The sequence below is a fragment of the Plantactinospora sp. B6F1 genome, from assembly GCF_040120695.1.
In the GTDB taxonomy this organism is placed as follows: Bacteria; Actinomycetota; Actinomycetes; order Mycobacteriales; family Micromonosporaceae; genus Plantactinospora.
Map to the genome: position 1 here is coordinate 1 of NZ_JBEEAC010000030.1, position 57,671 is coordinate 57,671.

The 57,671-nt window shown below is 71.3% G+C and carries 45 protein-coding genes and 3 pseudogenes (1 of these 48 running past the window's edge); 30 read left to right on the forward strand and 18 right to left on the reverse strand.

Annotation, left to right across the window (positions count from 1 at the left end; translation table 11 throughout):
* Nucleotides 1-123: 123 nt before the first annotated feature.
* The 4 genes and pseudogenes from ABNF97_RS27215 to ABNF97_RS27230 form a co-directional block, all read right to left on the reverse strand.
* Entirely contained in the window at nucleotides 124-936 is an 813-nt protein-coding gene (locus ABNF97_RS27215) for a DUF4231 domain-containing protein (protein ID WP_349340267.1), read from the reverse strand.
* 505 nt (nucleotides 937-1,441) lie between these two features.
* A complete protein-coding gene (locus tag ABNF97_RS27220; protein WP_349340268.1) occupies nucleotides 1,442-1,621 on the reverse strand; it encodes a hypothetical protein in 180 nt (59 codons plus the stop codon).
* A 159-nt stretch (nucleotides 1,622-1,780) separates the two neighbouring features.
* Nucleotides 1,781-2,386, reverse strand: a complete 606-nt coding sequence (locus tag ABNF97_RS27225) for a hypothetical protein (RefSeq protein WP_349340269.1) — start codon at nucleotides 2,384-2,386, stop codon at nucleotides 1,781-1,783.
* 847 nt (nucleotides 2,387-3,233) lie between these two features.
* Nucleotides 3,234-3,582, reverse strand: a pseudogene (locus tag ABNF97_RS27230) (ADP-ribosylation/crystallin J1); the annotation flags it as partial.
* A 159-nt stretch (nucleotides 3,583-3,741) separates the two neighbouring features.
* On the opposite strand from ABNF97_RS27230, the gene ABNF97_RS27235 reads away from it, so the two are divergent.
* A complete protein-coding gene (locus ABNF97_RS27235) occupies nucleotides 3,742-3,984 on the forward strand; it encodes a hypothetical protein (RefSeq protein ID WP_130462446.1) in 243 nt (80 codons plus the stop codon).
* Between the two features lie 26 nt (nucleotides 3,985-4,010).
* On the forward strand, nucleotides 4,011-4,301 hold the full coding sequence (locus tag ABNF97_RS27240) for a type II toxin-antitoxin system PemK/MazF family toxin (protein WP_349340305.1): 291 nt from the start codon (nucleotides 4,011-4,013) through the stop codon (nucleotides 4,299-4,301).
* Nucleotides 4,302-4,609: 308 nt separating this feature from the next.
* On the opposite strand, the pseudogene ABNF97_RS27245 reads toward ABNF97_RS27240, so the two are convergent.
* Nucleotides 4,610-5,214 (reverse strand): annotated as a pseudogene (locus ABNF97_RS27245) (IS1634 family transposase); the annotation flags it as partial.
* 200 nt (nucleotides 5,215-5,414) lie between these two features.
* On the opposite strand from ABNF97_RS27245, the gene ABNF97_RS27250 reads away from it, so the two are divergent.
* Both ABNF97_RS27250 and ABNF97_RS27255 read left to right on the forward strand, forming a co-directional pair.
* Nucleotides 5,415-6,146, forward strand: coding sequence for a response regulator (locus ABNF97_RS27250; protein WP_207230482.1), 732 nt, complete (start codon nucleotides 5,415-5,417; stop codon nucleotides 6,144-6,146).
* A complete protein-coding gene (locus tag ABNF97_RS27255) occupies nucleotides 6,143-7,594 on the forward strand; it encodes a HAMP domain-containing sensor histidine kinase (RefSeq protein WP_349340271.1) in 1,452 nt (483 codons plus the stop codon). Before ABNF97_RS27250 ends, ABNF97_RS27255 begins: the two co-directional genes overlap by 4 nt.
* Nucleotides 7,595-7,801: 207 nt before the next feature.
* Here the strand turns inward: ABNF97_RS27255 and ABNF97_RS27260 are convergent, their stop codons facing one another.
* Together ABNF97_RS27260 and ABNF97_RS27265 are read right to left on the reverse strand one after the other, a co-directional pair.
* Complete coding sequence (locus ABNF97_RS27260; protein WP_349340272.1) at nucleotides 7,802-9,949, reverse strand: MMPL family transporter; 2,148 nt, start codon at nucleotides 9,947-9,949, stop codon at nucleotides 7,802-7,804.
* A gap of 131 nt (nucleotides 9,950-10,080) precedes the next feature.
* Nucleotides 10,081-10,525: pseudogene (locus ABNF97_RS27265) on the reverse strand (transposase); the annotation flags it as partial.
* A gap of 161 nt (nucleotides 10,526-10,686) precedes the next feature.
* On the opposite strand from ABNF97_RS27265, the gene ABNF97_RS27270 reads away from it, so the two are divergent.
* Complete coding sequence (locus tag ABNF97_RS27270; RefSeq protein ID WP_349340273.1) at nucleotides 10,687-11,892, forward strand: monooxygenase; 1,206 nt, start codon at nucleotides 10,687-10,689, stop codon at nucleotides 11,890-11,892.
* A 239-nt stretch (nucleotides 11,893-12,131) separates the two neighbouring features.
* Here the strand turns inward: ABNF97_RS27270 and ABNF97_RS27275 are convergent, their stop codons facing one another.
* The gene (locus tag ABNF97_RS27275) at nucleotides 12,132-12,797 is read right to left on the reverse strand and encodes a response regulator (protein ID WP_349340306.1); all 666 of its coding nucleotides are present in this window, start codon (nucleotides 12,795-12,797) and stop codon (nucleotides 12,132-12,134) included.
* A gap of 456 nt (nucleotides 12,798-13,253) precedes the next feature.
* Nucleotides 13,254-14,240 carry an ArsR/SmtB family transcription factor gene (locus tag ABNF97_RS27280; RefSeq protein ID WP_349340274.1) on the reverse strand — a complete coding sequence of 329 codons (987 nt, stop codon included), beginning with the start codon at nucleotides 14,238-14,240 and terminating at the stop codon, nucleotides 13,254-13,256.
* Nucleotides 14,241-14,336: 96 nt separating this feature from the next.
* On the opposite strand from ABNF97_RS27280, the gene ABNF97_RS27285 reads away from it, so the two are divergent.
* From ABNF97_RS27285 to ABNF97_RS27320, 8 genes are all read left to right on the forward strand, one after another.
* Nucleotides 14,337-15,551 carry an MFS transporter gene (locus tag ABNF97_RS27285; protein ID WP_349340275.1) on the forward strand — a complete coding sequence of 405 codons (1,215 nt, stop codon included), beginning with the start codon at nucleotides 14,337-14,339 and terminating at the stop codon, nucleotides 15,549-15,551.
* Between the two features lie 633 nt (nucleotides 15,552-16,184).
* Nucleotides 16,185-17,738 carry an alkaline phosphatase D family protein gene (locus ABNF97_RS27290; RefSeq protein ID WP_349340276.1) on the forward strand — a complete coding sequence of 518 codons (1,554 nt, stop codon included), beginning with the start codon at nucleotides 16,185-16,187 and terminating at the stop codon, nucleotides 17,736-17,738.
* A 17-nt stretch (nucleotides 17,739-17,755) separates the two neighbouring features.
* Nucleotides 17,756-18,496, forward strand: coding sequence for a discoidin domain-containing protein (locus ABNF97_RS27295; protein ID WP_130462440.1), 741 nt, complete (start codon nucleotides 17,756-17,758; stop codon nucleotides 18,494-18,496).
* Between the two features lie 148 nt (nucleotides 18,497-18,644).
* Nucleotides 18,645-19,859: a helix-turn-helix transcriptional regulator gene (locus ABNF97_RS27300; protein ID WP_349340277.1), complete on the forward strand. Its 1,215-nt coding sequence runs from the start codon at nucleotides 18,645-18,647 to the stop codon at nucleotides 19,857-19,859.
* 156 nt (nucleotides 19,860-20,015) lie between these two features.
* Nucleotides 20,016-21,698: an aldehyde dehydrogenase family protein gene (locus ABNF97_RS27305; RefSeq protein ID WP_349340278.1), complete on the forward strand. Its 1,683-nt coding sequence runs from the start codon at nucleotides 20,016-20,018 to the stop codon at nucleotides 21,696-21,698.
* On the forward strand, nucleotides 21,695-22,825 hold the full coding sequence (locus tag ABNF97_RS27310; RefSeq protein ID WP_349340279.1) for an acyl-CoA dehydrogenase family protein: 1,131 nt from the start codon (nucleotides 21,695-21,697) through the stop codon (nucleotides 22,823-22,825). Before ABNF97_RS27305 ends, ABNF97_RS27310 begins: the two co-directional genes overlap by 4 nt.
* Nucleotides 22,826-22,898: 73 nt before the next feature.
* Nucleotides 22,899-24,137: an aspartate aminotransferase family protein gene (locus ABNF97_RS27315; RefSeq protein ID WP_349340280.1), complete on the forward strand. Its 1,239-nt coding sequence runs from the start codon at nucleotides 22,899-22,901 to the stop codon at nucleotides 24,135-24,137.
* A gap of 90 nt (nucleotides 24,138-24,227) precedes the next feature.
* Nucleotides 24,228-24,698 carry an SRPBCC family protein gene (locus ABNF97_RS27320; protein WP_130462436.1) on the forward strand — a complete coding sequence of 157 codons (471 nt, stop codon included), beginning with the start codon at nucleotides 24,228-24,230 and terminating at the stop codon, nucleotides 24,696-24,698.
* Nucleotides 24,699-24,763: 65 nt separating this feature from the next.
* On the opposite strand, the gene ABNF97_RS27325 is transcribed toward ABNF97_RS27320, so the two are convergent.
* Together ABNF97_RS27325 and ABNF97_RS27330 are read right to left on the reverse strand one after the other, a co-directional pair.
* Nucleotides 24,764-25,990 carry a cytochrome P450 gene (locus ABNF97_RS27325; RefSeq protein WP_130462435.1) on the reverse strand — a complete coding sequence of 409 codons (1,227 nt, stop codon included), beginning with the start codon at nucleotides 25,988-25,990 and terminating at the stop codon, nucleotides 24,764-24,766.
* Nucleotides 25,987-26,937: a ferritin family protein gene (locus ABNF97_RS27330; RefSeq protein ID WP_130462434.1), complete on the reverse strand. Its 951-nt coding sequence runs from the start codon at nucleotides 26,935-26,937 to the stop codon at nucleotides 25,987-25,989. The genes ABNF97_RS27325 and ABNF97_RS27330 overlap by 4 nt, the downstream gene beginning before the upstream one ends.
* A 227-nt stretch (nucleotides 26,938-27,164) precedes the next feature.
* On the opposite strand from ABNF97_RS27330, the gene ABNF97_RS27335 reads away from it, so the two are divergent.
* On the forward strand, nucleotides 27,165-27,839 hold the full coding sequence (locus tag ABNF97_RS27335; protein ID WP_349340281.1) for a class I SAM-dependent methyltransferase: 675 nt from the start codon (nucleotides 27,165-27,167) through the stop codon (nucleotides 27,837-27,839).
* 62 nt (nucleotides 27,840-27,901) lie between these two features.
* On the opposite strand, the gene ABNF97_RS27340 is transcribed toward ABNF97_RS27335, so the two are convergent.
* A complete protein-coding gene (locus ABNF97_RS27340; protein ID WP_130462432.1) occupies nucleotides 27,902-28,453 on the reverse strand; it encodes a GNAT family N-acetyltransferase in 552 nt (183 codons plus the stop codon).
* Entirely contained in the window at nucleotides 28,446-29,843 is a 1,398-nt protein-coding gene (locus ABNF97_RS27345; protein WP_349340282.1) for an APC family permease, read from the reverse strand. Before ABNF97_RS27345 ends, ABNF97_RS27340 begins: the two co-directional genes overlap by 8 nt.
* A 111-nt stretch (nucleotides 29,844-29,954) precedes the next feature.
* On the opposite strand from ABNF97_RS27345, the gene ABNF97_RS27350 reads away from it, so the two are divergent.
* Nucleotides 29,955-30,428, forward strand: coding sequence for an Lrp/AsnC ligand binding domain-containing protein (locus ABNF97_RS27350; RefSeq protein WP_130462430.1), 474 nt, complete (start codon nucleotides 29,955-29,957; stop codon nucleotides 30,426-30,428).
* A 166-nt stretch (nucleotides 30,429-30,594) separates the two neighbouring features.
* Entirely contained in the window at nucleotides 30,595-33,732 is a 3,138-nt protein-coding gene (locus tag ABNF97_RS27355; RefSeq protein ID WP_349340283.1) for an AfsR/SARP family transcriptional regulator, read from the forward strand.
* Between the two features lie 48 nt (nucleotides 33,733-33,780).
* Here the strand turns inward: ABNF97_RS27355 and ABNF97_RS27360 are convergent, their stop codons facing one another.
* Complete coding sequence (locus ABNF97_RS27360) at nucleotides 33,781-34,686, reverse strand: hypothetical protein (protein ID WP_349340284.1); 906 nt, start codon at nucleotides 34,684-34,686, stop codon at nucleotides 33,781-33,783.
* A 231-nt stretch (nucleotides 34,687-34,917) separates the two neighbouring features.
* Between ABNF97_RS27360 and ABNF97_RS27365 the strand changes: the two genes are divergently transcribed.
* Nucleotides 34,918-35,490, forward strand: coding sequence for a hypothetical protein (locus tag ABNF97_RS27365; protein WP_349340285.1), 573 nt, complete (start codon nucleotides 34,918-34,920; stop codon nucleotides 35,488-35,490).
* Nucleotides 35,491-35,520: 30 nt separating this feature from the next.
* Here the strand turns inward: ABNF97_RS27365 and ABNF97_RS27370 are convergent, their stop codons facing one another.
* Nucleotides 35,521-36,732, reverse strand: a complete 1,212-nt coding sequence (locus ABNF97_RS27370; protein ID WP_349340286.1) for an alanine racemase — start codon at nucleotides 36,730-36,732, stop codon at nucleotides 35,521-35,523.
* 221 nt (nucleotides 36,733-36,953) lie between these two features.
* Here ABNF97_RS27370 and ABNF97_RS27375 point away from each other — a divergent pair, with 221 nt between their 5' ends.
* Both ABNF97_RS27375 and ABNF97_RS27380 read left to right on the forward strand, forming a co-directional pair.
* Complete coding sequence (locus ABNF97_RS27375) at nucleotides 36,954-39,200, forward strand: Hsp70 family protein (RefSeq protein ID WP_349340287.1); 2,247 nt, start codon at nucleotides 36,954-36,956, stop codon at nucleotides 39,198-39,200.
* Between the two features lie 167 nt (nucleotides 39,201-39,367).
* Entirely contained in the window at nucleotides 39,368-40,168 is an 801-nt protein-coding gene (locus ABNF97_RS27380) for a hypothetical protein (protein WP_349340288.1), read from the forward strand.
* 158 nt (nucleotides 40,169-40,326) lie between these two features.
* Here the strand turns inward: ABNF97_RS27380 and ABNF97_RS27385 are convergent, their stop codons facing one another.
* Nucleotides 40,327-41,151, reverse strand: a complete 825-nt coding sequence (locus ABNF97_RS27385) for a CDP-alcohol phosphatidyltransferase family protein (protein WP_349340289.1) — start codon at nucleotides 41,149-41,151, stop codon at nucleotides 40,327-40,329.
* 113 nt (nucleotides 41,152-41,264) lie between these two features.
* Between ABNF97_RS27385 and ABNF97_RS27390 the strand changes: the two genes are divergently transcribed.
* The 5 genes from ABNF97_RS27390 to ABNF97_RS27410 all read left to right on the forward strand — a co-directional run bounded on the left by ABNF97_RS27390 (nucleotide 41,265) and on the right by ABNF97_RS27410 (nucleotide 46,058).
* The gene (locus ABNF97_RS27390; RefSeq protein WP_130462424.1) at nucleotides 41,265-42,257 is read left to right on the forward strand and encodes an MDR/zinc-dependent alcohol dehydrogenase-like family protein; all 993 of its coding nucleotides are present in this window, start codon (nucleotides 41,265-41,267) and stop codon (nucleotides 42,255-42,257) included.
* Nucleotides 42,258-42,301: 44 nt separating this feature from the next.
* Nucleotides 42,302-42,700: a 6-carboxytetrahydropterin synthase gene (locus ABNF97_RS27395; protein WP_130462423.1), complete on the forward strand. Its 399-nt coding sequence runs from the start codon at nucleotides 42,302-42,304 to the stop codon at nucleotides 42,698-42,700.
* 50 nt (nucleotides 42,701-42,750) lie between these two features.
* On the forward strand, nucleotides 42,751-43,899 hold the full coding sequence (locus tag ABNF97_RS27400; protein ID WP_207230478.1) for a glycosyltransferase: 1,149 nt from the start codon (nucleotides 42,751-42,753) through the stop codon (nucleotides 43,897-43,899).
* A complete protein-coding gene (locus ABNF97_RS27405; protein ID WP_130462421.1) occupies nucleotides 43,896-44,753 on the forward strand; it encodes a methyltransferase domain-containing protein in 858 nt (285 codons plus the stop codon). Before ABNF97_RS27400 ends, ABNF97_RS27405 begins: the two co-directional genes overlap by 4 nt.
* A 144-nt stretch (nucleotides 44,754-44,897) precedes the next feature.
* Nucleotides 44,898-46,058 (forward strand): lysylphosphatidylglycerol synthase transmembrane domain-containing protein, encoded by a 1,161-nt coding sequence (locus ABNF97_RS27410; protein ID WP_349340290.1) that lies wholly within the window; start codon nucleotides 44,898-44,900, stop codon nucleotides 46,056-46,058.
* A gap of 62 nt (nucleotides 46,059-46,120) precedes the next feature.
* Here ABNF97_RS27410 and ABNF97_RS27415 read toward each other — a convergent pair whose 3' ends face one another.
* The gene (locus tag ABNF97_RS27415; RefSeq protein ID WP_130462420.1) at nucleotides 46,121-46,813 is read right to left on the reverse strand and encodes a dihydrofolate reductase family protein; all 693 of its coding nucleotides are present in this window, start codon (nucleotides 46,811-46,813) and stop codon (nucleotides 46,121-46,123) included.
* 224 nt (nucleotides 46,814-47,037) lie between these two features.
* Here ABNF97_RS27415 and ABNF97_RS27420 point away from each other — a divergent pair, with 224 nt between their 5' ends.
* The 6 genes from ABNF97_RS27420 (at nucleotide 47,038) to ABNF97_RS27445 (ending at nucleotide 53,322) form a co-directional block, all read left to right on the forward strand.
* A complete protein-coding gene (locus tag ABNF97_RS27420; RefSeq protein ID WP_349340291.1) occupies nucleotides 47,038-47,745 on the forward strand; it encodes a GTP cyclohydrolase II in 708 nt (235 codons plus the stop codon).
* A 141-nt stretch (nucleotides 47,746-47,886) separates the two neighbouring features.
* Entirely contained in the window at nucleotides 47,887-48,867 is a 981-nt protein-coding gene (locus ABNF97_RS27425) for an acetylxylan esterase (protein ID WP_130462418.1), read from the forward strand.
* A complete protein-coding gene (locus ABNF97_RS27430) occupies nucleotides 48,854-49,582 on the forward strand; it encodes a hypothetical protein (RefSeq protein WP_349340292.1) in 729 nt (242 codons plus the stop codon). The genes ABNF97_RS27425 and ABNF97_RS27430 overlap by 14 nt, the downstream gene beginning before the upstream one ends.
* Before the next feature lie 164 nt (nucleotides 49,583-49,746).
* Complete coding sequence (locus tag ABNF97_RS27435; RefSeq protein WP_349340293.1) at nucleotides 49,747-51,378, forward strand: S8 family peptidase; 1,632 nt, start codon at nucleotides 49,747-49,749, stop codon at nucleotides 51,376-51,378.
* A gap of 25 nt (nucleotides 51,379-51,403) precedes the next feature.
* The gene (locus ABNF97_RS27440) at nucleotides 51,404-52,669 is read left to right on the forward strand and encodes a hypothetical protein (protein WP_349340294.1); all 1,266 of its coding nucleotides are present in this window, start codon (nucleotides 51,404-51,406) and stop codon (nucleotides 52,667-52,669) included.
* 191 nt (nucleotides 52,670-52,860) lie between these two features.
* Complete coding sequence (locus tag ABNF97_RS27445; RefSeq protein ID WP_486484601.1) at nucleotides 52,861-53,322, forward strand: ATP-binding protein; 462 nt, start codon at nucleotides 52,861-52,863, stop codon at nucleotides 53,320-53,322.
* A gap of 164 nt (nucleotides 53,323-53,486) precedes the next feature.
* On the opposite strand, the gene ABNF97_RS27450 is transcribed toward ABNF97_RS27445, so the two are convergent.
* Nucleotides 53,487-57,671, reverse strand: the 3' portion of a protein-coding gene (locus ABNF97_RS27450; protein WP_349340295.1) for an RHS repeat domain-containing protein. 2,064 nt of this gene lie beyond the right edge of the window; only the last 4,185 of its 6,249 coding nucleotides appear in the window; its start codon lies off the right edge, out of view; the stop codon is at nucleotides 53,487-53,489.

Below are 57,671 nucleotides of genomic sequence, written 5' to 3' on the forward strand. Positions count from 1 at the left end.
GGCCACGACACACACTGGCTCAACTGGCGCCGCCGTCACCAGGCCCGTGCACGCTGGTTCCACCAACGTGCACGGCTGAACCGGGACTACGCCCTGGTCAACTAGCAATTGGCGGCTGCCGTACTAGACCTGAGAACCAACGGCATCATGACTCGATGAGGTCCTTTCCGGCGACTGTTCCAGTTGCAGCTCTCGATTCCGCTGCTCCTCCTTCAATGCTTCTACTCGTTCGGCAAATAGCCGCATCGCAGCCTCATCATCGTCTGCATACTGTCCGTAGTCATGAATTCTCAATTCTACAGAGTTGTACTCTTTCTCGACCGCATTTGCCGTTTGCTGAAGATTGAACCCGCGTTCCCTGAACTTGAAGTAGCTGCTGAGGCCAGCAGAAGCACTTACTAGGACGCTGACGACCACGGTTATCCAGTTCAAAGGACTCGATGAAGCCATCGCGCTAGTCAGGCTTGTTACGACGATGGAGCCAAGAATGATGGCAGCCTGGAATGTGTTGTGAATCCGGCGATTACTGGCGGCACTGCGGCGCGACTCTTCGATATACTCCCACGACTCGATCTTATATCGGTTACGGATTGCGTCGTAGCCGCCGGGGGAACGGCCGGGTGCGGCATGTCCTCTGCGGATCGCCCGCATCTTTCGCAGGTCGGACTCGGCCTCAAAAACGGTATCACGTTGTAACTTTAAGTTGATAACAGCAAAAAGTAGTGACAGAAATCCGATTGCCAGGCAAATTAGCTGGGCGCCTTCCGAAAATGAGCCGAGGCCGGCAATAAATGTTGCACTGAACGAGATCACAACCACGAGGCTCAACAGTGTCCAGATCGCAATCACGCGCAGATAGAATCGAGCCTTCTCTAGGCGACCTTCAATAGCTGCTATGCGGATCTCTGGTTCCGAATCGCCACTTGGCTGCACCATCGACACTCCCAACTACCGACAGTAGCTAAAGGATTACTGACAAGACATGCATTGTACTAAGTCGATTAATGACGAAGGCAACCAGTAGTGTCAGATTAATGACAGAGGGTGTCGGAGGGTTGCAAGCGTGCCCGCAGCCCTAATCCGACGAGGAGATACCGCATACCGCCTGGTCACTGCGGCTGGTACGGACGGCAGACGACTGGGGTGAGCATCGCACACTGCTGCCCAGTCTCCGGCGATGCAGACCGTTCTTGGTGGGACGGCCTTGCCGAAACCTGTTGCGACCTCGTTGCCCGTAACACGCAGTGAACGACAACTCGGGATCATGTCAAGCATCAACTGGGACGCAGGTGTAAAGCATCTACCGGGACAAGACAACGTGCCTCTACGTGTCCACTGCCGAGACGTTCTCTTTATGATCAAGGCGCCGCGCAAGCGCGGCGCACGGCCCGCCCGCACTCGGCGGGCTGCATCAGCGCTGGAATCTTGACGGCACGTCGACTCAGAACATGGGGCGAGCCTCGTCCTCATCCTCAGCATCATCATCCTCGTCACAGCCCCGTATGAGGCGGTCGAGGTCTGCCGGGTTCATGCGCTTGAGCTGTGCTTCTAGCTTACGGCTGTAGTGGCGATCGTTCGGATCACTGCCGTTGCCGGCAGCAACCCGACCGTACGCCTTCATGAACGGCCCTATCCCTCGCCGGAGTCGGTCACGTCGGTGCCCCATGGACCGACGGTAGGCGCTGTAGGACGCTGCGGGCCAACGGTTTGTCACTTCTAGCCACCCACTGTGGCGGGTGCATGACGCCTTCTGCTGGAATCGAGTTGAGACGGCCGGGGCCTACTCGGCTCTGTTGCGGACCTGATGCTGTTGGTCCACTCCGATGCACCCCACCACGGACGAGGCATCAGCCGACAGGAGAAGCTGAAAGTAGTACGGCGGATTATCGACCCGCACTCCGCCGAGGCGTAACGCCTGGTCTCCCGCACCGCGCAGATGCTCGACAGCTTCCGCGAAGCCAAGCGTAGGTATCCCAGCATCGCGGGTGATCTTGTCCCCGAACGCCGTATGTCGCTGCCAGTTGGCTCGCTGGGACGAGCCCGGCGGCGATGTCGAATCCGGCACCGGCGCCAAGTGCTGCCCGACACGCCTCGGACGCCTCGCCCGCACCACCCAACAGGGCCACCAGGGTTTCCCGCCGCACGGCAACAACGTACCGGACGAAGCAGCCGGAGAGCCGTGACGATTGCGTGGGTGGTTGGCCGCCATCGTGGGCCGGGCAATCGCTGCCGCGCCGCTTCGCGGCTCGACCCGCAACCAGGACTCCGGCCGTTCGTTCAGCCAGTCTCCGATGTGGCGCTGCACGAGCCGCAGTCTCCGTGACAACGCTGAGGTGTCGTCGGCGTACGGCGAATGCCAGTCGTGCCAGTCCGTCGTTTCGGTCACCCGACGATGCTGCCATTCCGGATTAGCACCAGGCCGATCCCGTCCGCTTTACCGCACACAAAAGCACGCCACAAAGAAGCGCTACCCTCGGTCATGACATCTTGGACGAATCGGTACACGGACGTGCCGAGAATAGTGCAACGTTCTCCCCCGCTCCGGCGGGCGGTTTCGGCAGCGGAGTAGGCGTCGTTGTGGCAGCAGGGGTGGACCGGTCACTCCGCCTCGAAGCCACCGCGTACTCGCGCGAGAGTCAACCACTGCAGCCGGTTGACCCACTTCGGATCGGTTTCCAGGGAAGTTTGTTGTTTAGCCGGCACTTTCGTTAGGCCGCCACTGCCTCATCGATCTCGCGTATGGTCACCAACCACCGATCGTTCGACCGGAGCTGTTGCCCCAAGCTCATACGCGCTGTCGTGCCGTGAGGTACGCGGTCGATCAGGCGCGCCGATGTCCGCTAATCCTCGAAGTCGAACTCGAAGGTGCCCGCCTCGATGCGGTCGATGAGCTGGCTGACATCGTCCGCTTGCCGGATTGCGCTTTCCCATCCACTGCTTGTGATGTCGACCAGCAGCACCGGTGCAGGGTCGATGCGCAGGTCGAGCACGAGTTGTTCACGGGAGCCGTCACCGCCGATGATCGCGATGCCGGGGTGCGCATCGGTGGCTTCGCCCCATGCGTCATGCAGCTCGATCATCTCGCGTGGCGAATTGAGCCAAACGTAGGTCTCGCGGGTCACCCAGCCTCGCCGGAACCACGACTCACCTTGGAGGTAGGCTCGCCAATCGACAGGCAGAGGTCGGCCCAATGCCTTGTCGGCATCGAAGAATTCCTGGTCGTTCACTGAGCCGCGGTACTCGGCGCCCTCGGTGATCGCGCCGACAAGGTGGGCGTTGAGGTCGGCAAGCTCCTCGGCGGGGATCCAGTACTCCAGCACGTCGCGGCCACCGGCCTGGTGAACCTCGTAACGGTCCAAGTACGAGCGCTGGACATCGAACCGGGTTACGTAACCGACACCTTCAGCGGGGACGTTCCACTCGCGGGCGATCTTCGTCGCGTACCAGCGATTGAGCACGAGGTAGAAGATCGGCTGGTCCGGCAGGCGTGGTGGCCATGCCCGCCACCCCGATGCCGCCTACGAGGTCAAGTTCGGCCTGCCCGGTAGGCCGCCATAAGGTGGTCGTGTCGGAGTTGTCGATGGTCTGCTCCTCGTCAATCGTGGTTGCAGGGCTTCGTGGCGAGCCGCGCGTCCACCAGGGCCTGTCTCGCGATTACGCTGCGCTCCTGGGAGTTGCTGGTTGACGATTCAGGGTGCCCAGGTGCGGCACTACCACTGTCGAGTGGTAGGCTCCGGTGGTATGACGCAGGCGATCAAACGCACCCTATCGATGCGCCCCGAGGTCGATCGAATGCTCACCGCCCATGTCCAGCGCACGCCCGGGGCCACGATGTCCGCGACCGTCAATGCAGCCTTGGCCGAGTACCTGGAGGCTGCGGCGCTGGAGGCGTATCGGCGATGGGACGCCGAGGCCGACGAGGGTGAGCGAGCAGCCTTGGACGCGTTCGCCGTCCACCATGACGAGTCTTGGTCCGCCGGGTGAGGCGGGGAAGCATTCTGCAGTACCTGGTGGGCAGCCACCGGCTGCGAGTCGTCGTCGTCACGGCGGATCGATACAATCCGACCCACGGTCTCGTGGCCCCGCTTCGCGAACGAACCGCACCCGACCTCGCCCCCGCGTTCCTCGTGCCGCTGAGCCGGCAGGACTGGCCGACCGCCGCTGTCATTGATCTCTCCCGGGTACGCGCCCTCGACCCCGCATCAGTCGCCGGACCGGCCGGCCAGCTCACCCACACAACCCTCACGGCCTTGACGACCGCCGTCCGCAGCTACCTCGGCGCGGCGGACCGGATTTCTTAGCAGACCTGACACGGCTTCAGAGGCACTCCCCACTTGGATCGCGGTTACCTTGCCGTCCGCCGGTTTGACCGTCGGACGGTGCACTTCGCTGGCGGCATCGCTGGTGTGGGGATCGGGGTGGCGCTGCCCATGGGACTGGCACGGTGTTGCCCACCCATCCGGTGTTTCGAACTGGCTCGATGTATTCACCGTGGTAGCCGATGGAGTGCAGCAACAGCAGCGTGGCGTAGCGGCGGTAGAGCTGCCAGCTGTCCTCGACGAGTCCATCGTGCCTGTAGATCTGATCCTGAGGTGTCTGCGGGTGGATCAACCCAGACGATGCGGGCCAGGCTCCATTCGCGCATGTCGGTCTTGACCTGCCGGATCAGGGCGGAGTCGCCGGTGTTGCCGGGCCAGCACCACACGCGCACGGGGATGCCGGTGCGGGTAACGGCCATCCCGACCACCACCTGGGGCAGGTCGTCGCGGGGGAGTCCCTGCTCTTGCCATGGGCGCGGAACCCGGCCTGCTTGGCTGCTGCGGGATCGTCGGCGTCGACCGGTTTGCCCTTGTCGTCACGCCAGACGAGGTCGTCGGCCTCGTCGAGGTCGAAGTAGGTGCTGGTGGTGTCGAAGAACAGCAGGTCGACTTGCAGGTTGAGCAGGTCGGCAGTCTGGTCGTAGACACCGCGGGTCAACGCGGGTTCGACCTCGATGAGCTGGTCCATCGCCCGGTAGCAGGCGTCGTCGGTGACGTGCGCAAGGCCGGGCAGGTGCACGTCCTGGCAGACCCAGTCGGCACCGGCCAGTTTGCTCGACGGCGTCAGCGCCCGGTTCGCGACCAGCGCGAACAGAACCCGTTCGACGTCGACCTCGCGGCGGGTCGAGCCGACCAGCGGCCGCAGGACGGTGTCGATACGCAGCCGGCGCCACAGCCGACGAACGTTCACGCGTACCTGACTGGCCGGGCCAACCTGTACGCCGAAGATCATGCGGTGGGTGGCGATCGCGGGTATGGCCCGCCGGATCACCCGCGGCGGAACCGGCCCGCCGGCCGACCCGCCGAACGTTCAACTGGACCTGATCACCACCCTCTCAACACGTTCTAATCCTGGCCTCAGGTTGATCGGGCAGGATGAGCGGAAAAGCATCGACTGGAGAGGGGCGGGCCGGCGTGCGGATCATGATCGCGGATGACGAGGCGGCCATCCGTGAGTCGCTGGAGCGGGTGCTCCAGGTCGAGGGTTACGACACCAGCACCGTCGCCAACGGTCTCGCGGTGCTCGACGGGGTCGGTGGGGCCGGCGGTGACAAGCTGGATCTGCTGATCCTCGACGTGATGATGCCCCGCCTCGGCGGGTTGGAGACCTGCCGGCGGTTGCGGGCGGCGGGTCGGGATCTGCCGGTGCTCATGCTGACCGCCCGTGACCAGGTCTCCGACCGGGTCGCCGGGCTGGACGCGGGCGCCGACGACTATCTACCCAAGCCGTTCGCCACCGAGGAGTTGCTGGCCCGGGTCCGGGCTCTGCTGCGCCGCCGCGCGCCGGGCGACGACGAGTCGCAGCTCCTGACGTTCGCCGACGTCCGGCTGGATCCCGACGGGTTCGAGGCGTGGCGGGGTGGGCGGCCGCTGCACCTGACCCGGACCGAGTTCTCCCTGCTGCAGGTCCTGATGCGCAACGCGACCCGGGTGTTGACCCGTGACGCGCTGTTCGAGGCGATCTGGGGCTTCGACATGAGCACGACCGCCAACAACCTCCAGGTGTATGTGAGCTACCTGCGCCGCAAGATGGAGGCCGAGGGTGAGCCGCGATTGATCTACACCCTGCGCGGCTTGGGGTACACGTTGCGGGAGACTCCTCCGTGAGCAGGCCCGCCGGCCGGGAACCGCGCCGGCTGACCCGATGGTGGCGCCGGCGGTCCCTGCGGACCAGGCTGACGGTGATCGCGGCGACGGCCATCGCGGTCTGCGTGTTCGTGGCCTTCCAGGTGGCCAGCGAGCTACTGGACTGGGAGCTGCGGGACACCGTCGAGGATCAGCTGCGCGCCGACTCCCGCGTCCTGGCGACGGACGCGGAGCGCGCCGGTCTGGCGCAGGTCCAGCTACCGCCGTATCCCGGATCCGGTCGGCTGGTGCGGGTCATCCTGCCCGACGGCTCGACCCGGACGCCGGTCGGCCAACCCGCGCTGCCTCCGGTCAGCGAGGACGCCGGGCGCGTGGCGCAGGGCGCGTTGGCCGACCTGATGGAGTCGAACGACAGCGATGACGACGGCTACGTCATCTACACGCTGCGGGCGGGCGACGGCGCGGTCCAGCTGGCCCGCGTCACCGACGACAGCCCGATCAACCAGTTCGGGTTTGGCATGCTGCTGATCGGGCTGCTCTGTGTGGTCGGCGGCGCCCTTGTCGGGCGGACCGTGGCGCGGGCCGGGCTGGCACCGATCGACCGGCTGACCGCCGCCGCGGTACGTGTCGCGCAGACCCGGGATCTCGACGCCGACATCCCGGATGAGGGCGGTGGGGAGATCCGGCGGCTGATCCTGTCGATCAACGACATGCTCGCCGCGCTCCGGGACTCCCGGCGGGCCCAGCGGCTGCTCGCCGAGGACGCCGCCCACGAGCTCAAGACCCCGCTCACCAGCCTGCGCCTCAACGTCGAGCTGTTGATCCGGCTCGATCGGCGCGGCACCCTGGACAGCGCACTGCCGGCGGAGAGCCGGACCCGGCTGCTCAACGATCTCGGCGCCCAGGTGGCCGAGTTGAGCACCCTTGCCGCCGAGCTGACCGACCTGGCGCGCGGTGACGTCAGCGACGAGAGCACCGAGCTGCTCGACCTCGCCGACGTGGTGGTGGCCGCCGCGACCCGGGCGCGTTCCCGCGTGCCCGACATCGAGGTCGCGCTCGACGTGACCTCCGTGTGGGTGAGCGGGCGGCCCGCTGCGCTCCAGCGGGCGGTGCTCAACCTCATCGACAACGCCCGCAAATGGTCCCCTCCGGACCAGCCGGTCCAGGTCCGGCTCCGTGCCGAGGGCGCGTCGGCGGTGCTCGACGTCGACGACGCCGGGCCGGGCATCGACGCCGCCGACGTGCCGCGGGTGTTCGACCGGTTCTACCGTGCCGACAGCGCCCGGGCGTTGCCGGGATCCGGTCTGGGGCTGTCGATCGTGCAGCGGGTCGTCGACGCCCACGGCGGCCGGGTCGCCGTCGCCCGGTCCGCACGCGGTGGCGCGCTGCTGCGGGTCGACCTTCCGGCTGCGGCCCCGCCCGCCCCGATCGCGCGGCTCACCGCCGGGGAGGACACCGCGGTGCGCTGACCTGCCCCGGCGGCGTGGCGCAGGACAAAGGGACGGCGGCCCTCGGGCATGGCCCCGCGCGGTTCACCGTCGGGGCAGGACACCGTGGTGCGCCGACCCCGGCCCCGGCCGCACGGCGCAGGACCGAAGGGCGGCGAGTGCCGGGCCCATGAAAAGATCCGGGACGGGCCTGGGTCCCCGTCCCGGATTTCGTCCGTGCCGCCGCGCTCACCGTTGCAGCGCGAGCTCCTCATCGTCCGCGAGCGGCCGTTGACCGTCCGGCGGCTCCACCGGCCGGGACAGCCGGCTCGGCCACCACATCCGCCGGCCGATCAGCAGGGTGAGGGCGGGCACCAGGACCGACCGCACCAGCAGGGCGTCGAGCAGTACGCCGAAGGCGACCAGGAACCCGACCTCGATCAGCATCACCAGCGGAAGTGTGGTGAGGACCGCGAATGTGGCCGCCAGGACCAGGCCTGCCGAGGTGATGACGCCACCGGTGGCGGAGAGGGCCTTTAGCATGCCCTCTCTGGTGCCGAGACGCACGGTCTCCTCCCGGGCCCGGCTGGCCAGGAAGATGTTGTAGTCGACGCCGAGCGCCACCAGGAACAGGAATGCCAGCAGCGGCACCGAAGAGTCGACACCCTTGAACCCGAGGATCGTGTCGAAGACGAACACGCTGCCGCCGAAGGCTGCCGCGAACGAGACGACCACGGTGGCCATCAGGACCAGCGGGGCCACGATCGCGCGCAGCAGCAGCCCGAGGACGACCAGGACGACGACGAGCACCAGCGGGATCACCAACTTCTCGTCGCGGCTGGTGGTCACCTCGGTGTCGAGGTTCTCCGCGCTCGGCCCGCCGACGATCGCCTCCGCCCCGCTCACCGCGTGCACGGCGGTACGCACCCGCTTGATCGTTTCGTACTCCGCGGCGGAGTCCGGCGCGTCTGTCGGGAACACGGAGATGTCGGCCCAGCCACCGCTGGTCTGGCCCGGGATGGCCTCTGCCACACCGCGGGTGCCCTTGACGATGTCGAGCACCCGCTCCTGGTAGGCCGGTCGCGTGAAGATCGTCATCGGCTGGCCGCCGAGCTCCGGGAAGTGCTGGCGGAGGACGGTGAAGCCGGTGACCGACTCCGGCGCGGACAGGAACTGGTCCTGCTCCCGCAGGGCGCCGGTGTTGCCCGCCAGCCCGATGGCGAGAACACCCATAATTCCGAGCGAGCTGAGCGTCGCCACCCACCGGCGACGGCTGATGGCGGTGCCGAGCCGTCCCCACAGCCCCGGCTTCTCCTCCACTACGGTGCTGAACCGCGGGATGGCCGGCCAGAAGATCCGCCTGCCGAGCACCACGAGCACCGCCGGGAACAGCGTCAGCATGGCCACCAGCGCGCACAGGATGCCGGCCGCACCGATCGGGCCCAACCCGCTGGTGCTGTTCAGGTCCGCGACGAGCAGGCAGAGCAGGCCGGCGACCACGGTGGCCGCGGATGCGACGATGGCCGGCGCCGCGCTGCGTAGCGCGTGGACCATCGCAACCCGGACGTTCTCGTGGTGGTGCAGTGCCTCCCGGTACCGGGCGATGAGCAACAGCGCGTAGTCCGTGCCGACGCCGAACACCAGGATCGTCAGCAGCGCCGAGTTCTGGTCGTTGACCACGATGCCGAAGCCCTTGACGAGCAGGTAGACGGTCGCCATCGCAGTCAGTGCGGCCGCGCCCACGACCACCAGCGGGATCAACCACAACACCGGGCTGCGGTAGGTGAGAATGAGCAGGAGCGTGACGACGACGACGGTGGTGAGGAAAACCTGCAGGTCGATGCCGTCGAAGACGGCGTCCATGTCGCCGTCGACCGCGGCCGGGCCGGTCACCTCGAGTTCCAGCCCGGCGGGGCGGTCCTTCGCGGCCTCCCGCAACGGGCCGACGATGGCCTCCGGTCCGCCGTAGGTCGTGTCCACATCGAGGGTGAACATCATCGCCTTGCCGTCGGTGGAGGGTCTCGTCGGTGAGCCCTCGTCGTCCTCGCCGGCCGCCGCCGTCGCCGTCGGCGGGTACCGCTTGGCAAGGGTGTTGTAGTGGCGCTCGACCGTCGCGCGGTCGGCGTCGGTCATCCCGCCGGCGCGGTGGTACACGAAAACGAACGTGTTGTCCTCACCGCCGGGCAGACTGTCCTCCAGGACCGCCACCTTGGTGGACTCGGCGCTGGCCGGCAGGGTGTCCACGGCTCTGTCGGTGGTGACCGAGCTCAACTTCCCGCTCAGCGGCACCATGACCGCCGCCAGCGCCACCCACAACCCGATCACCAGCCACGGCACCCACCGCCCTGCCAACCGACCGGTCGACGCTTCCCCGGACGGCGCTGCGTTGACTGCCATCACTAGCCTCCTACATACGGGTTACATCGCTTATCTGATGCCGACTTCTACCGAGCGAACCTGAGACGACCGTTAGAACGGCGCTCAGGCCGGTTGGCCGACCCAGGTGCCCAGCGCACGCACCAGCGCGGTGGCGCCCAGAGCCGGGCGTCGAACACGACCAGCACGTCAGGATCGCCCATCACCCACTTCCTGGCCGCGATGAGACGTTGCATGACGTCGCGGACCTGGGCCGCAGTCACTTCGGCGACGTCGTCGGCCGGGCCGAGCCGCACGGCGTCGAGGATCGCGGTCCATGAGGTCCGGCCCGGTTCCAGGGCGCGATGAACGAGTACGGCCAGTCCGGGTTCAGCTGGGCCTGGTTCGACCTCGATCCAGCGCTTGTTGTTCAGCGCGTCGTACGACGCGCCCTGCCCGCGCCGGTGCTCGGGCGGCAACGACAACCCGACCAGGGTTCGTACCGGCCCATCGGTACAGAGCACCGCGTCGGTGAGCGAACAGCGCGTCGACCCGCGCGGTCAGGCAGGCGTAGCAGTCGGTTCTGAGCTGGGAGTTTGGCTTCCGTCCATCGCCGATGGACTTTCGTGGGCGTGAATTCGGGCCCAATGCGACGGGCGTTGATTCTCGTGCGGGTGTCGAACGGCGCTCCGGAGAGCAGTACCGTGGTGCCACCTCCCTCCGAGGATGACGACTGCAGTACGACGAAACGGGACGGAATCGGGCCTAGCGTTCAGGTTATGACGAAACCTGATAGCCCACTGTGGAGATTCGGGGCGGCCACCATGGCGCTGGCGACGGCGTTCGCTGTCGCCGCCTGCGGGTCGGACGCCGACGACAGTGCGGCGCCCGCTGCGGCAGGCTCGCACAGCGCGCACGCGGGCGGGTCGTCGGCTCCACCGCAGCCGCTGCGTGCCGGCGAGCGGTTCCTGGACCTGAGGATGGCCGAGGCCTACACGCCCACGCCGCCGGAGGGCGGCACGGACGAGTACCGGTGCCAGATGATCGATCCAGGCCTGACCGAGACGGCGTTCCTGACCGGGACCCAATTCGCACCGGAGAACGTCGCCATCGCACACCACGCCATCGTGTACGCGGTGCCGCCGGGCGGCGCCGCCGCGGTGCGCAAGCAGGACGCGAAGACCCCCGGCCCCGGCTGGCAATGTTTCGGCGGAACCGGCGTGGCCGGCGCCGAGGTAGAAGACGGAGACGCGGCGTGGGTGGACACCTGGGCGCCGGGCGCCACCGAGACGCTACTCACCCAGGACGCCGGCCACAAGCTGGAGCCGGGCAGCCTGCTCATCCTCCAGATCCACTACAACCTGCTCGCGACCGACGGCACGCCGGCCGGGTCGGACCGCTCGGCGGTGCGGCTGCGGCTGACGGACGGCACGCCACAGACCCGGGAACTCGAGACGTGGTCGCTCGACGCGCCGACCGACCTGCCCTGCGCCGCCGACGAATCGGGTCCGCTCTGTGACCGGGCGACCTCAATCGCGGACGTGACGAAGCGGTTCGGGCCGGAGGTCGGCGAGATGGCAGACCGTCAGGTGGAGGAATGCAACCAGGGCGGCGCGCCGAAGCCCGGTGACACCCAGACCTGCGACCACGAGGTGGAGGCGCCGATGACCCTGTACGCCGGTTTCGGCCACATGCACATGCTCGGGCGGGCCATAAAGGTCGAACTCAACCCGGGCACACCGAACGCCAAGGTCGTGCTGGACGTGCCGCAGTTCGACTTCGACAACCAGCGGCTGATGCCGCTGCCGTCGCCGGTGGAGATCGGTCCGGGGGACACGCTGCGGGTGACGTGTACGCACGACGCGGGGCTGCGCAAACGGCTGCCGCGGCTGAGCAAGCTGCCGCCGCGCTACGTGGTGTGGGGCGACGGCACCAGCGACGAGATGTGCATTGGCATCATGACGGTCTCCCCCCGCAAGTCCTGACGAAGCGCCGAACGTGTGTGAGCTCACCGAGGTCAACGAAGCTGAAAACAGCTCTGAGCTCACACACGTCCCGCACCGAGCTCACCCGCGTGCGGGCGTCGTGGCGGTCGGACGGGCGGTGACGTGGGCGGCTGCGCGCGGCCCCGGCAGCGGAGCGGTAGATCACGCGGAGCGGATCGGCCCGGAGCGGTGCGGCTGGGAACTACGGTCGCGCCCTGACTGACCCGCGAGATGAAGCGCTAAATCGGCCGGGTGAGTCTCATGTCGTAGGCAAGGATGACGGCCTGGACCCGGTCCCGTGCGCCGATCTTGGCGAGGACCCGCCCGACGTGGGTCTTCACTGTCGACTCCGACAGCGTGAACCGTTGCGCGATCTCGCCGTTGGTCAGGCCATGGCCGATCGCGACAAGGATCTCGCGCTCGCGGTCGGTCAGGGAGTCCAGCCGGGGGTCCTCCCACACCGGCCCGCAGAGGTCATCGTCGAGCCGGTCGGCGAACGCGTCGAGCAGCCGCCGAGTCAGCGGCGGCGCGATCACCGCGTCCCCAGCGGCGACGGCCCGGATGCCGGCGAGCAGCTCCTCCGGGCGGGTGTCCTTCAGCAGGAAACCGCTTGCCCCGGCCCGCAGCGCGGCGAGCGCGTACCGGTCCACGTCGAACGTCGTCAGCACCAGGATCCGTGAACGTCCACCGGCCGCGACGATGCGCCGGGTGGCCTCGATCCCGTCGACGCCCGGCATGCGGATGTCCATCAGCACCACGTCGGGATGCAGCTCGCTGGTCCGCCGAACGGCCTCGGCGCCGTTCTCAGCCTCGCCCACGATCTCGGTGTCGGGGGTGCTCTCCAGCAGCATGCGGAACCCGAAGCGCTGCAGCGGCAGGGCGTCCGCCACGAGCACAGAGATCATGAATGGCTGCCTTTCGGGGTCGCGTGTACGGTCCAGTCGCCGTCCGGTGCGGGGCCGGCGCTGACCGTGCCGACATAGAGTGCGGCGCGATCGGCCGTGCCGGCGAGGCCGAGACCGGCGTCGCTCGGCGGTGCCTACTTCATAGCGAGCGAACCTGAGACGACCGTTAAGAACGGCGCTCAGGCCGGTTGCCGCCGGCGCGGATGCGTCGTCGGGCGGGCCGCTGTCGTGCACGACGATGTCGGACCTGAGCCTGGCAGGAGTCGGCCGCAGACCCAGAGTGTCGGTGACGATGAATCGCTTGCGGCCATTGATCTTCTTGCCGGCGTCGTAGCCGCGACCGTCGACGGCGACGAGGCGGCGTTGCAGTTCACGTTCTGGCTGTTCCCACCCCATGATTCGCGAGTGCCCAGCTTGTCAGGATCTCGTGTCGTCAACGTCATGACCCCGCAACTCCTAGTCCAGGAGTGCGTCGCCCCGCGTGGTGCGTACGTAGAAGACCAGTCGACCGGCCCGCTGCCGGGTGACCAGGCCCGCAGCCGCGAGCCGCGAGAGGTGAGCCGAGACTCCGCTCGGGGCCAGTCCGGTACGGCGAGCCAGCGACGTCGTCGTCGACGGGGTCGACAGCTCGGCCAGCAGGGTCGCCCGAGCCTGGCCGAGGACCGGGGCGAGGTCCGGCGCGGGTGGGTCATCGATCCACATCGAGCCCACACCCCGAGCGGGATACCGCAGGACCGGAGCCCAGGACTCGGACGCCTTGACGAAGACGTCCGGCCAGGCGAACAGCGACGGCACGAGCACCAGGCCACGGCCGCCGAGTTCGTAGTGCAGATCCAGGTGGGGCCGGTTCACCGACAGGACGTCGTCCGACCACGAAACCATGGGATCGAGTTCGGAGAACATCCGATTCGGGCCTGCGTCGGCGAGTCGCCGTGCCCGGAACATCACGTCGCCCTCCAGGATGCCGCGCATCCGCCCCCAATACGGCGCCAGCGCGAGGTTCCAGTAGGTCCACATCTGTTCCACGATCACGGGAAGGGTCCGACGCGGCGCGCGACGCAGGTCTGACAGCGAGGCCGGCAGCCGGTCGCCGTACACCGCCGCGAGTTCCTCGTGTACGACCGCCGCCGGTGTCTTGCGCACGGCCGCGAACTCCGCCTCGGGCTCGGCCACGGGCGAGTGCGGCGCGGGCGCGAGGAAGCCCGGCAGCTTCCGTTCCGGCGCGATCACCAGGTCGTGCAGCTGACGCAGCCCGGGTGCGGCCAGCACCGCGGTCCGGTGCCGGTTCACCCATGGCAGGTGCACGGCGTGCGCGCCGGGATCGCGCAGGACCCGCAGGCTCGCGACGACCTCCCAGGCGGGGGAGATCGCGAATCTGACACTGGCGAGGTCGGCCAGGGACAACGACATTCGCAGCATCAGGCCGGCCTCACGAGGATTCATCGTAGTCCGAATCATTGGTACGCGCGGGCGGCCGACACCGAGGGTTCGGGCATGCCGATCCAGCACGCCCCCCGTCGTGAGTCCGACACTCGGACCTTGCCCCGCGACTTCACCCGCTACCTCGTCGCCGCCCTGGCGGCGAAGTGGGGCTTCAACATCGCCAAGGTGGCCGTCCCGCTCGTCGCGATCACGTCCCTCGGCGCTGGTCCGGGCGCCGCGGGTGCACTGGCCGCTGCCGGCACCGCTCCCTTCCTACTACTCGGATTGCCGGCGGGCGCATGGCTCGACCGCGTCGCCCGCCGCCCGGTCATGATCGCCATGGATCTGGCCCGGTTCGCGCTGATCGGCTCGGTACCGATCGCTGCCGCCTGCTCCGCCCTGACCATGACCCAGCTCTGGCTGGTGGTGTTCCTCAACGGCGTCGCGACCGTCTTCTTCGACGTCGCGACGCAGAGCCACCTGCCGGACCTTGTCGGCGGCGGCCGGCGCCTGGTCGCCGCGAATGGCCGGCTCGGCATCGTGGAGCAGGCGGCGTTGGTCGGCGGCCCCGCGGTGGCCGGCTGGCTGGTCGGCCTCTCCACAGCCTCGGCGGTGCTGATCGCGACGGCACTCGGCTACCTCTGGTCGGCGCTGTGGATCCGACGCATCCAGCGGCCGGAGCCACGCCGGGGCGAGGTCGTACGACGCTCGCTCGCGGCCGAGGTGCGCGAGGGCCTGTCGTTCGTCCGGCACAACCAGACCCTGCGCGCGATCGCCGTCGCCGGAGCGCTGGTGAACTTCGCAGTGGCGGGTACCGTCGCGATGCTGCCGCTCATCCTGGTTGAGGAACTGCGCTGGTCGGAGAGCCAGCTAGGTCTCTTCCTCGGTGCTGGCGGGACTGGCGGCCTGCTCGGAGCGCTTTACGGTGAGCGATTGTCAAGGCTTCTCGGCGCCGGCCGCTCGGTGCTCGTGATCGGGCTGGTGATCGCCCCGGTCTCGTTCGTGCTACCGCTCGTCGGTCAGGCCGTTCCCGGACCGGCCGCCGCGCTCGCCTGGGCACTCGTCATCTTCAAGGTCGGCTTCGACAGCGTGGTTCTGATGTCGTTCCGCCAGCACGTCACGCCGCCACGGCTACTCGGACGCGTCAACGGCACCCTGCGGGTGATCTTCAGCGGTGCGCTCACCCTCGGCGCGGCAGCCGCGGCATTCGTCGGTAATCTCTCCGGCCCACGCACCGCCACCTGGGTCGCCTGTGTCACACTCGCGCTGGTGTGGGTGCCGATCCTGCACTCCCCGATGCGCCGGCAGACCCTCGACAGATCGTCCGCATGACGGACGAGCTCTGGCGACCCGACGTTATCGATGGCCCCAAGGAACTCCCGTCTCCACGGCCCACCGCAAGGAACGTCCTTAACGACCCGCACACGTGAGCCTGCAGGCCAAGCCGCAACGGTCACGTTTCAGGCAACGGATATCCACGCACCTGCCCGCCAGCGCCGAGTGCGGCGACGAGCCCGCTGGCCTGCTCCGGCGCGCTCTGGTCCGCCCACCTGTGAACGGCTCGCAGGAACCCAATCTCAGCCGCCGGCCACTCGGGCACCCGCTCGGGGTTGCTCGACATCACAGCTCACCTCCTCCGTCACACCCCGCCACTCACCGTCGCACGGTCAGCACCGGCATCACCGTGACTCGGGCGCGCGGAAAGCCGACAGCACGGCAAGCCGGAGACGATCTTCCAGACCGACGGTGCGGGTTCGATTTCCGTCGCTGGCTCCACGACTCTCCCGCCCGGGTCGGATAACGAAGTGATCAATGTTCGCCGTCCGGTCCCGCTGTCGCTGTACTGAGTTAACACATTGCTGACAATCTCCGTCCGATCACACGTCGACTGTGCTGAGACGGAGGAGACCAGTGACAGAGAGTGGTAACCGACTCGACCGGCGGCGACTACTGCAGCTAGGCGGCGTGAGCGCGGCCTCGATCATGCTCGGGACGGGCGCGATCTCGTCCGGTCGGGCGTACGCGGCCCCGTCGTTCACGGCAGATCCGTTCAGCCTCGGTGTGGCCTCCGGCGACCCGCTGCCGGGCAGCGTCGTGCTGTGGACCCGGTTGGCCCCCGACCCGCTGGCCGAGGACGGCCATGGCGGCATGCCGCGCCGACCGGTTCGGGTGCGCTGGGAGGTCGCCGCCGACGAGCGGTTCCGGCACGTCGTCCGGCGCGGCAGCGTCGAGGCGACGCCGGAACTGGCGCACTCGGTGCACGCCGAGGTGTACGGCCTACAGCCCGGACGCGAGTACTTCTACCGCTTCGCCGCCGGCCCGAACGAAAGCCCCGTCGGCCGGACGAGGACGGCGCCCGCTGTCCATGCCCGTGTGGAGAAGCTGCGCCTGGCCTTCGCCTCCTGCCAGGCGTGGCCGGACGGCTTCTACACCGCCTACCAGCACATGGCGGCCGAGGATCTGGACCTCGTCATCCACCTCGGCGACTACATCTACGAGTACGGTATCCCGGCCACCGGCGGAAACCGGAACACCCCGGTTCCGGCGTACTTCGCCACCGAGACCGTGAGCCTGAAGCGGTACCGGACCCAGTACGCGTTGTACAAGAGCGATCCCGACCTCCAGGCGGCGCACGCGGCGTTCCCGTGGCTGGTGACCCTCGACGACCACGAGGTCGAGAACAACTGGGCCGACGACGTGCCCGAGGGCAACACCCTGACGCCGACCCGTCCGGAGTTCCTGGAGCGGCGCGCGGCGGCGTTCCGGGCGTACTACGAGCATCTGCCGATCCGCAGCAGCGCGCTGCCGACCGGCCCCGACATGCGGCTGTACCGCCGGTTCACCTACGGCGACCTGGCCGAGTTCAACATGCTCGACACCCGGCAGTACCGCTCCCCGATCGCGAACGCCGAGACCGACGAGCGCCTCGACCCGGCCCGTACCCTCACCGGGGCCGAGCAGGAACGGTGGCTGCTGCACGGTCTGGCGGCGTCGCGCTCGCGGTGGAACGTCCTGGCCCAGCAGATCCGGGTCGCGCAGTTCGACCACGGCTCGGAGACCGATCCGAACCTGCCGCACGACGGCTGGGAAGGGTTCGGGATGGACAGCTGGGACGGCTACGTCGCCTCCCGGGACCGGATCTTCGGCGGCATCGTCGAGCGGGGTGTGCGCAACCCGGTGGTGCTGACCGGCGACTGGCACCGCAACCTGGTGGCCGACATCAAGGCCGACTACGCCGACCCGGACTCCGCGACCATCGCCTCGGAACTGGTCGGCACGTCGATCAGCTCCGGTGGCAACGGTACCGACATCGACAACCTCGGCCGGGCCGGGCTGATCGTCAATCCGCACGTGAAGTTCTACAACATCCAGCGCGGCTACGTGTCCTGCAGGCTCGACGCCCAGCGGTGGACGTCGGAGTTCAAGGTGTTGCCGCAGGTACTCACCCCCGGGGCGCCGATCTCCACCCGCGCCAGCTACGTGATCGAGGATGGCCGGCCGGGTGCCGTGCCCGCGTGACGAGAGGAATTGCAGCGATGACCAGCCACCCGCTCACCGCCGGCGTCGACTACCGCGGGCCGCTGCGGCCCGTACGCCACCTCACCGCCACCCCGCAGGAGGGTCCGGCCCGCCAGAGCGTCGTACTGGACTGGGCCCCGCCGGCCGGCGGTCGGATCGTGGACCACTACATCGTCTACGGCTCGCGGCGCCGCCACTTCACCGCCGATGATGCCGAGCTCGTCGTCGAGGCGCCGGTCAGCCGGTACGTGCACGGCGGCCTCGGCCCGGACAGTCAGGTCTGGCACTACCGCGTCGTCGGCATCGACGCCGCCGGCAACGTCGGCAGTTTCCGGGCATCGCCGCAGGCCATGGCCACCACGGCGGGCTCGTTCGTGCTCGGCGCCACCGCCTCCAGCCAGTTCTCCGCCGACTACGCCGCATCGCTCGCCGTCGACGGCTCCATGTCCAGCCGGTGGGCCGCGGCCTACACCGACGACGAGTGGATCCAGGTCGAGCTGGCCCGCCCGATCATCGCGGGCCGGGTCGAGTTGCACTGGCAGGACGCGTACGCGCGCGACTACGACCTGCTGGTCTCGCCGGACGGGACCGACTGGACATTGGTGCGCGAGGTACGCGGCAAGCCGACCGCCGACGCCGACATCCACGAGGTCACCGGCGCCGGCGCCTTCCGGTTCGTCCGGATGCACGGCCGGCTGCGGGCCACCCGGTGGGGCTTCTCGATCTGGGAGTTCTGGGTCTCACCGACCCCGGGATAGGCGCGTCGGCGCCCAGGTCACCCAGGGTTGGACGAGTTTCGGCACGTCACCACCTATGCGCTTTATGTGCTCACTCCTTCCTACGCTGCCCCCGCCGGCTCGGCACCTGTCCGGACGAGCCGGGTCGCGGACCGTTGGAGGTTTGGGCATGGGTGGGAGGAGGCCGACGGCCGTCCAGGGGTGCCTGGGGCTCTCCGTCGGGGTCGGTGCGGACCGACTCGGTGTCAGCAGCGACGATCCAGATCTCGACGTCGCGTGGTTGGCGGATCGCGTACGGGCGCTGTTCCGGCACACGGTGCCGTACGACGAGATCTGTGTCGGCCTCACCGACCCGTTGACGGGCCTGATCACAGCGGTGCAGAACCGTCGCCCACCGGTACCGCCGGAGACGTATCTGGAGACCGAGTACGTCGCCCCGGACGTCAACCGGGTGGCGTGGCTCGGCGTCCAGTCGGATCCGGTCGGCGTCCTCTCGGCGGCGACGGTCGGGAAGCTGGTCAGCAGCAACCGGTACCGGTGGGTGTTGCGGCCGAGCGGCGTGCGGCACGAGTTGCGGGCGGCCCTGGTCGACCAGGGCCTGCGCTGGGGGTTCCTCACCCTGCTGCGTGGCCCGGAGCTGCCCGACTTCTCGCCGGTCGAGGCGGGACTGGTTCGTTCGGCCCTACCCGAACTCGTCCGGGACCTGCGGACCACCCTGCTGCGCACGTCGACGCGGGTCGTTGCCGAGCGCCCGTCCGGGGTGGCGCTGATCGGTGTGGGCGGACTGGTCGAGGAGGCCTCTCCGGCGGCGGAGGGGCTGTTCGCGCAGCTTGCGTCGTACCAGTCGGAGGTCGGGCTGGCACTGCCGGTGCCCGTCGCGACGATGGCGGCGAGCCTGCGCGCGCCGGCTGCGCGGGAGAGCCGGCGCGCCCTGCTGCGTGACCCGGACGGTGGTTGGCTGGTACTGACCGGGCGGCGGCTCGCCTCGGCCGGGGCGTGGTCCCGGGTTGTCGTCTCGTTCGAACCGGCGTCGCCGATGGACGTCGCACCGCTGGTGTTGCGCACGCGCGGGCTGACCGACCGGCAGCTCGCGGTGGCGATGTGCGTGCTGCGCGGTATGACGAACGCGGAGATCGCGGACGATCTCGGGATCTCCGTGCACACGGTGCAGGACCACCTCAAGGCCAACTTCGCGAAGGTGGGCGTGCAGAGCCGCCGGGAACTCGTGCGCATGGTCTTCCGAAGCGGGTACTCGGAGCGGGGCGACCGTGGGTACTCGGAACGGGTCGAGCGCGGGTGCCCGGAGCGACTCGAGCGGCGGAGGTCGGCGGAGGGCTGGCAGCGGGCCGCGCACCGGGGCGGGACGGAGCAGAGGTGTCGATGACATCCCAAACTTCTGGGGATGGGCCCGGCCTCGATCCGACCGTAACCTCTCGTGGGTTGGAACCCGGGTGGGCACCAGCGTTCCGGGCACCACCCGAAAGAGCGTGACCTGGTGTTCGTGCCCGCCGAAGGCGTGTCGTGATTCAGCGAGGACAATGTGCGCAGCTACTCCTTGTACATCGACGGCAACGACGTGTCAACTGGCCGCTGGATCCACACGATCCGGGCCAGTGCGCTGTTGACCGACGCCTTCAGCGCGCTCACCCTCAAGCGCTCACTGGATCGTGGCGGGGAGGCGGATCCGGACGACGCCCGCGTGGTGGGTCGGGTCGCGTACGCCTCGCCCGAGCAGTGCCTGCCCGCCCTGGCCGCCGCGCGTCGCGCGCAGCCGATCTGGGCGCGGGTCCCCTTCGCGGAACGGCTCGCCTTCGGCGCCGCGATCCACGACGACCTGCGGGCCCGGGCGACCGAATTCGTGGACATCCTGGTGGCGGAGGGCCATCCCCGGCGACTCGCCGAGTGGGAGGTGGCCGGTGTCCTTGAGGGGAGCAGTCCGGAGTCCCTACAGGTCAGCGCGGAGCTGATGGTACGAACCCGGCGGGTCGGCCAGCGTGAGGTTCGGCTGGTACGGAAGCCGGACGGCGTCCTCTGCGTACATCCGCCCCGGAACGCGTCGGCGTCGAACTCCGTCCTCGGGATGCCGGCCCTGATCGCCGGCAACAGCGTCGTGGTGAAGGCTCCCCGGAGCTCGCCGCTGGGGGTCGCCTGGTTCTGGCGGGAGATCGTCGCCCCGGCACTGGACCGGTTCGGCGCCCCGCCCGGCACGCTCAATCTGATCTGTGCGGAGCCGAAGCCGGTTCTGGAACAGTGGCTCGACAGTCCCGACGTGGACGACGTGATGTTCATCGGGGACAGCAACCGGGGAATCGAGTTCGGCAAGCGATGCGTCGAGCGTGGCAAGAAGCCGATCCTGGAACTCGCCGGCAACGACGGGGTCCTGGTGTGGAAGGACGCCGACCTGGAGTCGGCGGCCCGCGCGCTGACCGAGTGCTTCTACGGGTCGGCGCAGATCTGCATGGTTCCCAAGTACGCCCTGGTGCATCCGGCGGTCGCGGACGAACTCCTCGACCGGCTCCGCAAGTGGCTGCCGGAGATCCGGCCGGGGCTGCCGGAGGAGCCGGACGTACTACTCACTCCGGTCCTCCGGACGGGCGAGTTCTTCACCGTCCTCGACGAGGCGCGGAAGGCCGGCGCCGAACTGGTGGCCGGTGGTGAGCGGATGGACCAGGACGGCGTACCCAGCCCGACGGGGTTGTTCCTGCAACCCACCGTGATCCGGGTGGACGGCCTGGACCGGGCCCGGGAGCTGCGGGCGGTGCAGGCGGAGACCTTCTATCCACTGTTGCCGATCGTGGTTCTCGACGACGGCGCGATCGACGCCGCCGAGCCTGACGACGCGATGTTCGACCGGGCGGTGGGTTTCCTCAACCGCAACACGTACGGGCTGCGCAACTCACTGTGGAGCGAGGACCCGGACCGGATCGACCAGTTCTGCGAGCGGGTGGTGAACGGCGGACTGTTGAAGGTGAACGACTCGCACCTCGGGTTCGTGCCGGGGCTGCCCACGCACGGGGGCACCGGCCTGACCGGCGGCCCGTTCGGCGAGTGCAACCTGCCGATGATCCGGTCGAGCCATCTCCAGGGCATCAGCATCGCCACCGAGGTACGCCCCCGGGACAGTGTCTTCACCCACCTGCGGCAATCCGCCGCCGCACCGCAGGCCGGCGGCGTCCCCGTCGACGCGGTCCGTCCCGGCGGTTTCGTGGAGGCGGGGGCATGAGGCTCCTGGCCGCCGATCGGGCCGTCCTCGACCGCCTGCTCCCGGGTTTGGACGCCGAACTCGGCCGGCACCCGCTGACCGCTCTCGAGCGTCCGGAGAGCCCCGGGCTCGCCGCGTTCCGGCTCGCCCGGGGCCCCGGGTTGCTGGTCCCCGTCGAGCACGGCGGCACCGGGGCCACCGCGCGCGAGGCGGTGCGGTGTACCCGGGCGATCGGTTCCAGGTCGCCCTCCCTGGCGGTCGCCGCGACCATGCACAACTTCTCCGTCGCCAGCCTGGTCGCCCTCAGCAGCCGCAGCGAGGGGTTCGAGTGGATGCTCCTGGACGCGGTCGCCCGGGACCGGCTGCTCGTCGCCAGTGCCTTCGCCGAGGGGCGCACCGCGCAGGGCATCCTCTCGCCGACGATGCGGGCGGAACGCGACGGCAAGCGCTGGCTCGTCACCGGCAGCAAGAAGCCCTGCAGCCTGTCCCGGTCGGCGGACATCTTCACCACCAGCGTGCTGTTGCACGAGGATGCGGAGGCGCCGCGGCTGGGTGTCGCGCTGATCACCGCGCACAGCCCGGGGATCACGGTACGGCCGTTCTGGGCGAGCGGGGTACTCACCGGCGCGGAGAGCGACGAGCTTGTCCTGACCGAGGTGCCGGTGGAGGACGAACTCATGGTGCGGATGGCGGTCGATCCGGACGCGCCGCCCGACGACGATCTCCAGACGGTGGGACTGATCTGGTTCAGTCTGCTGATCACCGCTGCCTACCTCGGCGCCGCGGCGGGGCTCGTGGAGCGGCTGACCGCCACCCGGGGGACTCCGGAGCTGCGGGCCCAGATCGTCACCGATCTGGTGGGGGCGGCGCTGGCCGTCGACCGGGTGGCCGCCGACGTCGATGCCGGGGACACGGGGCAGGACGTCCTCGCGGACGCGCTGGTCGCCCGGTACGCCGCGCAGGGCGCGATCGGGCGCGCCGTGAGCCAGACCGTGGAACTGCTCGGCGGGATCGCCTTCGTCTCCGGCCCCGATGTGGCCTACCTGGCCGCCGCATGTCAGGCCCTCGCGTTCCATCCGCCGTCGCGGGGATCCGTCGGTCGGTCACTCGACGGCTACTTCGCCGGCGGGACCCTGACGGTCGACTGACGAGCCGAAGAGATGACGAGCCGGAGAGATGACGGACGACCGGTGACAACCGGCTGATGAAGGCGGAGAGCCGATGACCTCGACCGACCTCGATGTGCTCGGCGTCGTGCGGAGCCACCTCAGCGAGGGGCGGGCCGCGCTCGCGGAGATGTTCGGCGGGCACCTGGAGGAATCCTCGCACGCCTCCCGGCTGCGTACCCGGGACGGCCGGGAGTTCCTGAACTGCGCCGGGTACGGGGTCTTCCTGCTCGGCGCGACGCACCCGCACGTGACCGAGGCCGTGGTGGCGCAGGTCCGACGGCATCCCCTCTCCACCCGGGTCGTGCTGGACCCGGTCGCCGCCGAGGCGGCCCGTACCCTGGTCGAGGTCTGCCCGCCCGGCCTGTCCCAGGTGCACTTCACCGGTTCCGGTGCCGAGGCGACCGAGACGGCGATCAAGCTCGCCCGGGCCCACGGCAAGCGGCGGCTGGTCACCACCGTCGACGGCTACCACGGCAAGACGATGGGGGCGCTCAGCCTCACCGCCCGGGACCTCTACCAGAAGCCCTTCCAGCCGCTGCTCCCCGACGTCGTGCAGATCCCCTACGGCGACGCCGAGGCGTTGGCGGGGGTACTCGCCGACGGCGTCCCGTCCTGCTTCGTGGTGGAACCGGTGCAGGGCGAGGCCGGGGTGATCGTGCCACCCTCCGGATACCTGGCCGAGGTGGCGGAGGTCTGTCGGCGGCACGGGTGCTTCCTGGTGGTCGACGAGATCCTCACCGGGCTGGGCCGGCTCGGTCGGTGGTGGGGTGTGGACGCCGACGGCATCATCCCCGACGTCATGCTGGTCGGCAAGGCGCTCTCCGGCGGCGTCATCCCGGTGGCGGCGGCGGTGGCGACCCGGGCGGCGCTCAGGCCGTTCTCCAAGGACCCGTTCCTGCACACCTCGACCTTCTCCGCCGCCCCGGTCGCGATGGCGGCCGCCCGGGCGGCGGTGGAGGCGATCCAGGCCGAGGACGCCGTCGGTACCGCCGGCCGGCTCGGCTCGCTGCTCGTCGAGCGCCTGCGGCACTCCGCCACCCGCTGTCCCCACCTGGTACGCGAGGTACGCGGGGTCGGCCTGCTGATCGGGGTCGAGATGCGCGACTCCGGTCTCGCCGGCGAGTTGCTGATGGAGCTCTTCGACGCGGGAATCCTGGTCAACCATTCCCTGAACAACTCGGCGGTGCTCCGGCTCACCCCGCCGGTGACCCTGACCGCCAGCGAGGTCGATCGGCTGCTGGCCGCCTTCGACACCGCGTTCGACACGCTGGCCGCGCGGTTCCCCGGCTGACCGTCCCCGGATCGTCGATGCCAGCGATGTCTATGCCAGCCGGTCACCCACCGTCACCACCGCCGTTCCATCGACACTCGGAGGAGTGCCATGCCGCTGGTCATCGTCGACGCCCAGATCACCGGGCACCGGGTCGAACAGGTCTACGACACCGTCGCCGACTTCGCCCGGTACCCGGAACTGGTGGACACGGTGCGCTCGGTCGAGGTCGACCCGCCCGAGCCGGACGGCTCGGTCGCGAGCACCTGGAGCGTGCTGTTCCGTAACGGCATCCTGCGCTGGCGGGAGGTCGACCGGTTCGACCGGGACGCTCTTCGGATCTGGTTCGAACAGACCGAGGGCGAGTTCGACGTGTTCCGCGGCGAGTGGAGTCTGAAGCCCGACCGGGACGTTGTCCGGCTGCTCTTCCAGGCAGAGTTCGACTTCGGCGTCGCCAGCCTCGCCCCGATCATCGATCCGGTCGCGACCCGGGTCCTCACCGAGTCGATGCAGACGATTCTGCGGGGTCTGTTCGGCCCCGACTCGGTGCGGTTCGCCGTCGAGGCGAACCCGGTGGCCTGACCCCCACGCCCACCGAAAAGGCCGGGCGTGGGGGGCGCGGGTGGTACCCGGGACGCGCGGGGTCGTCAGTCGACGAGCCGTACCGGCATCCGGTCCATCCCACGGATCATCAGGGTTCCCCGCCACCGCACCTCGCCGGCGAGCCGCAGCGCCGGCGCCCGGCGGAGAAGTGCGGCCACCGCGATCTGCAGTTCGAGCCGGGCCAGTGCCGCGCCCAGGCAGAAGTGGATGCCGGCGCTGAAGGACAGGTGGTTGCCCGCCGACTCGCGGGTCAGGTCCAGCCGGTCCGGGTCGACGAACATCTCCGGATCGCGGTTGGCCGCGCCGAGCAGCAGGATCGCCGACTCGCCACGGTGGATCGACTGGCCGCCCACCACCAGGCCGTCGGTCAACGCGGTCCGCCGGGTGATCTGCACCGACGCGTCGTACCGCAGCAGTTCGTCCACGGCGGTCCGGGTGAGGGTCGGCCGGGTCCGGGCCAGGGTGAGCTGGTCCGGGTTGCCCAGCAGGGCGAGCGTGGCGTTGCCGATCATCGCGGCCGTGGTCTCGTGCCCCGCGACGAGCAGGAGCATGCAGGTCAGCGTGAGTTCCCGCTCGGTCAGCTGGTGGCCCTGCCCGGCCAGGGAGACGAGTCGACCCAGCAGGTCGTCGGTCGGCTCGCGGCGCCGCGCGGCGATCAGTTCCCGCAGATAGCCGGAGAACTCCCGGTCGGCCCACTCGAACCGGTCGAGTACGTCCGGCGACAGCAGCATCCGCGGCTCGGTGCCCCGGGCCAGCGCCAGCGACCACTCCCGGAAGTCCTTCTGGTCGTCGACCGGTACGCCGAGCAACTCGCAGATGACCGCCAGCGGCAGCGGGTAGGCGTACGCGTCGATCAGGTCGACCTCGCCGGCCGCCAGAGCGTCGTCGAGCAGCCGCTCGGTCACGGTACGGATCAGCGGCTCCAGCCGGGAGACCAACCTCGGGGAGAACGCCCTGTTCACCAGGCCGCGGAGCCGGGTGTGGTCCGGCGGGTCCATGGTGAGGAACGACTGCAGCGACAGGTCGAGGTCGAACCCGACTGCCTCGCCCCGCTCGGCGAGGGCCTGGGTCACGTCGTCCCGGGTGCCGTGGCCCCACCGGGGATCGCGGACGATCTCCGCGATGTCGGCGTGCCGGCTCACCACCCACGGCCCGAACGGAGTACGGAACACCGGCGCTTCGGTACGCAGCCGGGCGTACGAGGGGTACGGGTCGGCGTGGAACTCCGGGCTGAACGGATTGAACAGGTCCGGGTCGGCGTAGTCGGTCATATCGCCTCTGTCAGTCCCATGTAGGTCAGCCGGACGTCCTGGGTCTCCTTCGACCAGCGCAGCGCCGCGTCGATGCGCTCGTCGGGGGTGGTGTCCAGGAGGCGCCGCCCGGGCCAGATCTCGTAGTCGCCGATCACGTCGGCCCGGTCGAGCATGCCCTCCTGGAACAGCGCCTCGTGCCGTTCCAGCATCTTGGTCAGCGGGAGCCGCTGCCACATCTCCCGACCACGGACGATGAGCTCGACCAGCCGATCCTTCTGCTGCGGCTGCTCGGCCACGTAGCGCCGTACGATCGTGCTCCCGACCGTCAGGTGCCGGATCTCGTCGATTCCCGCGCCGCGCTGGATCTGCGCGGCGGCCGGGTCCAGGACCTGCCACTTGCGCTCGCTCAGCTCCGTCGTGGGTGCGATGACACCCTCGACCAGCACGGTGAGGACCACGACACCGCCGTAGAAGTCGCCCTTGGCGAGCACCCCGAGGCCGAACGTCTCCAGCGGAAAGAGCACCTTCCGCGCGTCCTGGCCGGCCACCTTCTCCATCAGGGTCGGCAGTTCGGCTTCCGGTATGCCGAGTTCGAGCAGGTGGCCACGGTAGGTGCGGGCGTGCCGGGCCTCGTCGAGGAGCTGGGTGGCGTAGAACTCCATGCAGGCGATGTCGGGGGTCAGCGGCACCAGGGCGGCGATGGCCCGGGTCGCCTTCTCCTCGGCGATCGCCTGGAAGGCGAACTCCTCGACCACGGCGTCCCGCAGCGGGCCGGGCCGGCGCATGAAGTCCGGTATCGCGGCGTCCGGGGCGTGGCCGTGCACCAGTCCTCGCAGGCTGCCGCCGGCGACAGCGCCGAGCCAGTAGTCGAGGTCACACTGCTCGGGACTCAGCTCCAGGGTCCGTGCGCCTTCCAGCACCCCCGGGGCGGTCGTCCAGGCAACCTCGGACGGGATCTCGGTCATCCAGTACTGACTCCTTCGCGAGTCGACCGCGCGGTCGGCGGCTGTTCCGCCACCGGTCGGCCGGATGTTAGCGGCGGTCGCCCGGCCCGGCCCATCCCTGGAAACCGGGGATGGCGTGCTCCGGCGGACGCGGCTAGCGTGACGGGCCGCGCTTCCTGGTCACCGAGCCTGCGCTGCCCGGTCGCCGGGCCGCGCTGTCTGGTCGCGACGACGAGCGGAGATCACCGATGACGACCGACTCCCCGGCCGACCGGAGTCTGGACGCGGGTCCCGGGCAGGCGGTCTACAGCGAGCGCATTCTCGCCATCTACGACACCGGAGTACTCCGGATCGCCCAGCCCCTCGCCTGGCGCTGCCCGAGCAGCCGGATCCTCGCCCTCTACGACGAGCACGCCTCGGCGGACCACCTCGACATCGGGGTCGGCACCGGCTACTTCCTCGACCGGTGCCGGTTTCCCGAGCCGCAGCCGCGGATCACGGTGCTCGACATGAACTCGAACTCGCTGGCCGCGGCGGAGCGTCGGCTGTCCCGCTACCAGATCCGTACCCAGCAGGCCAATGTGCTCGAACCCATCCCGCTACCGGCCCGCAGCTTCGGCTCGGTCGGAATGAACTGCCTGTTGCACTGCCTGCCCGGCACGCTCACCGACAAGGCCGCGGCCCTGGCGAACGTCAAGGCGCTGATGCGTCCGGGAGCGGTGCTGTTCGGCTCGACGGTGCTGGTCAAGGGAATCCGGCACAACCCACTCGGACGGATCCTCGTCAACTCGTGGAACCGGCGCGGCATCTGGAGCAATCGACAGGACGACCTGGCGGGTCTGCACGCGGCGTTCAGCGCGCACTTCGAGCGGTACGAGATCAACCTCGTCGGGCGCTCGGCCCTCTTCACGGCCTGGGCCTGATCCACGCCGGCCGGCCGGGCTCCGCTGCCAGCCGGCCACGGCGCCGAGCGTGGCAACCCCGGCTACCGGTCCGGCCACTGCTCGGCGAGCAGTCCGTAGATAACGTTGTCCGTCCAGACGCCCTTCGTCCAGTAGTCCCGGCGCAGGTGCGCCTCCTTGACCATGCCCACCCGCTCGCACAGCCGCGCCGACGCCTCGTTCAACGGGTTGAGCTGCGCGATCACCCGGTGCATCCGACAGTGTCCGAAGGCGACGCCGAGGAGTGCCCGTACCGCCTCGGTGGCGTAGCCCCGGCCGGAGACCGCCGGGTGGAAGGCCCAGCCCATCTCGCCCCGGGACAGCGTCTCGTCGGCCGGCCACAGAATCACGTCGCCGACCACCTCGCCGTTGTGCTCCACCACCAGCGCCAGCCGGGAGTCGACCCCGGTGATCGCCGTGTAGTGGATCCGCCTGCCGACCATCTCGGCCGCGAACTCCCGCGACCAGGGCTCCCACGGGATGTAGCGGGCCACGACCGGATCGCTGTAGTAGGCGTGCAGCGCCGCCACGTCGTCGGCCCGGTACTGGCGGAGCAGCAGTCGCTCGGTACGGATCGGCAGCGCCAGGTCAGACATGTGGTCCAGTATCCGACCTGCGCATCCCCGCCCCGCCGACGGGCACCCGCGACGCGACGCGGTCACCTCGGGCGGCGCGCCCTCGCCGGGCGAGCAGGGCGAACGCGGTGACGCAGGCGGCGGGAACCAGGGCGTACCCGCTGAAGACGAGCATCGCGACGACCGCGACCAACGCGACGGCGGCGACCACCCGCAGCGGCCCGGGCAGCACCCGGCAGGCGGCGGCGGTACAGCCGAGGTAGACCACCAGGAAGAACGTGGTCGGCACGTTGACCAGGGCGGCCAGCCCGACCCGACCGGTACCGAGCAGTCCGATCAGCACGACCCCCGAGCCGAGGAGGGCGGCGAGCAGCCACGGCGGCATGACGTCCGAGGCCACCGCCGGGCGCCGTGCGACGTTTCCGAGCCGGGAGCCGACCGACCCGAGCCGGGAGCCGACCGACCCGAGCCGGGCGCTGGTCGGCCCGATCCGCGCGCCGGAGGTCAGCGAGCGTGCCAGGCTGGCGGCGCCGGAGAGGTACGCGAGGACGGCGCCGACGGTGAGCACGCCCGCGCCGACGGCGGCGATGGTCCGGCCGGCCGGGCCGACCGCGAGAGTGAGCAGTGCGGCCAGCGGCACCGACGTGCTCGCCTGCGGCCCGAGCGCGGCCACGGTGACCGTCCCCAGCGCCAGGTAGATCACCGTGGTGGTGCCGAAGGCGATGCCGATGACCACCGGGAGCTGCTGGCGCGGCCGGGCGAACCGGTGGGTCAGCGGCGCGATCGCCTCCCAGCCGACGAAGGCCAGCATCAGGGTGGCTGCCGCCGGACCGATCGCCAGCCAGCCGTGCGGCGCGAACGGCGTCCAGTTCGCGGCGCTGCTGGCCGGGGCGGCTCCGGTGACCGCACCGACGACGATCACCACGAGCAGCAGGACCAGGCCGAACTGCACGGTTGCCGAGGTACGCACGCCGCGCAGCGCCACGGCGAGGGTGCCGAGCAGCAGGACGGCGGCGCTGGCGGAGGCGAGCCGGAGGTCGCCACCGAGCAGGTCGGCGACGTAGTTGCCGCAGGTGACGCAGACGATCGGCGCGCCGGTCACCACCCCGGCGAGGAAACACCAGGCGACCGCGCGGCCTACCCGGGGTCCGAGGCCCGCCTCGGCGTACGCCCGGACCCCGCCGGCCGACGGGTAACGCACGCCGAGGGCGGCGAAGACGATGGCGAACAGGCCCGACACGACCAGCAGGCCGGCCCAGGCCAGGATCGACGCCGGTCCGGCCCGGGTCACGGCCAGGCCGGGCAGGAGCAGCAGGCCCGGTCCGAGCAGCGCCCCGACGTAGAGCGCGGCGCCCCGCGGCACGCCGATGTCGGGTACGGCGGGCTCCCGCCGGCTGGTCAGGCTGGTCATGACGAAAGTCTGGCAGCGCAGCCGCGGCACGCGATGGCAAATATGCGCGGATCAGCGGGCTGTTGTGCAACATCGTTGCGTCAGTGGCTGGTACTGCGACAGCATGTGCGGATGGCTGTCTACGACTCCACCGACCGGGCGATCCTGGACCGCCTCCAGAACGACGGGCGGATCCCCAATGTCGACCTCGCCGAGGCGGTGGCGCTGTCGCCGTCGGCCTGCCTGCGTCGGGTACGCGCCCTCGAACAGGACGGGCTGATCGCCGGCTACCGGGCCGAGCTCGACCGGACCCGGCTGGGGCTGGACCTGACGGTATTCGTCGAACTGAAGGTGGGTCAGCACTCCCGGGAGACCGCGGCCCGGATCGAGTCGGTGCTGACCGGCATCCCCGAGGTCGTCGCCTGTCACGTCATCTCCGGCTCCGCCGACTTCCTGGTCGAGGCGGCGGTGGCCAACCTGGCCGCGTACGAGCGGCTGCTGATCGACCAGATCCTCGCCATCCCCGGGATCGTGGACGCCCGCAGCACCTTCGCGATCCGCACGGTGAAGACCCGTGGCCCCCTGCCGCTGGCCCAGTTGCGCTGAGCCGGGCGTAGCGCATCTGTCCGGGCGTAGCGCATCTGTCCGGGCCTACGGCGGTCTGTCCGGGCGTACGGCAGTCGTGAAATAGGCTGCCCGGTGCCGCGCGGTGCGGCATCCTGCTGACAACCGGGTCACCGTCGGTGACCCGGGTCAGGGGGTGCGGCCGGCGATGGCAGTGGAGCTGGTGCTCTTCGGTGAGGTGCGGGCCCGGGTCGACGGCCGGCCGGTCGATCTCGGCCACGCGCGGCAGCGGTGCGTGCTGGCGGCGCTGCTGGTCGACGCCAACCGGGTGGTGCCGGTGGACCGGCTGCTGGACCGGGTGTGGGGCGAGGTGCGCCCGCGGCACGCCCGCAACGCCCTCTCCGGGTATGTGTCCCGGCTGCGTGGGCTGCTCGGCGCGGGCGGCGGGGCCACGATCGTCCGCCGGTCCGACGGGTACCTGCTGAAGGTCGATCCGGAGGCGGTCGATCTGCACCGCTTCCACCGGCTGCTCGCCCGGGCCCGGTCCGCCGCCCGACCCGGCGCCCCCGGCGATCGGGACAGTCGGAACGGCCCAGGCGGTCAGCGCGGCGGTCCGCCCCACGACGGGGCGACCCCGGCCGCGCTGCTCGAAGAGGCGTTGTCGCTGTGCCGTGGCGAGCCCTTCGGCAGCCTCGACACGCCCTGGCTGGCCGGGATCCGTACCGCACTCGCGGCCGAACGACTGGGCGCCGAACTCGATCTGACCGATCTCGCCCTGGTCGCCGGCCGGCACGCCGAACTCCTCGGCGAGCTGACGGGGCGGGCCGCCGCGTACCCGTTCGACGAGCGGATCGCCGGGCAGGTGATGACCGCGCTGTACCGCTGCGGCCGGCAGGCCGACGCGCTCCGGCACTACCAGGACGTCCGGTCCCGGCTCGCCGAGGAGCTGGGCATGGATCCGGCACCGGCACTGCAACGGCTGTACCGGCGGATCCTGACCGGCGACCCGGCGCTGGACGGCCCTCCGGCGCCGGCCCCGCAGGCTCCGCCCGCCCCGCAGGCTCCGCCGGGTCCGCAGGCTCCGCCCGCCCCGCAGGCTCCGCCGGGTCCGCAGAGTCCGCCGGCCCCGCAGAGTCCGCCGGGTCCGCAGAGTCCGCCGGGTCCGCCGGCCCCGCAGAGTCCGCCGCCGCCGGGGAGCGCCGCGAGCCCGCCGCTGGACGACGCCGCGAGCCCGTCGCCGTCGCTGCCCCGGCAACTGCCGGCACCGCCGGCCGCGTTCACCGCGCGGGAGTACGAGCTGACCGAGCTGGACGCGCTCGTCGACCCGGCCTCCGGCGTCGGCGCCACCGCTGTGGTCTCCGGCTCCGCCGGAGTGGGCAAGAGCGCGCTCGCGCTGCACTGGGCACACCGCAACGCCGACCACTTTCCCGACGGGCAGCTCTACGTCAACCTGCGCGGCTTCGACCAGGACGGTGTGCTGGTCGACCCGGCGGAGGCGGTGCGCGGATTCCTCGACGCGTTCGGCGTCGGCGCCCGGCGGATACCGGTGGGGCTCGCCGCGCAGGCCGCGCTCTACCGCAGCCTGGTCGCCGGCCGGCGGATGCTGGTGGTCCTCGACAACGCCCGCGACGCCCGGCAGGTCCGCCCGCTGCTGCCCGGCGCCCCCGGCTGCGCCACCGTGGTGACCAGCCGGAACCGGCTGGCCGGCCTGGTCGCGATCGACGGCGCGCGGCCGGTCACCGTCGACCTGTTCCGGCCTGCCGAGGCCCGACGCTTCCTGGTCCGGCGCCTCGGCGCCGACCGGGTGGCCGACGAGCCGGCCGCCGTGGCCGAGATCGCGGCCCGGTGCGCGCGGTTGCCGTTGGCGCTGGCCGTGGTGGCTGCCCGCGCCGCCGCGTACCGGCACTTCCGTCTCGCCGATCTGGCCGCCGAGTTGCGCACCGCCGACTGCAGCCTCGACCCGTTCGACGGTGGCGAACCGGCGGCGAACGTCCGGGCCGTCTTCTCCTGGTCGTACCGGGCACTGCACCCCGCCGCCGCTCGGTTGTTCCGGCTGGTCGGGCTGCATCCCGGGGCGGATCTGACCGCGCCGGCCGTGGCCAGCCTCGCCGGCCTGCCGGTGGCGGCGGTACGCCGGCTGCTCACCGAGCTGGCCCAGGCGCACCTGCTCGACGAACGGTCGCCGGGGCGGTACGCCGGACACGACCTGCTGCGGGCGTACGCCGCCGAACGGGCCGAGGCCGAGGAGGCGGCCACCGACCGGCGTACGGCGGCGACCCGGCTACTCGACCACTACCTGCACACCGCGTATGCGGCCGACCGGCTGCTGTATCCACACCGCGACCCGATCGTGCTGGCCGAGCCGGCCCCGGGCGCCGAACCCGAGTCCTTCGCCGACCGGGCCGGCGCGGGGGCGTGGCTGCGGGCCGAACACCGGACCCTGCACACCCTGGTCGACTGGGCGGCCCGGAACGGGTTCGACCGGCACTGCTGGGAGCTGGCCTGGAGCCTGACCAGCTTCTTCAACCTGAGCGGGTACTGGCACGACCAGGTGGCCGTGCAGCGTACCGCGCTGGAGGCGGCGGGCCGGGTCGGCGACGAGGCGGCGCAGGCGCACGTACACCGGAATCTCGGCCGGGCGCAGACCCAGCTCGGCCGCCTCGACCAGGCCCGGGCTCACCTCGTCGAGGCGGCGCGGCTCTTCGTCGCCGTCGGCGACCGCGCCAACCATGCGCAGACGCGGGTGAACCTCGCGCGGATCCTCGAACAGCAGGGTCGGGACCGGGCGGCGCTGCACCACGACCGGCGCTCGCTCGACCTCTACCGCGAGATCGGTCACCTGACCGGGCAGGCCCGGGCGATGAACAACATCGCCTGCATGCTCACCCGGCTCGGCGAGTACGACCAGGCCCGGGAGCTGTGCCGGCAGGCGCTCCGGCTCAACGAGGAGATCGGCAACCGGCACGGTACGGCGACGAACTGGCAGACTCTCGGCTATCTCGAATGCGCCGCCGGGGCGTACCCGGCCGCGGTCGCCGGCTGCCGGCGCGCGCTCGACCTCTTCGCCGAGGTCGGTGACCGGGGCGGCGCCGCGGAGACGCTGACCTGCCTCGGCGAGGCGCTGCACGGCGGCGGCGAAATCAGTGCCGCCGTGCAGGCGTGGGAACGGGCGCTGGTGCTGCACGACGAGATGGGCCACCCGGACGCCGACCGGGTACGCCGGCACCTGCTCGCGGCGCGGCAGGACGGCCGGATCGGCAGCATGCTCCCGGCGGGTACCGCCGCACGCCCGCGTACCGCCGCACGCCCGGATGCCGCCGCCTCGGGCCGGTACCCGGGAAGCTGACGACGGCCGGTCGGCGCCCGTGGCTGCCGACCGGCCGTCCCGAACCCGTCAGGAGGCGCAGATCGCCTGGCTGACGATGAAGTCCCAGTCCTGACTGACCGGAGTGTTCTCCACCGCGAACGCCTGGACGTCGTCGAGTGCGTTGGCCGGGTAGACCACCTGGAGCGAGACCCCACCGGGCGCGGTGTCGGAGATCGCCGCACCCGCACCGTGCACCCGGGTACCGTTCGGGCAGCGCGCGAAGGCGATCTTCTCCGACTCCGAGTCGCTCTGCGCCGAGGCGGTCATGACCACCTGGTAGCCGGCCGGCCGATTCAGGCAGACCGCGTACGCGTCGACGGTCCAGTTGCCGGAGTAGCCGTTCGCGTCCTCGTGGGCGGTGGCCCGGAAGATGTCACCGCTGGCCGAGGCCCGGGACACCTGGAGTGCCACGTCCCGCCCCGGGTTGACGATCCGGGCACCGCCGCCGATGGCCCGCTTGCTGCCGCACTCCGCCCGCGCCTCCAACTCGACCGGGGACGAGGTCGCCGAGTTCCGGGTACCCACCACCTGGTAGCCGGAGAGTCCGGACCGGCTGGCGCAGATCGCGTACGCCTGCACCCACCAGTCGCCGGTCATCGCGGCCGTGGTCTCCGAGCCGGTCACCACGAAGCTGTCCGGGGCTCCGTCGGTGCGGTGCTCCGGGAAGAGCTGCACCAGCGTCACCTTGGCGCTGTCCGCGGCGGCCACCGCGAAGGCCCAGCCCCCGCCGCCGATCACCCACTTGCCGGCCGGACACTCGGCCCGGGCGGTGTGGGTCTGCTGCGAGTCGATCGCCGACAGCGGAGACGTCACCTTCTCGATGCCGGTCACCGCCGCGGCCGGGCCGGCACCGGCAAACTGGACCCCGACCTGGGCGGCCACCACGATCATGGCGGCACCGGCCGGGGCGAACCAGCGGTTCATGCGAGTCATTGCCCTGTTCCCCTCTCTTTCCGGGTCGTCGGTCGGCCCGGGTAACTGCCGACAACGGTGGCCGGCGAGGTTTCGGCAACTCTTCGGTGACGATGAAACCGCAGGTCATTGGCGTGAAGCCGAACCGAAGCCGCCGACCGCCACACTCGGCGGCAGACGGGGCCGCGACCGGCCGCCGTCCCGATCGAGCGGGGCGACCGACGTGCGCCCCGGTAGCGAGGAGGCCAGCCGATGAATCTCCCGTCGGTAGGTACCGCCCGGGCCGGCGTGCCGCGATGGCCGGCTCTCCTGCACCGCTGGCCGAGCCTGCTCGGCCTGGCGGTCGCCGTACCGCAGCTCGTGCTCGGCGCGGGTCACGAGACGGTGGCCATCGTGGTCTGTGTGGCCACACTGTGCTACCTCGGCGCGGCCGCGTTCGACCGGCCGTGGGTCGCCTGGGCGGCGGTTCCCGGAGCCAGCGTGGTGGTGACGATCAGCAAGATCACCGGCCTGGCCTGGTGGGCGGGCATCGGCATCGCCGCACTCGCCCTGGTCGTCGTCGGCCTGTTCAACCGGGCGCCCCGACCGGCCTTCACCGCACAGGTCGCGGCACTGATCGGGTACGGCGGTCTCGCCGTCGGCACGCTCGCGGTGGCGCCGCGCGCCGGCTTGGTCCTCGCCGGCATGCTGCTGACCGGTCATGGCCTGTGGGACCTTGTCCACTATCGACGCAACGAGGTGGTGCCCCGATCGCTGGCCGAGTTCTGCCTGCTGCTGGACGTGCCGCTGGGGATCGGCGTCATCGTGCTCGCCCTTCTCGACTGACTCGGAGGACCGGGCCCGACCGCCGGGCCCCTACCAGCCGCGCAGCCGGGGCCAGATCTCCGTGGCGGCACCGGTGGCCGGGTCCAGCACCAGGTACTCGTCGTGCTGGGCGGCGGTCGCGCAGGCGTGGATCGGCAGGATCCGCACCCGGGTGCCGACCGGAAGATCGGGCAGGGTGCCGTGGCTGCCCGGCCGGACGGTCAGGATGCCGTGTTCCTGGCTGGCGTCGGTCATCAGCAGATCCGGATAGTGCGGCCCGTCGAGCCGGGCGACCAGGCCGTAACCCTGGTCGACGGGCTGCACCGAGGTCCCCCGGTCGCGTGAGGTGGCCATCCAGCCGCCGTCGGTGACGATCCAGCCCCGCTCCGGCTGGTGCCCGATGACCGTGACGACCACGGACATCGCCAGGTCGTCGACGGTGCAGACGCCGATCCCGGCCATCACCAGGTCGAAGAAGACGAAGTTGCCGGCCCGGACCTCGGTCACCCCGGTGAGGTCCGCCGCGGAGTGCGCGGTCGGGGTCGAGCCGACGCTGACCACCGGCACGGCGAAGCCGGCGGCCCGGAGCAGCTCGACGGCCCGGACCGCGCTGGCCCGCTCGTTCTCCGCCGCGTCGACCAGTTCCTCCCGGGACCGGCAGTGGTACGACCCGCCCGCGTGCAGCAGTACCCCCCGGGCCTCGGCACCGCCCCGCTCCAGCGTCCCGGCGATCCGCACCGCCGCCGGGTCGTCCGGGCGCAGCCCGCCCCGGTGCCCGTCGCAGTCGATCTCGATCAGCGCCGGGACGGAGACCCCGGTCCGGGTCGAGACGGCGGCCACCGCCTCGGCCTGGGCGACGCTGTCGATCAGCACCTGGAGGTCCACCCCGGCGCGACGCAGCGCCACCACCCGATCCAGCTTCTGCGGGGCGAGCCCGACCGCGTACAGGATGTCGGTGTAGCCGTGTGCGGCGAAGACCTCCGCCTCGCGCAGCGTCGAGACGGTGATCGGGCCCGGCTCGCCGTCGAAGAGCAGCCGGGCGACGGCCAGCGACTTCGCCGTCTTGACGTGCGGGCGCAGCGGGGTACCCGACCGGGCCAGCCGGGATCGGAGCCGGGCGATGTTCCGGCGCACCCGCTCCGGGTCGACCAGCAGGAAAGGAGTCTCGGGCCGGCCCTCGGCGGGCCGCGACTCTGTTGACCCCTGTTGTCGGCAGGGTGGGCCCTCGCCGGCCGGCGCCGGGCGGTCACTGGTCAGGGTCACGGCGACTCTCCTCCGGTTGCCCGGCAAGTCTAGGCCGACCTCCCGCCCGGTCCGGGCCGGACAGCCAGCCGTCTTCACCCGGGCCGGATTCACCGTCGTGCAGGCGGAGAGCGGCGGTGCCGCCCTGCTCGGCGGATCGGCGTCCGGACGGGACCGGTGTCGGACGCCGACGTTCCGGGGCGTCGATGTTCCGGGCGTCGAGGGCCGACTAGGCTGCCGGGGTGGCGGACGGTGATTTCCGGCTGAGTGTCGACTACGGCACCTCGCACACTGCGGCCGTGTTGCGCTGGCCGGACGGGCGTACCCGTCCGCTGCTGTTCGACGGTTCGCCACTGCTCGCCTCGGCCACCTGTGTGGATGACGGCGGCACGATTCTGTCCGGTCAGGACGCCATCGGCGCCGCCCGGCGGCGGCCGCAGGGCTTCGAGCCGTACCCGAAGCGGCGCATCGGCGAGGGCATGCTCTGGCTCGGCGACCGGGAGGTCTCCGTCACCTCACTGGTGGTCGCCACGCTGGCCCGGGTGGCCGACGAGGCCGGCCGGGTCGCGGGGCCGGACGGGCCCGGATCCGTACTGCTCACCGTGCCCGCCACCTGGGGGACAACCCGGCGGGCCCTGCTGGTGGCCGCCGCCGTCGAGGCCGGCCTGCCCGAGCCCCGGCTCGCCGCCGAGCCGGTCGCCGCCGCGAGCTACCTGGTGGGGGCCGGCGAACTGACCGTGCCGACCGGCGGTCACGTCGCCGTCTACGACCTCGGCGCCGGTACCTTCGACGCGACCGTGGTCCGGCGGACCGCGACCGGCGGCTTCACCGTGCTGGCCACCGACGGCCTGCCGCAGACCGGCGGGCTGGATCTCGACGCGGCGCTGGTCGGGTACGTCGGTCGGCTGCTGGCGGACCGCGATCCGGACCGGTGGCGGCGGCTGACCGCACCGGACGACGACGCCGACCGCCGTGCCGCGCTGACCCTGTGGGACGAGGCACGCCGGGCGAAGGAGAGCCTGAGCCGAACCTCGGTCGGTTACCTGCACGTCCCGCTCTTCGACGAGTCGGTGCCGGTCGGCCGGGAGGAGTTCGACCGACTGGCCCGGGCGGTGCTGGACCGCACCGTCGAGGTGACAGTGGCGGCGATCCGTTCGGCCGGCCCCGGGGCGGGACCGGCCACGGTCGTCCTGGTCGGCGGCGCCAGCCGGATCCCGCTGGCCGCCACCCTGCTGCACCGGGTCCTCGGGGTGGCGCCGGTCGTCACCGAGCAGCCGGAACTCGTGGTGGCCGAGGGCGCCCTGGCGGTATCGCCGGACGACATGCTGCAGCCCGCGCCGGCCCCACCAACGCCACCAACGCCACCCAGCACTCCGCCAGCAACGCCACCCGGCACTCCGCCGTCACCTCCACCTGGCACTCCGGCGCCAACGCCACCCGGCACTCCGCCGTCACCTCCACCTGGCACTCTGGCACCAACGCCACCCGGCGCTCGGTCGTCACCTCCACCTGGCTCTCTGGCACCAACGCCACCCGGCGCTCGGTCGTCACCGCCGCCCGACCCCAAGGCGGCCGGGCGGTCGGCGGTGCCCCGGGTGAGCGGTCGACTCCAGCTCGCCGGGGTACTCGTGCTGGTCCTGCTGGCCGTCGCCGTGGTGCTGCGCCCATGGGACCGGCCCGGCGGTGGGGCCGCCGACCCCACCCCGAGCGTGGGGGCGACGTCGAGATTCGCCGACGGCACCACCATGCAACGGTTGCAGGCGGCGGGGCGGATGACGATCGGAAGCAGGTTCGACCTGCCCGGCACCGGTCACCGCGAACCCGACGGGACGATGACGGGATTCGACGTGGAGATCGGCCGGTTGATCGCCGCCGAGCTCGGCCTCGACCCCGCCGATGTGCGGTGGACGGAGGTTTCGTTGACCGGCCGGGAGGATCTCCTCGAGCAGGGCGCGGTCGACCTGGTCATCGCCACCTACACCATCACCGAGGCACGCGCCCGGCGGGTCGCGTTCGCCGGACCGTACCACCTGCCGGGGCAGCGACTGCTGGTGCGCGCCGACGACACCGTGATCACCGGCCCGGAGGCGCTACTGACCGTCGGCGCCCAGGTCTGCACCGTCAGCGGCACCCCGCACGGCGGGCGGCTCGAAGCGCACCTCGACGGCCGGTCGTCGACGCTGGTGTCGCGGGCGAGCTACCAGAAGTGCGCGGAGGCGCTCGCCTCCGGCGAGCTCGACGCGATCACCGGCGACGGGTCGGCCCTGGCGGGCCTCGTCGCCGACGGCGACACCCGGTTCCGGCTGGCGGGCCCGGGGTTCGACCCGCAGCCGCACGGAATCGGCCTGCGCCGAGGTGACGAGCCGTTCCGGGACTGGCTCACCGACACCCTGCGGCGGATCATCGCCGACGGCCGCTGGCAGGCTGCCTGGCAACGTACCCTCGGCCGCTACGACGAACAGGAGCCGACCGTCCCCGAGGTCCGCTGAGTCGTTGGCCTGTGGGACCGGTGCCGAGCTGCCGGTGCCGAGCTGCCGGTGCCGGCGATCCCGGCGACATGCGGCGACACCGGGCGAGGTGACCCGCCGGAACATCCCGGCGACGGTTCGGGCGAGCCGCAGCCCTCGGCACGGATCCCCGGCCGAGAATGCAGGACATGTCGACGTTGTCCGCGGGACCGGACGGTGCGGCCCGGCAGCCGCCCGGTGCCGCCTCCCAGCCAGGGCCGGCAAGGGCACTCCCGGCCGGGTCGGATCTGGACTACTACCTGGTTCGCCCGGACAACCGGGACGTCGCGGGCCCGGCGGCGATCCTCGTCGAGGAGTTCGCTCTGAGCGGGGACTGTTCGGCGGTCCGGCTCGACAGCACGGGCTGGACGGCGGGCGGCTCCCGCTGGAGGGGCGCCTCGGCGTTCAGCCGGGGCATACGTACCGACGCCGCCCGTCGCGACCGGGTCGTCGGCGCCACCCGGCAGGAGGTCGAGTTCGCCTACCGCCATCTCGGCGGTGGCGAACTGCCGGCCGAGGAGGTACTGCGCGGATACTTCGACGCCGGCATCCTGCTGCCCGCCTCGGCACCACTGCGGTTGAGCGCCGGCCGGGCCACCGCCGGCTTCACCGAGACCCGGGTCTACCGGGTCCTCTTCACCGCCTGGCGCGACCCGGACGGCCTGGCCGGACTGCTCGACACCTGGCGGATGTCGCCCGGTGACGGGCGGATGATGTCTGGTGACGGCGCCGCCGGTGCCCTGACCGGAGTCGTCGGCACCGCTCGGCGCCGGATCGGCGTCGACGTCTTCACCTGGGAACTGCGCCGGCTCGGTGCCGCCTGGTGCCTGGACCTGACGGCCGATCTGGCCGGCAGTCGCGGCGACGTCGTCGGCCCGCCGCTGCGCGAGCTGACCACGGCGGCCAGGATGGCGGGGCTGATCCCGGTGACGATCGAACGCTTTCGCTGACCGGCCGCTCCCCTGACGGGCCGCTCCCGCTGACCGGCCGCTCCCGCTGACCGGCCGCTCCCGCTGACCGGCCGCTCCCGCTGACCGGGCGGGGAGCGCGAGGAACGGGAACCAGCGGCGGGCATGCTGGAGCCCGACGAGGATCGGCTGGCACGGGTTCAGCGCGAGCCGGCCGATACCGGGTCCCGATGGCGGGCCCGCCACAGCCAGCCGACATCCCGGGCGAAGGACCAGCACAGCAGCGCCAGTGCCAGCCCGACCGAGGCGTACGCCAGTGGTCCGGGCAGCAGGCCGGAACTCGCCACCGCCAGCACGATCCCCTGCATCGCGGCGACGGTCTTCCGGGAGAACCGGTGCGGCAGGGCCGCTCTGAGCCAGGGGAGCGCCCAGGCGGCCGCGACGAAGACGTACCGGAGGACGCCGATCGCCAGTACCCAGCCGCCGAGGGATCGGGCGAGGTACGCGCTCAGTACCAGGATGAGGAAGGCGTCGACCTCCATGTCGAACCGGGCGCCGAGCGCGGAGGTGGTGCCGGTGCGCCGGGCGACCTGACCGTCCACCCAGTCCAGCGCCAGTGCCACGCTCGCCACGGCGACCAGCAGCCCGACCGGAGCCGGTGCCCAGAAGGAGGTAGCCACCAGCGCGGTCACCCCGCCGACCAGGCTGGCCCGGGCCAGGGTGACCTGGTTGGCCGCGCCGAGCGTCCGGGCGCCGGACCGACGCATGCCCCGGACGAGCAGCAGCCAGCTGACCACCGCGTACGCCGATCCGGCCAGCCAGCCGGCGGGACCCAGCCCGACCGTCGCGGAGAGCGCCGCCAGCAGGACGAACTGGACGGCCAGCCCCACCGTCGGCCCGTCCACCTCCGTCGACGTGTCGACCGGTACGGGACGGCCGCCGTCGAGCGGCGCCGATCGGGTCCGATGCCGCGAGGGACGCAGCCGGACCAGGGATGTTGCGATCGGATGATCACTGACAGTCAACGTTCCTCCGTTACGGTTTGGCACGATCAGCGCGCCGCGTATCGTTGCCGCTGCCCACCCCCGTGGAAACGGAAAACGTCCGCGTTCGGTTCATCGCGCTGGGAAAGGGGTCGATGACAGTGCGTGCCCGGGCCTTCTGGCTTGCCGCACCCGGCCGGGGTGAGATCCGGCCGGTTCCGCTGGCGCCGCCCGGTGCCGACGAGGTACTGGTCCGCACCCTCCACTCCGGCCTGAGCCGGGGGACCGAGACGCTGGTCTTCGCCGGCAAGGTGCCACCGAACCAGTACGCGACGATGCGCGCCCCGTTCCAGGACGGCGACTTCCCCGCCCCGGTGAAGTACGGCTACCTCAACGTCGGGCTGGTCGAGTCGGGGCCGGAGCACCTGGCCGGCCGTACCGTCTTCTGCCTCTACCCGCACCAGACCCGGTACGTCGTGCCGGCGTCGGCGGTCACCGTCGTACCGGACGGGGTGCCGGCGGCCCGGGCGGTGCTCGCCGGCACCGTGGAGACCGCGGTGAACGCGCTCTGGGACGCCGCGCCCCTGGTCGGCGACCGGATCACCGTCGTCGGGGCCGGGATGGTCGGCAGCGCCGTGGCCGGGGTCCTCGCCCGGTTTCCCGGCGCCCGGGTGCAACTGGTCGACGCCGACCCTACCCGGGCGGGCGTCGCCGCCGCGTTCGGCGTCGACTTCGCGTCACCCGCCGAGGCGGCCGGCGACCGAGACTTGGTGGTGCACGCCAGCGCCACCTCGGCCGGGCTCACCCGGTCACTGGAACTGCTCGCCCCGGAGGGCACCGTCGTCGAACTGAGCTGGTACGGCGACCGCCCGGTCAGTGTGCCGCTCGGCGAGAACTTCCATTCCCGACGGCTGACGGTACGGAGCAGCCAGGTGGGGACGGTGTCACCGAACGTGCGCGGGCGGCGAACCTTCGCCGACCGGCTCGCCCTCGCCCTGGAACTGCTCGCCGACCCGGCGTTCGACGCCCTGCTCACCGGCGCCTGCGACTTCGAGGAGTTGCCGGAGGTACTCCCCCGGCTGGTCAGCGGCGAACTGCCCGCCCTGTGCCACCGGGTCGACTACGGTGGCCCGGCCATCGACCAGTAGCCGCGACCACCCATCCGGAGCCGGAGACACCAGGAGGAGAATCCTTGTTCAGCATCACCGTCCGTGACCACATCATGATCGCGCACAGCTTCCGGGGCGAGGTCTTCGGCCCGGCCCAAAAGCTGCACGGGGCGACCTACGTGGTGGACGCCACGTTCCGCCGGCCGGAACTCGACGCCGACAACCTCGTCGTGGACATCGGACTGGCCTCCGGACAGTTGGCCGAGGTGCTGGGCGAACTCAACTACCGCAACCTGGACGACGAGCCGTCGCTGGCCGGGATCAACACCTCGACCGAGGCGCTCGCCCGGATCATCGCCGACCGGCTGGCCGAGCGGGTGCACGCGGGATCGCTCGGTGCCGGGGCGCGCGGACTGACCGGACTGACCGTCACCCTGCACGAGTCGCACATCGCCTGGGCCAGCTACGAGCGGACGCTTTGACCGGACCGGCTCCCGGCCCGGCGGGTGGATCCGGTGACGCGGGCGGCCCGGTGCGCGCCGGGACGGCGTACGTGGTGCTGCCCGGGGACATCGACGATCCGGGCACCCCGAGCGGCGGTAACCGCTACGACCGCCGGGTCGTCACCGGGCTTCGCGGGCTCGGCTGGCAGGTGCGCGAACTTCCCGTGCCGGGGAGCTGGCCCCGGCCGGCCGAGGCCGAGCGGATCGCGCTGGCCGCCGCGCTCGCCGGCGTACCGGACGGGGCGGTGGTGCTGCTGGACGGGCTGGTGGCCTGCGGCGTACCCGAGGTCGTCGGTCCGGCCGCCGGCCGACTCCGGCTGGCGGTGCTGGTGCACCTGCCGCTCGGCGACGAGACCGGGCTGCCGCCCGAGGTGGCGGCCCGGCTCGACGACCTGGAACGGCAGACGCTGCGGGCGGTGCCGGTGATCGTCGCGACCAGCGCCGGAACCGGGCGGGCGCTGGTGGAACGGCACGGCCTGCCCGCCGCGCGGGTGCACGTCGTGCCGCCCGGGGTCGCGGCCGCACCGCTGGCCGAGGGTACGGATGGCGCCACGGGCCTGCTCAGTGTCGCCTCGGTCATCCCGCGCAAGGGCCACGACGTACTGGTCGAGGCGCTGGCCACGATCCCGGACCGGGCGTGGACCTGCCGCTGTGTCGGCCCCGTCGACCGCGATCGGGGGCATGTCGACCGGGTGCGCCGCCTCGCCGAGGCGGCCGGGCTGACCGACCGGGTACGGTTCCTCGGTCCGCGTACCGGCGCCGAACTGGCCGCCGACTACGCCACCGCCGACCTGCTGGTGCTGGCGTCCCGGGCCGAGCCGTACGGCATGGTCGTCACCGAGGCGCTGGCCCGGGGCATCCCGGTGCTGGGCAGCGCGGTGGACGGGCTACCGGAGGCAATCGGGCGGACGCCGGACGGAATCGTGCCCGGGCTGTTGGTGCCGCCCGGCGACCCGGCGGCGCTGGCCGGGGCGCTGCGCCGCTGGTTCGACGAGCCGGACCTGCGGCATCGGCTCCGGACCGCCGCCCGGCAGCGCCGGGCCGACCTGCCCGGCTGGGAGGTCACCGCCGCCCGCCTCGGCGAGGTGCTGGCCGCGCTGGCCCGGTCGGCGGGGGACGACATGACTGAGCACGCCAGGTCTTTCCGACCGGGCTGGGACGGCGAGGAGAGGGCATGACCGAGCACGGCGCGCAGACCGGGCAACCGGAGGACGGGGACGACGATTCGCCGTACAGCCTGGCCTGGCTCGGCCTGCGGGAGCCGGCCGACGCCCGCGCCCGGGCGGCTGAACTGGTCGAACCGCTGCGCAACCTGCTGCCCGACGCCAATCCGGTGGTGATCCGGGACCTCGGCTGCGGCAGCGGTTCGATGGGGCGCTGGCTCGCCGGCCAGCTGCCCGGTCCGCAGCACTGGATGCTCTACGACCGCGAGCCCGGGCTGCTCGACCACGCCCGGGACCACCTCCCGCGGACCGCCGCCGACGGCTCCCCGGTCAGCGTACGGACCCGGGAGTGCGACCTCACCCGGCTGACCGCCGACGACCTCGCCGGGGCGTCGCTGGTCACCGCGTCCGCCCTGCTCGACCTGCTCACCCTCGCCGAGGTGGAGCGGCTCGTCACGGCATGTGTGGACGCCGGCTCTCCGGCGCTGCTGACCCTGTCCGTGCTGGGCGAGGTGGAGTTCTCCCCGGCCGACCCGCTCGACGCCGAGATCGCCGCCGCGTTCAACGCCCACCAGCGGCGCGGTACCGGTGCCCAGCAGCTGCTCGGCCCGGACGCCGTGCAGGCGACCGCCGAGGCGTTCCGCCGGTGTGGCGCGGAGGTACGGGTCCGGCCCAGCCCGTGGCGGCTCGGCCCGGCGGAGGCGGACCTGACCGCGCGGTGGCTGCGCGGCTGGGTCGCCGCCGCCGTCGAGCAGCGGCCGGAGCTGGCCGTCCCGGCCGCCGGCTACCTGGAGCGTCGACTCGCCGCCGCGACCGCCGGTCGGCTGCGGGTGGTCGTCGGGCACGCCGACCTGCTCGCCACGTCCTGATGCACGCGTACCGACCCGGCTCGGCGGCGGATGAACCGCAGCCCCGGTTGCCTCGTATAACTGGCGAGGACCGATCGAGGGAGGCTGGCGGATGTGCGGGGCGAGGACGGCACGGCGGAGAGTTCCGGCGGACCGGGCGGCGTCGTGAGGCGTACCTTCTGGGCCTGGGCGCGGCTGCTCGGCGGTGCCGCCATCCTCGGCTTCCTGGTGTGGCGGCTCGGCACCGGAGCGTTCCTGGACGGGCTGCGGGTGATCGATGTCGGCACCCTGCTCGCCGCGCTCGGGATCGGGTTGCTGACCACGGTGTTCAGCGCCTGGCGCTGGTGCCTGGTCGCCCGGGGCCTCGGCATCCGGCTGCCGCTGGGCCGGGCGGTCGCCGACTACTACCGGGGGCTCTTCCTCAACGCGGCCCTGCCGGGTGGCGTGCTCGGGGACGTGCACCGGGCGGTCCGGCACGGCAGGGATGTGCAGGACGTGGGCCGGGGCGTCCGGGCCGTGGTGCTGGAACGCTGCGCCGGGCAGGTCGTGCTGGTCACCGTCGGGGCGCTGGCGCTGCTGCTCGCCGCTCCCGTCCCGCTGCCGGCAGCAGCCGGCCCGACCGGGCGGCTGGTGGCCGTCGTCCTGGGCACGGCCCTGGTACTCGCTGTCGCCGGCTGGCTCGTCCTGCGGTCGCGACGGCGGCTCGACCGGCACCTCCGGCGGGGCCGTTCCGTCCCGGCCGGCGCCCCGGACTCGGCGTCCGGCGGCGAGGACCGGGGTTCGGCCCGACCCGGGGCCTCGCGGTGGGTTCGGGCGTACCGGACGGGCGTCTCCGACGTACGGCTCGGGCTGCTCGCCCGGAACAGTTGGCCCGGGGTCGCGCTCTCGTCCGCCGTGGTGCTCGCCGGGCACCTCGGCACGTTCGTCGTCGCGGCCCGGGCCGCCGGTTCGTCGGCGCCACTCACCCGGCTCCTACCCCTGATGCTGCTGGCCCTGATCGCGATGGCGTTGCCGCTGAACGTCGGCGGCTGGGGGCCCCGGGAGGGCGTCACCGCCTGGGCGTTCGGGGCTGCCGGGCTGGGCGCCTCGCTCGGCCTCACCGTCGCCGTGGTGTACGGGGTACTCGCCTTCGTCGCCAGCCTGCCCGGAGCCGCGGTGCTGGTCGCCCGCTGGGTCGGCGGGCTCCACACCACCGGGACCTCCGCCACCGGGACCTGCGTCACCGGGACCTCCGTCACCGGGACCTCCGTCACCGGGACCTCTGTCACCGGGGCGGCCGTCGCGTCGGCGACGCCCCGGCTCCGGCTACCCCGAGCGGTCGCGTGAGCGGCGGCGGGACCTGCCGCCCGCCCTCCCCCGCCCCGACCGACCCGGCGGGTATGCCTCGATCACGTCTCGGCGAACCGTTCCGAGAGGGCGTAGCGCAACAGCACCACGTCGCCGATCTGGCAGACCTCGGCCAGCTCCGCCCGGCGGTCCGGTCCCCACGGAAACCGGCCATCGTTGACGAAACGCGGCGCCCGGGAGTCACCGACGAAGAACGGTGCGATCACCAACTGCAACTCGTCGGCGAGGCCGGCGGTGAGGAACTGGGTGTGTATCGTCCCGCCACCCTCGACCATCAACCGAGCCACGCCCCGGGCGTGCAGGTCGGCCAGTACCAGTTCGAGGTCGACGGGATCGCCGCTGTCCACCACGGTCGCCACCTCGCCGAGACGCTTGCGGGCCTCGTCCAGGCTGGCGCTCGCGCAGTAGACGAGCTTGTCGATCTCGCCGGTGACGAAGAACCGGGCGGTCGGGTCCAGATCGGCCCGGCCGGTCACGGTCACCTTCACCGGGGTGGGTCGCAGCCCCCGGGCCACCCGCTCGGCCCGGCGCTGCGGCGACCGGACCAGCAGGCGCGGATTGTCCTGCCGGACCGTACCGGCGCCGACCAGGATCGCGTCGCACTCGGCTCGTACCGCGTCGACCCGGTCGAAATCGGCGTCGTTGGAGAGCAGCAGCCGGGTACCGCTGGCGTTGTCCAGGTAGCCGTCGATTGACATGCCGCAGCTGAGCAGTACGTACGGCCGGTCGCCCACTTGTCGCACCTCTCCGTCGATGAACAGCCCACGCGGTGGGTCAGTCTTCCGCATCGTCGGCGCCCGTCCCCGCCGGCCTCGCCCCGGCGCCGACCGGCCCGCGTCGGATGACCCCGCGTCGGGTACCAGCCTCCACGCTCTGTCTAAGCGCGGGCGGGCAGACCCCCGAGAGAGGCACTCTAGATCTTCAGGGCGTACGCACCCGACTCCAAGAGGGAGAACTGATGCCGCACACACCGCCCCAGGTAACCACCGCCGAAGCACCCGAAACGCTGGCCGCGCCGGGGCCGGTTCCGGCCGCCACCGTACGCCGGCAGGTGACCGTACCGCTCCGCTTCGCCGACGGCTACACCGCGACCGCGCGCGTCTTCACCTTCGACGGGCTGGTGGACGGCCGGGAGCACCTCGCCCTCGGCCTGGGCGACTGGCGGGACAGGCTCGGCCGGTCCGCCGACGGCATGCCGGCACCCCTGGTGCGGCCGCACAGCGAGTGCATGACCGGCGACGTGTTCGGCAGCCAGCGGTGCGACTGCGGCCCGCAACTGCGCGAGGCGGTCCAGCGGATCAGCGACCGCGGTGGCTTCCTGCTCTACCTGCGGCAGGAGGGCCGGGGCATCGGGCTGTACGCGAAGCTCGACGCGTACGCGCTCCAGGACGTGGGGCTGGACACCTACGAGGCCAACCTGGCACTCGGGCATGGCGAGGACGAGCGGGACTACACCGTCGCCGCGCAGATGCTCCGTACGCTCGGCGCCGACCGGATCGCACTGCTGAGCAACAACCCCGACAAGGCAGAGCAACTCGGCCGGCTCGGCGTGCAGGTCACCGAACGGGTTCCCACCGGGGTGCACCTCTCCCCCGCCAACGCCCGATACCTGCAGACGAAGGCCCACCACACCGCGCACACCATCGAGCTGCCACTCGCCGACTGAGCGGCGAACCGGGACGTGCGCCACCGGCACGTCGGGGCCACCGGTCCGGGCGCTACCCTCCGGCTTCGGGACCCCCGGCTCGCGGCCGGGGCCGCTCGCCGGGCTGCACCCTCCAGCCCGCGACGACGAGAGGAGACGGGCATGCTTGTCGACTGGCCACTGGATCGGTTGCGCGACTACCGGCCGGAGCGCGATGAACCGGCCGACTTCGACGCCTTCTGGGCCAACACGCTCGCCCAGGCCCGCGAGGTCGGCACGCCGGCGAAGTTCGAGCCGTACGACGCGAATCTCTCCACCGTGGAGGTTTACGACGTCACCTTCTCCGGTTTCGCCGGCCAGCCCGTACGCGGGTGGTTCCTGCTCCCCCGGCACCGTACCGGCCGGCTGCCCTGCGTCGTGGAGTACATCGGGTACGGCGGCGGGCGCGGACTGCCGCACGAGTGGCTCGCCTGGAGCGCCGCCGGCTACGCCCACCTGGTGATGGACACCCGGGGCCAGGGCAGCAACGGTTACCTGGTCGGCGACACCCCGGACCCGGACCCGGTCGGCCTGCCGCAGACTCCCGGCTTCATGACTCGCGGGCTCGGCGATCCGTCGTCGTACTACTACCGCCGGCTCTTCACCGACGCGGTCCGGGCCGTGGAGACCGCCCGGGAGCACCCCCGGGTCGATCCCGAGCGGGTGGTGGTGGCCGGCACCAGCCAGGGTGGTGGGATCAGCATCGCCGTCTCCGGCCTGGTCGACGGGCTCGCGGCGGTGATGCCGAACGTACCGTTCCTCTGCCACTACCGGCGGGCCACCGAGATCACCGACGCCTCGCCGTACCAGGAGTTGGTGACGTACCTGCGGACCCACCGGCACGACGTCGAGCGGGTCTTCCACACTCTCAGCTACTTCGACGGGGTCAACTTCGCCAGCCGGGCCACCGCCCCGGCGCTCTTCTCCGTCGCCCTGATGGACGCGGTCTGCCCGCCGTCGACGGTCTACGCCGCGTTCAACCACTACGGGGGCACGGAGAAGGAGATCACGGTGTGGCCGTACAACGGGCACGAGGGTGGAGCCGGTTTCCAGTTTCCCCGACAGGCAGACCTGCTCCGACGGCTCTTCGGTGCACAGGGCTAGCCCGGGGCGGAAGGTCGGCACGCCGGAGGTCGGCTACGGCGCCGCCTTCGACCGGCTCTTCGCGCGGGGTCGCGCCGCGCTGCTGGCCGGTACGAACCACTGCGACTCCCCGCCGGTCGACGGTGGCCGGTGGGGGCTGTCGGTGGTGCTGCCACCGGATCCGGCGTGCGCCGCCCGGCTCGCGGCGGTGACCGCCGAGGCGTCCGCCGTGACCGGCCCGGAGCACTGGCCGACCGGCTCGCCGGAGGCGGTGCACCTCACGGTACGGGCGATCGAGGCGCACCGGAGCAGCGTGCCGGCCGGCGACCCGCTCGTGGTCCGGGCCGGCTCGGCGCTGCGCCGGGCCGCGGCGGCGTGCCGGCCGGTACGCCTGGCACTGCGCGGCCTCACGCTCACCCCGTCCGGCGTGATGGCCTGCGCGTACCCGGTCGACCCGGCGCCGGACGAGTTCGCCGCGCGGCTCGCCGTCGAACTCGGCGAGGACGCCTGGTTCGAGGCCGACTTCGCCCGGGACATCTGGTACGCCACCCTGGTGCACTTCACCGCGCCGCTGCGCGATCCGGTCGCCCTGGTCGACTGGGTGGCCGCGCGGCGCGGTGCCGACCTCGGTGACGCGGTCGCCAACGTGGCCGAACTGCTGCGCTTCCGGTTCAACGGGCGCCAGCCGGTACGGGTGCCGCTGGCCAGCGCACCCTTCGGCGCCGGTACCGGATAGCCGCCCGGCCCGGCCCCGCCGACCGCAGGTGGGACCCCGACCGGAGCCGGTGGGACCGTCCGGGGCACCGAGGGCATGGTCGACGACGACTGTCAGATCCACGTCCGCCGCTTTCCTCCGGCCATCCGTGCGCAAGGATGGTCTGGAATTCACGGGAGGAATCGATGGACTCCGACAGCGTCGACCCTGGCCGCCCGGCGGAGCCGCTGCCCGCCGAGTTCGGCTCGACCGAACGGAACGCCGACGGCGGCGACCGGGCCAGCCCACTGTCGCCGGTGCCCACCTCGCCCAACCTGGTCACCGACTCGGTCATCGCCCGACCGTTGCAGGAGCGGATGCGGTCCTCGGGCGAGGAGCCGATCGGCGTGGTGATCGAGCTGCGTACCCGCCATCTGGGCGGGGTGCGCGGGGCGCAGGCCCGGATCCGGGAGCTGATCCGGGAGGTCGCCGGTGTCGAGACGCCGGTCTGGCCGATCGGCTCGTACGTCAGCAGCGCCCTGACCGCCGCACAGATCCGCGCCCTGGTGGCCGCCGACGCCGAGGAGGCCGAGGAGGTCGCCCAGGAGCAGGCGGAGGCCGGAATGGCGGAGCAGGACCCAGGCTCCGGCCAGGCCCCCGAGGAGCCGTCGGCGTCGACGGTCGGCGCCGGGCCCGCCCCACGGTCGGCGATCCACCGGATCTGGCCCAACTTCGAGGTCCAGCCGCTCATCCACCGCTCCGTGGTGACCACCAAGTGCCAGGCGGCGCACCGCGCCTTCAACGCGTACGGCCAGGACATCGTCTGGGCGGTGCTCGACTCCGGCATCGACGAGGGGCACGCGCACTTCCATCGGCACGGCAACCTGGCGCTGACCCCGCCGCTGGCGCACCGCTCGTTCATCGGGGACAGCGACGCCGAGGCGACGAGGGACCTGGCCGGGCACGGCACGCACGTGGCCGGGATCCTGGCCGGTGAGCAGATCGTCGGCGAGAACGAGAGTCCGCTGACCGCCGCCGCCTTCTACCAGCCGGACGTGGGGGACCTGCGTACCGAGCGGATGCACCTGCGCGCGGTCAGCGGGATGGCGCCGCGTTGCCGGCTGCTCTCCTGCAAGATCCTCCGGGACGACGGCTCCGGCGACATGGCGGCGGTGCTGGCCGCGCTGGAGTACATCCAGGAACTCAACGACCACGGTCGGGAGCTCCTGGTGCACGGGGTCAACCTGTCGGTGGGCTATCCGTTCGACCCGACCTGGTTCGCCACCGGTCTCAGCCCGATCTGCCGGGAGGTCGACCGGCTGGTGCAGTCCGGCGTGGTCGTGGTGGCGGCAGCCGGCAACACCGGGTACGGCTACGTCATCGACGCCGGTGGCCGACGGATGCGTACGGCGTTCGACCTGACCATCAACGACCCGGGCAACGCCGAACTGGCGATCACGGTCGGCGCCACCTCCTGCCGGCCGCACGCCTCCGGCGTCTCCTACTTCTCCTCCAAGGGCCCCACCGGGGACGGTCGGGCCAAGCCGGACCTGGTGGCGCCCGGCGAGCGGGTGATCAGCGCCGGTGCCGGCCGGCTGCTGGAGCAGGCGCTCGGCGGCGTGCCCGGCGCGACCTACGTGGAGAACTCCGGCACCTCGATGGCGGCACCGCACGTCTCCGGCGTGGCGGCCGCGTTCATGTCGGTGCACCAGGAGTTCATCGGCCGCCCGCACCGGGTCAAGCGGGCACTGCTCGACTCCGCCACCGACCTCGGTCGGGACCCTTCGTTCCAGGGCCGCGGTCTCGTCGACGCGATGCGGGCCCTCCAGTCGGTCTGACCACTCGCTCCCGGATGAGGTGCAGATGCAGTTCCCGTACGCCGAGGTGGAGATCCGGTCCACCGGTGCGATCCACGACGACAACCAGCGGCGGGCCGCGGTGGAACTGGTCGCCGCCTGCGGCGCCACCGACGTACTCGTGCTCTGCCACGGCTGGAACAACGACATCCCGCAGGCCCGCCGCCTCTACCAGCGGCTCACCGACAACCTGGCGGCGGTGCGCCCGGCGGTACCCGGGGCGGAGTCCCGGACCCTGGCCGTGGTCGGCGCGCTCTGGCCGTCGATCCGCTGGTCGGACGAGGACGAGGTGGCCGGCGGCGGGGTCGCGGTCGGCGACGAGGCGGTCGCGCTGATCGGGGCCATCGCGACCCGGGTCGAGGACCCGGCCCGGGCAGCCCTGCTGACCCGGCTGGTGCCGAGGCTCGCGGACTCGGCCGAGGCCCGGCAGCGCTTCCTCGACGCCCTGCGGGAGCAGATCCCACCCGGGCCGGCCGAGCCGTTCTCCGGCGCTGTGGGGGTGGACGAGGATCCGCCGCCGGCGGCGCTGCTGCACGGAGACGCGGAGACGGTCTTCGAGGCGGTTGGCGGCCCCGAGGTCGACTTCGGGCGACCGGAGCGGACCGGCGGCGCGGCCGGCTTCGGCTTCGACCTGGACAGCGTGCTGGCCAAGGCGCGCGGGGTGTTGAACGTGACCACCTACTACACGATGAAGGACCGGGCCGGGAAGGTCGGCTCCGGCGGCATCGCCACGCTGCTGTCCGAGCTGGCCCGGGCATCCGCGTCGGGCGTACGGCTGCACCTGGCCGGTCACTCGTTCGGCGCCCGGGCGCTGGCCGCCGCCGCGGTGCGGCACCCCCGGCTGCACTCCTGCACTCTGCTGCAGGGCGCGTTCAGCCACCACGCCTTCGCGGTGAACTTCAACGGTCGGGGCGAGAACGGGCTGTTCCGGTCGCTACTGGCCGATCGGCAGATGACCGGACCGATGTTGGTCACGCACACCGTCAACGACCGGGCGGTCGGCCTGGCGTACGCGGCGGCGTCCCGGCTCGCCCGGCAGGCCGGCGCCGGGCTGGGCGACGCCAACGACCCGTACGGCGGAATCGGTCGAAACGGGGCGCTGAAGACACCCGAGGTGGTCCAGCCCTGCGTCGATCTGCTGGAGGTGGGCGGCGGCTACCAGTTCCGGCCGGGTCGGGTGTTCAACCTGAAAGCGGACAGGTTCATCCGCTCGCACGGCGACGTCAGCGGTCGACAGGTCGTCTACGCTCTGTACTCTGCGATCAGCAGCTGACGACCTGCGCCTCCCGCAGCGGCGGTGTCGAGCCCGCATCGGAAGCTCGAAACCCGGTCGTCTTTTTGATTGGCTCGGCCACCGGTGGGTACGGTCCGCGCTGTACCCCTGACGGGTTCGGTGACCTTGGAGGCGCCATGACGGACGGTCCGTTGGACGATCAACGGACGGAGACACAGTATGGACCCCTGTTGCTCGAGGCGGACTTCGACGCGGAGCAGGTGGCCGACGTACGGCGGGCGCTGACCGAGTGCCTTCTCGGAGCCGGCCTGGGCGGGGATCGGCTGGACGACTTCGTGACGGCGGTCAACGAGGCGATGACCAACGCGGTCCGGCACGGCGGCGGCCGAGGAGAGCTGCGGTTCTGGCGGCGGCGGCACCTGGTCTGTGAGGTCCGGGACCACGGGAGCGGCTTCGGCGACCCGGTGCCGGCCATCCCCGCCAGCCGTCCCCGGCCGTCCGCCGGTGGCGGGATGGGGCTCTGGCTGGCCCACCAGCTCGCGGACTCGATCGAGGTGCGCAGCGGCACCGACGGTGTCCGGGTACGGCTGACCATGGCCGTCACGGATCCGGCCGACGTACCGCCGGCCCCCGGCTGGGGCGCGGCCGGCCCCGGCGGTCCGGGGCCGGCCTGGCCCGGCGACGCCGGGTAACCCCCGACCTGGTAACCAAACGGCTGAGTCCGCATAAGGGAGAACGCTGTGGTAGCCCGGGGTGGGATTCCCCCGGGCTACTCAGCGATCAGCCCCCGTCGCCACTCAGCGGTCAGCCCCCGCCTTCTTCATCTCCGACATCGCCCAGCGATCCGGGATACGCCTTACCACCTGATCTCGCCGAAGATGCGCCTGGCTTGGATCACGGTACCTCGCACGTTGCCTGTCAGGGTGCCGCCGGTCTGGACCACATGACCCGCGACGTTTCCGTTGGTGACTGAACCGGCGGTTTGGTACAGGTTTCCGTAAACGTTGCCATTGACGGTGGCGTTGATCAGGGTCACGTTGCCGTAGACGTCGCCGTTCACTGTTCGGTTCATGATGACGCTGATGTTGCCCTTGCTCAGCGACACCAGTTTTTCGGCAGAACCGGCCGCCGCGCCAATGCCGCCGGCGCCGGCGGCCGAGCCGACACTCGCGGCGCCGGAGACGGCACCGACCACCGCCGTGCCGCCGGCTATCGTGGCCACACCTACGGCCGTTCGCCCGGCACCCCGGAGGATGTTGTCGATGATGTTGCGCTGCGGGTGCCCGGGATTGGTTCTCCGCTGCGGATCGCGGCGGATGTGCGGGGACTTCTTGGGCTCCGGGCGGCTCTTCTTCGGCCGCTTGGCGCTCTTCTTCCGACTATTCCCGTTATCCCCGCCCTCGTTCCACTTCTTCTCCTTTTTCCTGTTCTTGGTGGACTTTCTGGGCAGTTTCGCGGCCCGGGCCGCGATCTTCACCACCTTGTCCGCGACCCACCTCGCGCTTTTCACGGCCACGGTGATCAACTCTTTGACGAACTTGAAGACGATGCGGAGAACCTGATAGGAAATGAGCACGAGGCGCTCGATGCTCTTCACGATCTGTCCGAGTGGCGGGATCTTCTTGATCACCTCATAGGTTTTCCGCACCCAGCGCCAGACCCTCTCCCAGCGGTACTCGACGACCATCTTCACCCTCATCTTCTTCACCATGCGGGTGGAGATGACCCATCGCTCACCGTCGGGGTCGGCGTACGTCGCCGGGTTGTTGTTGGCGTAGGCGTAGCTGTTGAGTTGCTGCGGATCGGACAGGTCGACGATCGGATCGACGGAGATGAACCGGCCCAGGGACGGGTCGTAGTCGCGGGCCCCGAGATGGACCAGCCCGGTGTCCGGGTCCGCGGTGCCGCCGACGAAGCTCTTCTGACCGGGCCAGCCGGCCGGCGTGGCACCACGGGCCTCGCCGTACGGAGTGAACCGGCGCCGCTTCACCTCCTGGCTGGCGGCGTCGATGGCGATCTCCGGCGTGCCGTGATGGTCCATCGCCAGCCAGTGCAGCTTGTCGTCGGCGGAGGTGCGTACGGCGACGGTGCGGCCGTTGAAGGAGTAGTAGCGGGTGCCGGTCACCGTGCCGTTCGGGGCCAGATGCAGCTCGGTCTCGCCGAGGTAGAGGGTGGTGCCGCTGGAGTCGCGGCGGATGAGCCGGTTGCCTCCGGCGTCGTAGAGGAAGCTGGTGGTGACGCCGTTCTTGGTGATGCTGCCGATGTTGCCTTCCGGGTCCCAGCTGATGGCCTGCTGGGCGGTGCCCTTCTTCCGGGCGGTCATGTTCCCGGCCGCGTCGTAGCCGAACTCCTCGACCTGCTGGCTGCCGTCCGGGCCGGTGGTGGTCACCTTGCTGACCGCGTGCGGCTTCGGCTGTCCCGTCGCCGGGTAGGTGTAGGCGCTCGTGGTCTTGGTGCCGTTCGGGTTGGTGCGGGTTTCCGACGTACGGTTGCCGGTCTTGTCCAGGGTCCACGAGTGCCAGTACGGCGCCGGGCCGCCCAGCCCGGCGGCGGTCGGCGCCGCCGCACAGTCGCCGGAGCCCGGTGTCCACGCCTCGGTGGCCCGGCGCAGGTGGTCGTACCGGAAGCACTGGGTCTCCTCGGCGCCGGGCGCCCGGTCGGCGATCGACATGACGTTACCGGCCTGGTCATACTTGAACGCCACGTCGGCGATCACCCCTGGTGCGGTGTCCCGCTCGACCACCGCACGGGAGAGCCGGTGGGTGCCGTACTCGTACCCGTACCCGAGCTTCACCGCCTTGCCGCCGGCCGACAGCCTCAGCTCGCGCACCTCACCGAACTGGGTGTAGGCGGTGCCCGTGACGTAGGTGTCCGCTCCGCTGAGGGTCACCGGCAGACCCAGGCGGTCGTAGCCGATGGCGAGCTCCTCCTCCGGCAGCCCGCCAACCGCCGGTAGGCTGGCCGTCGCCACGTCGCCGTTCACCTTGAACGTGCTGGTGAACTCGTAGCTGCCGGCGAGGCCCTGCTCGTTGCGCGGAATGGTGTAGCGGGTGGCGGTCACCCGCCCGGCGGCATCCAGATCAGCCAGCGACGTCGTGTACTCGTTGCCGTCGACGTACCTGGTGGCGGAGGTCTGGTAGCCGAGGGCCGGCTTGCCGTTGACCGGCGTGTCGTAGGTCCAGCCGATCCGCTTGGGCCCGCTCGGTGATCCGTCGTGCGTTCCGGTCCGCCGGCCGAGGATGTCGTAGGTGTGCGCCAGCTTCAGTTCGCGCGCGTCCTTCTCGGTGAGCAGCTCCCCGGCGTCGTCGTAGGTGTACTCGGTCACGCCCCGGTCCGGCTCCTCGGCCCGGGTCATGAAGCCCCGCAGGTCGTAGGAGTACCGCCACACGTTCCCGACCGGGTCGGTGACGGCTTGCAGCTGCCCGCGCCGGTTGTAGGTGTACTTCGTCGCGTCGTACGGGCCGGTCGGGGCATTGCCATGGTATTGACGCAGCTCGACCAGCCGGCCCTCCGCGTCGTAGAGCTCGGTGGTCGGGGTATCCCCGTCCAACGGATCGGTGTCGTGCCGGTTGTGGGTGAAGGTGTGCGTGGTCCGCCACCGCTCCACCCCCTCGATACGGAAGATGACCTCCCTCGGTCGCTCGCTCTCGTCGTACACCGTCACGATCTGCGCCGGCACCCGGTCCTCGTCGGCTATGAGCACGGTCGGCCCGGGTGGAGCGTCGTTGTAGTAGGGGCCGTTCTCCTTGACCAGCAGGCCCCGTGAGTCGTAGACGGTGTCGGAGACGAGCCGGCCTCCGCCGGGCGCCGGTGCCTGGGTCTGGCGGGGCCGCATCAGCCCGTCGTAGAGCTCGTACTCGGTGTCGTAACCGCCGTCCGGCAGCAGCGTCCTGGTGGTGACCACGTTGGCCCCGTCGCGGCGCACCAGGTAGCTGTACTCCGCACTGGGGCTCTGCGTCGGGTCCCGGCCGGGAAGCCAGAGCTTGGCCAGCCGCCCGTGCGGGTCGTACCTCATCTCGGTCCGGCGCCCGTTTGCGTCCACGGTGGATCTTTCCAGCCCCCAGGCGGGCTCTAACGTGGTCGTACTCACGTGCCCGAGCGCGTTGGTGGCCTTGACCTGGGTGAGCGGTCCGCTGGTGGCGGGGGTGTACGCGACCGTCGAGCGGGCGCCCTTGGCGTCGATCGTCTCGGTCACCCGGCCGTGTACGTCGTACCGGGCCTGCACGACGGTGACATATCGTGGCACGTCGCCGGAGTAGCCGGACAGCTCCTCCACCTTGGTCAGGACGCCACGGGTCGGAACGGCGCCGAGGGTGGTGTTGTTGCCGTCGTAGTAGTAGCGGATGTCGACCATGGCGTGATCCGGGTACGTGGGGGTCTTGTCGCAACCGACGGTGACGGTCTGGATCCGGTACGGCGCGTCGATGATCCACGCGGACTCGTTCGACGCGTACCAGTAGCGGGTGCAGGTGTCGTCGTCCGGATCGTCCACGTCGCTGAGGTCGGTGACCTGGGTCAGCAGTCCGTCGTCGCTGTAGATGTGCTCCGCCCCGTTGGTCTGCCACTGGCCGGCACCGGTGGCCTTGCTCTGCCGTACCGCGGACTCCTCCAGCTGGTACGACCGGGTCGTGCCCCAGCTGCGGCTGCGCGTCGCGGTCGGCGCGGACAACCACGGGTCGACGGTCTCCTTTTCCTGCACCGCGTTACCGGCGCCGTAGGTGACGATCTCCCGTGCCGTGCCGGCGAGCGGGTCGGCGTCCGGAATGCCCTGTACCAGCACGTGCTTCGTGTCACCGGCGGCGGTCCGGTCGCCGTCCATGCCGCGGAAGTACAGCGACTCGGTGACGCTCTGGACACCGCCCGGACTGCCCTTGTGCATGCGGACCCGGTCGTAGCCGCGCCACTGCGACCAGGTCTTGTACTTGTCACCGACCATGCCGTCCCTGTCGTCGTAACGCCACGCCGGCTTACCCGGATACTCGATCCGGGTCACCGCCGGCAGCAGGCCGGTCGTGCGATCCGCCTCGGTCACCTGGGTCAC

Bases quoted from the DNA above. Each gene is read 5' to 3' on its own strand.
- ABNF97_RS27350 (WP_130462430.1), top strand. From the start codon at position 29,955: ATGGCTGTCTACGACTCCACCGACCGGGCGATCCTGGACCGCCTCCAG.
- ABNF97_RS27380 (WP_349340288.1), top strand. From the start codon at position 39,368: ATGTCGACGTTGTCCGCGGGACCGGACGGTGCGGCCCGGCAGCCGCCC.
- ABNF97_RS27405 (WP_130462421.1), top strand. From the start codon at position 43,896: ATGACCGAGCACGGCGCGCAGACCGGGCAACCGGAGGACGGGGACGAC.
- ABNF97_RS27425 (WP_130462418.1), top strand. From the start codon at position 47,887: ATGCTTGTCGACTGGCCACTGGATCGGTTGCGCGACTACCGGCCGGAG.
- ABNF97_RS27315 (WP_349340280.1), top strand. From the start codon at position 22,899: ATGACCTCGACCGACCTCGATGTGCTCGGCGTCGTGCGGAGCCACCTC.
- ABNF97_RS27345 (WP_349340282.1), bottom strand. From the start codon at position 29,843: ATGACCAGCCTGACCAGCCGGCGGGAGCCCGCCGTACCCGACATCGGC.
- ABNF97_RS27440 (WP_349340294.1), top strand. From the start codon at position 51,404: ATGCAGTTCCCGTACGCCGAGGTGGAGATCCGGTCCACCGGTGCGATC.
- ABNF97_RS27435 (WP_349340293.1), top strand. From the start codon at position 49,747: ATGGACTCCGACAGCGTCGACCCTGGCCGCCCGGCGGAGCCGCTGCCC.
- ABNF97_RS27250 (WP_207230482.1), top strand. From the start codon at position 5,415: ATGAGCGGAAAAGCATCGACTGGAGAGGGGCGGGCCGGCGTGCGGATC.
- ABNF97_RS27340 (WP_130462432.1), bottom strand. From the start codon at position 28,453: ATGTCTGACCTGGCGCTGCCGATCCGTACCGAGCGACTGCTGCTCCGC.
- ABNF97_RS27235 (WP_130462446.1), top strand. From the start codon at position 3,742: ATGACGCAGGCGATCAAACGCACCCTATCGATGCGCCCCGAGGTCGAT.
- ABNF97_RS27420 (WP_349340291.1), top strand. From the start codon at position 47,038: ATGCCGCACACACCGCCCCAGGTAACCACCGCCGAAGCACCCGAAACG.
- ABNF97_RS27220 (WP_349340268.1), bottom strand. From the start codon at position 1,621: ATGAAGGCGTACGGTCGGGTTGCTGCCGGCAACGGCAGTGATCCGAAC.
- ABNF97_RS27360 (WP_349340284.1), bottom strand. From the start codon at position 34,686: ATGACTCGCATGAACCGCTGGTTCGCCCCGGCCGGTGCCGCCATGATC.
- ABNF97_RS27320 (WP_130462436.1), top strand. From the start codon at position 24,228: ATGCCGCTGGTCATCGTCGACGCCCAGATCACCGGGCACCGGGTCGAA.
- ABNF97_RS27260 (WP_349340272.1), bottom strand. From the start codon at position 9,949: ATGGCAGTCAACGCAGCGCCGTCCGGGGAAGCGTCGACCGGTCGGTTG.
- ABNF97_RS27330 (WP_130462434.1), bottom strand. From the start codon at position 26,937: ATGACCGAGATCCCGTCCGAGGTTGCCTGGACGACCGCCCCGGGGGTG.
- ABNF97_RS27270 (WP_349340273.1), top strand. From the start codon at position 10,687: ATGACGAAACCTGATAGCCCACTGTGGAGATTCGGGGCGGCCACCATG.
- ABNF97_RS27325 (WP_130462435.1), bottom strand. From the start codon at position 25,990: ATGACCGACTACGCCGACCCGGACCTGTTCAATCCGTTCAGCCCGGAG.
- ABNF97_RS27295 (WP_130462440.1), top strand. From the start codon at position 17,756: ATGACCAGCCACCCGCTCACCGCCGGCGTCGACTACCGCGGGCCGCTG.
- ABNF97_RS27365 (WP_349340285.1), top strand. From the start codon at position 34,918: ATGAATCTCCCGTCGGTAGGTACCGCCCGGGCCGGCGTGCCGCGATGG.
- ABNF97_RS27275 (WP_349340306.1), bottom strand. From the start codon at position 12,797: ATGATCTCTGTGCTCGTGGCGGACGCCCTGCCGCTGCAGCGCTTCGGG.
- ABNF97_RS27390 (WP_130462424.1), top strand. From the start codon at position 41,265: ATGACAGTGCGTGCCCGGGCCTTCTGGCTTGCCGCACCCGGCCGGGGT.
- ABNF97_RS27300 (WP_349340277.1), top strand. From the start codon at position 18,645: ATGGGTGGGAGGAGGCCGACGGCCGTCCAGGGGTGCCTGGGGCTCTCC.
- ABNF97_RS27310 (WP_349340279.1), top strand. From the start codon at position 21,695: ATGAGGCTCCTGGCCGCCGATCGGGCCGTCCTCGACCGCCTGCTCCCG.
- ABNF97_RS27215 (WP_349340267.1), bottom strand. From the start codon at position 936: ATGGTGCAGCCAAGTGGCGATTCGGAACCAGAGATCCGCATAGCAGCT.
- ABNF97_RS27335 (WP_349340281.1), top strand. From the start codon at position 27,165: ATGACGACCGACTCCCCGGCCGACCGGAGTCTGGACGCGGGTCCCGGG.
- ABNF97_RS27355 (WP_349340283.1), top strand. From the start codon at position 30,595: ATGGCAGTGGAGCTGGTGCTCTTCGGTGAGGTGCGGGCCCGGGTCGAC.
- ABNF97_RS27280 (WP_349340274.1), bottom strand. From the start codon at position 14,240: ATGAATCCTCGTGAGGCCGGCCTGATGCTGCGAATGTCGTTGTCCCTG.